This is a genomic window from Acinetobacter sp. YH12043 (genome assembly GCF_013419915.1).
GTDB lineage: Bacteria > Pseudomonadota > Gammaproteobacteria > Pseudomonadales > Moraxellaceae > Acinetobacter.
This window is the reverse complement of record NZ_VOZD01000020.1, coordinates 1-56942: the sequence shown is the minus strand read 5'-3', so window position 1 is coordinate 56942 and position 56942 is coordinate 1. Positions and strand designations below refer to the sequence as shown.

Annotated in this window: 62 protein-coding genes, 5 tRNA genes, 1 other RNA gene and 1 riboswitch (1 of these 69 running past the window's edge); of the genes, 29 read left to right on the top strand and 39 right to left on the bottom strand. The window is 44.1% G+C overall.

Going from position 1 to position 56942, the window contains the following annotated elements:
- Positions 1–254, bottom strand: the 5' portion of a protein-coding gene (locus FTU01_RS10830; RefSeq protein ID WP_159123410.1) for a GNAT family N-acetyltransferase. 193 nt of this gene lie to the left of the window's left edge; the window shows 254 of its 447 coding nt (coding positions 1–254); it begins with the start codon at positions 252–254; the stop codon falls past the left edge of the window.
- A gap of 391 nt (positions 255–645) precedes the next feature.
- Between FTU01_RS10830 and FTU01_RS10825 the strand changes: the two genes are divergently transcribed.
- Complete coding sequence (locus tag FTU01_RS10825) at positions 646–1131, top strand: hypothetical protein (RefSeq protein WP_180139095.1); 486 nt, start codon at positions 646–648, stop codon at positions 1129–1131.
- A gap of 34 nt (positions 1132–1165) precedes the next feature.
- On the opposite strand, the gene FTU01_RS10820 is transcribed toward FTU01_RS10825, so the two are convergent.
- Positions 1166–2047 (bottom strand): alpha/beta fold hydrolase, encoded by an 882-nt coding sequence (locus tag FTU01_RS10820; protein WP_180139085.1) that lies wholly within the window; start codon positions 2045–2047, stop codon positions 1166–1168.
- Between the two features lie 157 nt (positions 2048–2204).
- Between FTU01_RS10820 and FTU01_RS10815 the strand changes: the two genes are divergently transcribed.
- Entirely contained in the window at positions 2205–2477 is a 273-nt protein-coding gene (locus tag FTU01_RS10815; protein WP_004784921.1) for a hypothetical protein, read from the top strand.
- Positions 2478–2615: 138 nt separating this feature from the next.
- Entirely contained in the window at positions 2616–3113 is a 498-nt protein-coding gene (locus FTU01_RS10810; RefSeq protein WP_004784919.1) for a DUF2505 family protein, read from the top strand.
- A 53-nt stretch (positions 3114–3166) separates the two neighbouring features.
- Here the strand turns inward: FTU01_RS10810 and FTU01_RS10805 are convergent, their stop codons facing one another.
- Positions 3167–4444 (bottom strand): MFS transporter, encoded by a 1278-nt coding sequence (locus FTU01_RS10805; protein ID WP_180002134.1) that lies wholly within the window; start codon positions 4442–4444, stop codon positions 3167–3169.
- Positions 4445–4761: 317 nt separating this feature from the next.
- Between FTU01_RS10805 and def the strand changes: the two genes are divergently transcribed.
- On the top strand, positions 4762–5250 hold the full coding sequence (gene def / locus FTU01_RS10800) for a peptide deformylase (RefSeq protein WP_180010582.1): 489 nt from the start codon (positions 4762–4764) through the stop codon (positions 5248–5250).
- Here the strand turns inward: def and FTU01_RS10795 are convergent, their stop codons facing one another.
- From FTU01_RS10795 to sdsA, 9 genes are all read right to left on the bottom strand, one after another.
- Positions 5251–5688, bottom strand: a complete 438-nt coding sequence (locus tag FTU01_RS10795) for a YbjQ family protein (RefSeq protein ID WP_180139083.1) — start codon at positions 5686–5688, stop codon at positions 5251–5253.
- A gap of 3 nt (positions 5689–5691) precedes the next feature.
- Positions 5692–6048: a YbjQ family protein gene (locus tag FTU01_RS10790; RefSeq protein WP_180012717.1), complete on the bottom strand. Its 357-nt coding sequence runs from the start codon at positions 6046–6048 to the stop codon at positions 5692–5694.
- Between the two features lie 57 nt (positions 6049–6105).
- Positions 6106–6903 (bottom strand): RsiV family protein, encoded by a 798-nt coding sequence (locus FTU01_RS10785; RefSeq protein WP_180139081.1) that lies wholly within the window; start codon positions 6901–6903, stop codon positions 6106–6108.
- Between the two features lie 137 nt (positions 6904–7040).
- On the bottom strand, positions 7041–8507 hold the full coding sequence (adeK, locus tag FTU01_RS10780) for a multidrug efflux RND transporter AdeIJK outer membrane channel subunit AdeK (protein ID WP_180139092.1): 1467 nt from the start codon (positions 8505–8507) through the stop codon (positions 7041–7043).
- A complete protein-coding gene (locus FTU01_RS10775; protein WP_180139078.1) occupies positions 8507–11686 on the bottom strand; it encodes an efflux RND transporter permease subunit in 3180 nt (1059 codons plus the stop codon). The genes adeK and FTU01_RS10775 overlap by 1 nt, the downstream gene beginning before the upstream one ends.
- 13 nt (positions 11687–11699) lie before the next feature.
- A complete protein-coding gene (locus FTU01_RS10770) occupies positions 11700–12971 on the bottom strand; it encodes an efflux RND transporter periplasmic adaptor subunit (protein WP_180139075.1) in 1272 nt (423 codons plus the stop codon).
- Between the two features lie 35 nt (positions 12972–13006).
- A complete protein-coding gene (locus FTU01_RS10765; protein WP_180139072.1) occupies positions 13007–13609 on the bottom strand; it encodes a phosphatase PAP2 family protein in 603 nt (200 codons plus the stop codon).
- A 159-nt stretch (positions 13610–13768) separates the two neighbouring features.
- A complete protein-coding gene (locus FTU01_RS10760; protein ID WP_159123405.1) occupies positions 13769–15811 on the bottom strand; it encodes a site-specific recombinase in 2043 nt (680 codons plus the stop codon).
- A 15-nt stretch (positions 15812–15826) separates the two neighbouring features.
- Positions 15827–16804, bottom strand: coding sequence for an All-trans-nonaprenyl-diphosphate synthase (gene sdsA, locus FTU01_RS10755; protein ID WP_004784900.1), 978 nt, complete (start codon positions 16802–16804; stop codon positions 15827–15829).
- Positions 16805–17248: 444 nt separating this feature from the next.
- On the opposite strand from sdsA, the gene rplU reads away from it, so the two are divergent.
- The 8 genes from rplU to FTU01_RS10715 all read left to right on the top strand — a co-directional run bounded on the left by rplU (position 17249) and on the right by FTU01_RS10715 (position 23601).
- Positions 17249–17560 (top strand): 50S ribosomal protein L21, encoded by a 312-nt coding sequence (rplU, locus tag FTU01_RS10750; protein ID WP_004784898.1) that lies wholly within the window; start codon positions 17249–17251, stop codon positions 17558–17560.
- Between the two features lie 19 nt (positions 17561–17579).
- Positions 17580–17834, top strand: coding sequence for a 50S ribosomal protein L27 (rpmA, locus tag FTU01_RS10745; protein ID WP_004784896.1), 255 nt, complete (start codon positions 17580–17582; stop codon positions 17832–17834).
- Positions 17835–18081: 247 nt separating this feature from the next.
- The gene (gene lolA / locus FTU01_RS10740) at positions 18082–18774 is read left to right on the top strand and encodes an outer membrane lipoprotein chaperone LolA (RefSeq protein ID WP_004784895.1); all 693 of its coding nucleotides are present in this window, start codon (positions 18082–18084) and stop codon (positions 18772–18774) included.
- 165 nt (positions 18775–18939) lie between these two features.
- On the top strand, positions 18940–19698 hold the full coding sequence (locus tag FTU01_RS10735) for a DUF3298 domain-containing protein (protein WP_180104383.1): 759 nt from the start codon (positions 18940–18942) through the stop codon (positions 19696–19698).
- Positions 19699–19798: 100 nt separating this feature from the next.
- Entirely contained in the window at positions 19799–21070 is a 1272-nt protein-coding gene (serS, locus tag FTU01_RS10730; protein ID WP_180139070.1) for a serine--tRNA ligase, read from the top strand.
- 73 nt (positions 21071–21143) lie between these two features.
- Positions 21144–22517, top strand: a complete 1374-nt coding sequence (gene cysG, locus FTU01_RS10725) for a siroheme synthase CysG (RefSeq protein ID WP_166137861.1) — start codon at positions 21144–21146, stop codon at positions 22515–22517.
- 34 nt (positions 22518–22551) lie between these two features.
- The gene (locus tag FTU01_RS10720; RefSeq protein WP_159123408.1) at positions 22552–23028 is read left to right on the top strand and encodes a tRNA (cytidine(34)-2'-O)-methyltransferase; all 477 of its coding nucleotides are present in this window, start codon (positions 22552–22554) and stop codon (positions 23026–23028) included.
- A 183-nt stretch (positions 23029–23211) separates the two neighbouring features.
- Complete coding sequence (locus FTU01_RS10715; protein ID WP_171521858.1) at positions 23212–23601, top strand: hypothetical protein; 390 nt, start codon at positions 23212–23214, stop codon at positions 23599–23601.
- Positions 23602–23670: 69 nt separating this feature from the next.
- Here the strand turns inward: FTU01_RS10715 and FTU01_RS10710 are convergent, their stop codons facing one another.
- The 6 genes from FTU01_RS10710 to rpoD form a co-directional block, all read right to left on the bottom strand.
- Positions 23671–25059, bottom strand: coding sequence for an APC family permease (locus tag FTU01_RS10710; protein WP_004784881.1), 1389 nt, complete (start codon positions 25057–25059; stop codon positions 23671–23673).
- Positions 25060–25323: 264 nt separating this feature from the next.
- A complete protein-coding gene (locus FTU01_RS10705) occupies positions 25324–26508 on the bottom strand; it encodes an iron-containing alcohol dehydrogenase (protein ID WP_034170151.1) in 1185 nt (394 codons plus the stop codon).
- A 1-nt stretch (position 26509) separates the two neighbouring features.
- Complete coding sequence (locus FTU01_RS10700) at positions 26510–27043, bottom strand: hypothetical protein (RefSeq protein WP_159123447.1); 534 nt, start codon at positions 27041–27043, stop codon at positions 26510–26512.
- A 74-nt stretch (positions 27044–27117) separates the two neighbouring features.
- Positions 27118–27777 carry a lipoyl(octanoyl) transferase LipB gene (lipB, locus tag FTU01_RS10695; protein WP_159123448.1) on the bottom strand — a complete coding sequence of 220 codons (660 nt, stop codon included), beginning with the start codon at positions 27775–27777 and terminating at the stop codon, positions 27118–27120.
- A gap of 163 nt (positions 27778–27940) precedes the next feature.
- Positions 27941–28228, bottom strand: coding sequence for a YbeD family protein (locus FTU01_RS10690; protein WP_075167539.1), 288 nt, complete (start codon positions 28226–28228; stop codon positions 27941–27943).
- Positions 28229–28335: 107 nt separating this feature from the next.
- Positions 28336–30222 (bottom strand): RNA polymerase sigma factor RpoD, encoded by a 1887-nt coding sequence (gene rpoD / locus FTU01_RS10685; protein ID WP_180002122.1) that lies wholly within the window; start codon positions 30220–30222, stop codon positions 28336–28338.
- 374 nt (positions 30223–30596) lie between these two features.
- On the opposite strand from rpoD, the gene FTU01_RS10680 reads away from it, so the two are divergent.
- The gene (locus FTU01_RS10680) at positions 30597–30803 is read left to right on the top strand and encodes a PA3496 family putative envelope integrity protein (RefSeq protein WP_180139068.1); all 207 of its coding nucleotides are present in this window, start codon (positions 30597–30599) and stop codon (positions 30801–30803) included.
- A gap of 71 nt (positions 30804–30874) precedes the next feature.
- Positions 30875–31399: a YecA family protein gene (locus FTU01_RS10675; RefSeq protein ID WP_004784868.1), complete on the top strand. Its 525-nt coding sequence runs from the start codon at positions 30875–30877 to the stop codon at positions 31397–31399.
- Positions 31400–31486: 87 nt separating this feature from the next.
- Here the strand turns inward: FTU01_RS10675 and FTU01_RS10670 are convergent, their stop codons facing one another.
- From FTU01_RS10670 to FTU01_RS10655, 4 genes are all read right to left on the bottom strand, one after another.
- Positions 31487–31915: an ABZJ_00895 family protein gene (locus FTU01_RS10670; RefSeq protein WP_159123450.1), complete on the bottom strand. Its 429-nt coding sequence runs from the start codon at positions 31913–31915 to the stop codon at positions 31487–31489.
- Between the two features lie 29 nt (positions 31916–31944).
- Entirely contained in the window at positions 31945–32562 is a 618-nt protein-coding gene (locus FTU01_RS10665; protein ID WP_159123451.1) for a DedA family protein, read from the bottom strand.
- Positions 32563–32650: 88 nt separating this feature from the next.
- Positions 32651–32929 (bottom strand): FUSC family protein, encoded by a 279-nt coding sequence (locus tag FTU01_RS10660; RefSeq protein WP_159123452.1) that lies wholly within the window; start codon positions 32927–32929, stop codon positions 32651–32653.
- A gap of 206 nt (positions 32930–33135) precedes the next feature.
- The gene (locus FTU01_RS10655; RefSeq protein ID WP_004784858.1) at positions 33136–34068 is read right to left on the bottom strand and encodes a rhodanese-related sulfurtransferase; all 933 of its coding nucleotides are present in this window, start codon (positions 34066–34068) and stop codon (positions 33136–33138) included.
- A gap of 56 nt (positions 34069–34124) precedes the next feature.
- Between FTU01_RS10655 and FTU01_RS15570 the strand changes: the two genes are divergently transcribed.
- Genes FTU01_RS15570 through FTU01_RS10645 form a run of 3 tightly spaced genes read left to right on the top strand, consistent with a single transcriptional unit; the run spans position 34125 to position 35399 of the window.
- The gene (locus FTU01_RS15570; RefSeq protein WP_257218376.1) at positions 34125–34253 is read left to right on the top strand and encodes a hypothetical protein; all 129 of its coding nucleotides are present in this window, start codon (positions 34125–34127) and stop codon (positions 34251–34253) included.
- Positions 34254–34256: 3 nt separating this feature from the next.
- Positions 34257–34742 carry a DUF1289 domain-containing protein gene (locus tag FTU01_RS10650; protein WP_179992824.1) on the top strand — a complete coding sequence of 162 codons (486 nt, stop codon included), beginning with the start codon at positions 34257–34259 and terminating at the stop codon, positions 34740–34742.
- Positions 34743–34787: 45 nt separating this feature from the next.
- Entirely contained in the window at positions 34788–35399 is a 612-nt protein-coding gene (locus FTU01_RS10645) for a LysE family translocator (RefSeq protein ID WP_180139065.1), read from the top strand.
- A gap of 58 nt (positions 35400–35457) precedes the next feature.
- Here the strand turns inward: FTU01_RS10645 and ribB are convergent, their stop codons facing one another.
- Entirely contained in the window at positions 35458–36117 is a 660-nt protein-coding gene (gene ribB, locus FTU01_RS10640; RefSeq protein WP_159123456.1) for a 3,4-dihydroxy-2-butanone-4-phosphate synthase, read from the bottom strand.
- 106 nt (positions 36118–36223) lie between these two features.
- Positions 36224–36380, bottom strand: a riboswitch (FMN riboswitch).
- 171 nt (positions 36381–36551) lie between these two features.
- On the opposite strand from ribB, the gene FTU01_RS10635 reads away from it, so the two are divergent.
- Together FTU01_RS10635 and FTU01_RS10630 are read left to right on the top strand one after the other, a co-directional pair.
- The gene (locus FTU01_RS10635) at positions 36552–38360 is read left to right on the top strand and encodes a DUF2157 domain-containing protein (protein ID WP_180139062.1); all 1809 of its coding nucleotides are present in this window, start codon (positions 36552–36554) and stop codon (positions 38358–38360) included.
- Positions 38357–38920: a GDYXXLXY domain-containing protein gene (locus FTU01_RS10630; RefSeq protein ID WP_180010590.1), complete on the top strand. Its 564-nt coding sequence runs from the start codon at positions 38357–38359 to the stop codon at positions 38918–38920. The genes FTU01_RS10635 and FTU01_RS10630 overlap by 4 nt, the downstream gene beginning before the upstream one ends.
- 67 nt (positions 38921–38987) lie before the next feature.
- Here FTU01_RS10630 and panD read toward each other — a convergent pair whose 3' ends face one another.
- The 11 genes from panD to FTU01_RS10575 all read right to left on the bottom strand — a co-directional run bounded on the left by panD (position 38988) and on the right by FTU01_RS10575 (position 45085).
- Entirely contained in the window at positions 38988–39368 is a 381-nt protein-coding gene (gene panD / locus FTU01_RS10625; protein WP_004784844.1) for an aspartate 1-decarboxylase, read from the bottom strand.
- Positions 39369–39511: 143 nt separating this feature from the next.
- A complete protein-coding gene (gene pth, locus FTU01_RS10620) occupies positions 39512–40093 on the bottom strand; it encodes an aminoacyl-tRNA hydrolase (protein WP_005236857.1) in 582 nt (193 codons plus the stop codon).
- A gap of 19 nt (positions 40094–40112) precedes the next feature.
- Positions 40113–40409 (bottom strand): 50S ribosomal protein L25, encoded by a 297-nt coding sequence (rplY, locus tag FTU01_RS10615; protein ID WP_004784841.1) that lies wholly within the window; start codon positions 40407–40409, stop codon positions 40113–40115.
- Between the two features lie 100 nt (positions 40410–40509).
- Positions 40510–41463, bottom strand: a complete 954-nt coding sequence (locus tag FTU01_RS10610; protein ID WP_004784839.1) for a ribose-phosphate pyrophosphokinase — start codon at positions 41461–41463, stop codon at positions 40510–40512.
- A 36-nt stretch (positions 41464–41499) separates the two neighbouring features.
- Positions 41500–41574: transfer RNA gene (locus FTU01_RS10605), tRNA-Gln, on the bottom strand.
- Between the two features lie 91 nt (positions 41575–41665).
- A tRNA-Gln gene (locus tag FTU01_RS10600) sits at positions 41666–41740 on the bottom strand.
- 20 nt (positions 41741–41760) lie between these two features.
- Positions 41761–41835, bottom strand: a tRNA-Gln gene (locus tag FTU01_RS10595).
- 26 nt (positions 41836–41861) lie between these two features.
- Positions 41862–41936: transfer RNA gene (locus FTU01_RS10590), tRNA-Gln, on the bottom strand.
- Positions 41935–42765, bottom strand: coding sequence for a 4-(cytidine 5'-diphospho)-2-C-methyl-D-erythritol kinase (gene ispE, locus FTU01_RS10585; protein ID WP_180139090.1), 831 nt, complete (start codon positions 42763–42765; stop codon positions 41935–41937). The genes FTU01_RS10590 and ispE overlap by 2 nt, the downstream gene beginning before the upstream one ends.
- 21 nt (positions 42766–42786) lie before the next feature.
- Positions 42787–43365, bottom strand: coding sequence for a lipoprotein insertase outer membrane protein LolB (gene lolB, locus FTU01_RS10580; RefSeq protein ID WP_159123461.1), 579 nt, complete (start codon positions 43363–43365; stop codon positions 42787–42789).
- 16 nt (positions 43366–43381) lie between these two features.
- Positions 43382–45085: a tetratricopeptide repeat protein gene (locus tag FTU01_RS10575; protein WP_159123462.1), complete on the bottom strand. Its 1704-nt coding sequence runs from the start codon at positions 45083–45085 to the stop codon at positions 43382–43384.
- A 78-nt stretch (positions 45086–45163) separates the two neighbouring features.
- Here FTU01_RS10575 and hemA point away from each other — a divergent pair, with 78 nt between their 5' ends.
- Entirely contained in the window at positions 45164–46447 is a 1284-nt protein-coding gene (gene hemA / locus FTU01_RS10570; protein ID WP_180016902.1) for a glutamyl-tRNA reductase, read from the top strand.
- A gap of 71 nt (positions 46448–46518) precedes the next feature.
- Here hemA and FTU01_RS10565 read toward each other — a convergent pair whose 3' ends face one another.
- The gene (locus FTU01_RS10565) at positions 46519–48423 is read right to left on the bottom strand and encodes a DNA primase (protein ID WP_180139059.1); all 1905 of its coding nucleotides are present in this window, start codon (positions 48421–48423) and stop codon (positions 46519–46521) included.
- Between the two features lie 196 nt (positions 48424–48619).
- Complete coding sequence (locus FTU01_RS10560) at positions 48620–49612, bottom strand: outer membrane protein assembly factor BamD (RefSeq protein WP_180139057.1); 993 nt, start codon at positions 49610–49612, stop codon at positions 48620–48622.
- Between the two features lie 71 nt (positions 49613–49683).
- Between FTU01_RS10560 and rluD the strand changes: the two genes are divergently transcribed.
- The 3 genes from rluD to FTU01_RS10545 are packed head-to-tail and all read left to right on the top strand — an operon-like array spanning position 49684 to position 52119.
- Positions 49684–50736, top strand: a complete 1053-nt coding sequence (gene rluD / locus FTU01_RS10555; protein ID WP_004784827.1) for a 23S rRNA pseudouridine(1911/1915/1917) synthase RluD — start codon at positions 49684–49686, stop codon at positions 50734–50736.
- A 41-nt stretch (positions 50737–50777) separates the two neighbouring features.
- Positions 50778–51518, top strand: coding sequence for a peptidoglycan editing factor PgeF (gene pgeF, locus FTU01_RS10550; protein ID WP_180002112.1), 741 nt, complete (start codon positions 50778–50780; stop codon positions 51516–51518).
- A 40-nt stretch (positions 51519–51558) separates the two neighbouring features.
- Positions 51559–52119, top strand: coding sequence for a flavodoxin family protein (locus tag FTU01_RS10545; RefSeq protein ID WP_159123468.1), 561 nt, complete (start codon positions 51559–51561; stop codon positions 52117–52119).
- Positions 52120–52171: 52 nt separating this feature from the next.
- On the opposite strand, the gene smpB is transcribed toward FTU01_RS10545, so the two are convergent.
- Positions 52172–52648 (bottom strand): SsrA-binding protein SmpB, encoded by a 477-nt coding sequence (smpB, locus tag FTU01_RS10540; protein WP_004784822.1) that lies wholly within the window; start codon positions 52646–52648, stop codon positions 52172–52174.
- A 138-nt stretch (positions 52649–52786) separates the two neighbouring features.
- On the opposite strand from smpB, the gene coaD reads away from it, so the two are divergent.
- From coaD to FTU01_RS10515, 5 genes are all read left to right on the top strand, one after another.
- The gene (coaD, locus tag FTU01_RS10535) at positions 52787–53278 is read left to right on the top strand and encodes a pantetheine-phosphate adenylyltransferase (protein WP_004784820.1); all 492 of its coding nucleotides are present in this window, start codon (positions 52787–52789) and stop codon (positions 53276–53278) included.
- A 1-nt stretch (position 53279) separates the two neighbouring features.
- Positions 53280–53543 carry a YfhL family 4Fe-4S dicluster ferredoxin gene (locus FTU01_RS10530; protein ID WP_034581081.1) on the top strand — a complete coding sequence of 88 codons (264 nt, stop codon included), beginning with the start codon at positions 53280–53282 and terminating at the stop codon, positions 53541–53543.
- Between the two features lie 26 nt (positions 53544–53569).
- Positions 53570–53947, top strand: an RNA gene (gene rnpB / locus FTU01_RS10525) — RNase P RNA component class A.
- A gap of 72 nt (positions 53948–54019) precedes the next feature.
- Positions 54020–54096, top strand: a tRNA-Met gene (locus tag FTU01_RS10520).
- A gap of 53 nt (positions 54097–54149) precedes the next feature.
- Positions 54150–54941: a hypothetical protein gene (locus FTU01_RS10515; protein ID WP_257233633.1), complete on the top strand. Its 792-nt coding sequence runs from the start codon at positions 54150–54152 to the stop codon at positions 54939–54941.
- Here FTU01_RS10515 and FTU01_RS10510 read toward each other — a convergent pair.
- Both FTU01_RS10510 and FTU01_RS10505 read right to left on the bottom strand, forming a co-directional pair.
- A complete protein-coding gene (locus FTU01_RS10510; RefSeq protein ID WP_180139054.1) occupies positions 54925–55551 on the bottom strand; it encodes a CatB-related O-acetyltransferase in 627 nt (208 codons plus the stop codon). The two genes, FTU01_RS10515 and FTU01_RS10510, sit on opposite strands and share 17 nt — an antisense overlap.
- 98 nt (positions 55552–55649) lie before the next feature.
- Positions 55650–56054, bottom strand: a complete 405-nt coding sequence (locus FTU01_RS10505) for a RidA family protein (protein WP_180069071.1) — start codon at positions 56052–56054, stop codon at positions 55650–55652.
- A gap of 137 nt (positions 56055–56191) precedes the next feature.
- On the opposite strand from FTU01_RS10505, the gene FTU01_RS10500 reads away from it, so the two are divergent.
- The gene (locus tag FTU01_RS10500; protein WP_180069073.1) at positions 56192–56773 is read left to right on the top strand and encodes a TetR/AcrR family transcriptional regulator; all 582 of its coding nucleotides are present in this window, start codon (positions 56192–56194) and stop codon (positions 56771–56773) included.
- Positions 56774–56942 lie beyond the last annotated feature (169 nt).

The following is a 56942-nucleotide window of genomic DNA, read 5'->3' as shown; positions in this document are numbered from 1 at the left end:
CGTGCAGCCACATAGTGCATCAGGATTTCTCCAGTGTCACTGACCAGCAAAAAGCCGACAATCTGATCATTTAAAATATACACCCAGCAGTCGTTATAAAGCATTTCCACAATTAACTGGGCGTGATTAAACTGCTCCAGCCAGCGCTGGATCACGCTGTCTTCACGTTGATGATCCAAAATACAGGATTGAATACTGTCGTGGATGACCTGAATTATTTGAGGTATATCTTGAATCTTCCCTTCACGAATCATAATTTTATTCATTTACTCGACCATAAAGAGGGACCTTTTATTTGAAGGAAAATGCTCAGAAAAACAAATACCAATCGTGTAGCTTTTTGAGTGCATTTGCTAAAGAATCCAGAGTTGATGATCGATTCTGTAGTGATTTGTCTGATTTATTTATCCTGATCAATATTGGTCTTTTGAATTAATTCTAATTTTTAACAAGATTTTAGATCCTCATTTCAAATTGAATACTGGAAAATAAGGCTCAACCAAAGAAAAAAATCCAAGAAGATCTAAAAAAATCCTCAAGTTTGCTGTACAAAAAATAGACTTGTGTTAAGTTGAAAGAAGATCGCCAAATCAAGAATTGGCAGACCGTGATAAAAATAAAATTAACCACACGAGATGATCAATGATTCTTAAATTCCTGATTTTTTCATGTCTAGCCCTGATAATTTATGCGACCTGGTTTATCGGCATGAAAATCTATAAAACCCAGCGTTATGTAAAGAGTAAACGTGTCGAAAAAAAGGACCCGATTTCCAGCAGTACTGAAGAGAGTCAATCTGAGTCTCAGGAAACATTGCATGTGGTCGATGCCTATGAGCTGGAACTGTTTGATGACGTGGCGCAATTATTTTTCCAGCATCAGGTTCAGATTCAGGACCGCAATGAAGCAGAGCAGTTACAGCAGGAACTGCTCCGTAAGATGCCGATGCATACCGGTACACAAATCCGTCAGATGGATTTAGGCGAATGGTCAATTTTCTGGAATTTTTATGACCAGTCACTGGAATATTATGTCGGCCATTATGGGGTATTTTATGCCCATGTCGACCGTTTCGGCGAGGAACACCGTCAGGAAATCAGAACCGATATTCAACAGGCACGTTATGCTTAAGCAGCTAAATGCTTAAATGCTCTAGAAACTAAAATCAAGCTGCATATTTGAGTTGATGTAATTCGCTGAACTTGGTGAGCACTTCATCCCAGAGCTGTTCTGCGCCCTGACGGAAATAACCCATATGTCCCATATGCTTGAGTCCATAATCAGCTGCCTGAATATTGATATAATGCAACGGAGCCTGACGATAATGTTGCATAAAGGCTTGTCTGGATTCAGGTAAGGCCCAGGCATCATCAAGCGCGGCTACGGCATAAATAGGTGTTTTTACCGCCGCATAATGGGCATGCAGGTCTTTCAGTTCAGGATCGGCAAAGAAATAGGTCGGATTTTTACACCATTTGCGCCACTGACGATAAACATCACGTGGCAAGTCAGCGCCCATATTTAAACGGCTCCATGGCAAATAGCCTGTCACTGCCACCATCGGTGGAAAAACAATATTCCAGATCACCTGAACCTTGATTCTTTCAGTTAAAGGCATATAACCATGCCAGCCAGCACCGGTGCCAAAGCAGTACATTGCTTCAATGCGATCATGATATTTGCTTAATCCCAAGGCCTGTCCGCCATAGGAATGGCCAATCATATAAATGTCCAGACCGGTTCGGCTGAGATAATCAATCGCAGCGCTGAGATCATATTGCCCCCAGTCCAGATATGACATTTTAAAATTCTTTAAACATTTAGGCGCAGAATCAGCCACGCCACGATAATCAAAAGTCAGCACTTGAAAACCTGCCTGTGCTGCATACTCGGCAAAGCGCCGGTAAAAAGCTTGGGGAACACCGGTCGCACAGGCAATGACAATATTGGCTTTGGCATATTCACAACGGTAAAGCTTGCCGGTTAAGGTATAGCCATCTTCTGCCAGAAACTGCACGGTTTCGACCTGAACTTTTCCTTGTAGCATACTGGATATCCTTATACGTGGATTGAATCAGGGGAGGTGAATCTATATTATTTTTAATCTGATCTAAGCCATGATGTCAAAACTCACGAGTCGTAAATGACATCTATGCTTACCTATATTGCATGTAATCGCCTCATACAAAAGGAAGGGCTGCCTCATGCTGATTGATTTTCATCAGGCACAATTACAGAAATTTATGGCTTTAGCGACTCAGGTTGAAGCTGAACCGGAACACTATTTACAGTTTGATTCCGTTTCTGATTTTTATAAGGCCAGCTGGTTAAAGAAATTTCCTGCGGGTACGGTCTGGTATGCTTCCGGCCTAGATGATGGGGCAGAAGAATTTCATGCGGTCATTGAGTATCGTGAAGTTCAGCTTTTACTCAGCTGTGGACCCTGTATATCTGCAAAAATTGCCTGGAAACATTGACCTCAATGCCAATTTTTCTCAATAAAAAAATAATGACAGCCGATGTAAAATTGACTTAAATAGCTTATCTTCTCTGTCAGATGATTCATTTGACTTAATTTGAGTCCATAACCCCTAATAAAAATAAGGAAAATAGATATGGCCCACCAGTTTACCGTAAATGCAATTATTCGCGGTGTTTCGATTGATGAGTTTAAACGTCTGGCAAATGACATCAGTTTGCATGAAGCGGTTTGTCATCGGATCCCTGCTCAAAATATGGAAATTCTGGTTTCAGAAAAGCAGGGACACCTGTATACCCTGAAACGTGCCTACAATCTGGATGTCAAAATCCCAGATATTGCCAAAAAACTGCTAAAAGATGCATTTCGCTTGCAACGTACCGATGTTAGCAATTTAGAAGAAATGACTTCTGTTGTGGAACTAGGTGCCAATCTGCCAATTGAAGCCAAATGTCAGCGTGCCGTTACAGGTGATGAACAGCAGATCCAGTTCCTGTTGAACTGGACGGTGAATGTGAAAGTGCCTTTGGTCGGTGGCATGCTGGAAAAACATGCCGAAGGTGAAATCCGTAAATTCAGTGAGATCGAGATCAGCATCGTGGAAGATGAGCTACGCAAGAATCTGAAGGCTTAAGCTCGTATTTTTACGCTTAGGAAAAGAGCCTGTGAGTCAGGCTCTTTTTTATTTTAGGCTGTTTTTTCAAATTTGCTGCGGTAAAGCAGGGCAGTAAATAGCGTCACTAGACAAACGGTCCAGATATAGTACAGGGCACCAATATTGCTATATAGGCTCAACCATTGTACCAGTGGCAAGGTGATTCCACCTGCAATCGCATAGGCCAGATTATAGGAAAATGAAATTCCGCTGAAACGGATTTGTGCCGGGAACATTTTCACCATGCTATAGGACACCATGCCCACGGTTCCTGAGCTCAGGCCTAGGAGCATATACAGCATGAATACGGTAGATGCTTCAACATTACCTAGACTGTGATAAAAAATCCCAGCCATTGCCGCGACAAAAATAGAGCCAAGCAAAATCACTTTACCTGCACCGAAACGGTCAGCCAGTACACCCGCAATAATGCAACCGAGCATTTGCATCAGGATCGCAGCACTTTGCATTTTGAATGCATCAGCACGTTCGAAGCCAAAACTGGCCACCAGCAGATTCGGCATCGCCAGAATCAAGACCACCACACAGCCGGTCAGGAACCAGGTAAATAACATCCCAATGCCTACAGCAGTTTTGTGGCTTAATAGTACCTGTTTGACTGGTAATTCTTTCGCCAGTTCTTTTTTCGCCTGCATGGCTTTAAAGACTGGAGTTTCTTTCAAATAACTGCGCAGGTACAGTGCCACAAAACCGAAAATCCCACCCAGAATGAAAGGAACGCGCCAAGCCCAGTCTTTGATTTCCGCTTCAGTGAACTGAAGTGAAATAAATAGCGACATTAGGGCACCAAGTAGAATCCCGAGCGATAGGCCGGCAGTCAGCAAACCATTGGCAATCCCAATTCGGCGTTCTGGCACATGCTCTGACACAAAGGTCCAGGCAGCCGGAATTTCACCGCCAATCGCAATACCTTGAATAACACGCATCAATAGCAGCAGTAATGGTGCAGCATAACCAATACTTTCAAAGGTTGGCATGATCCCGATCATGAGGGTCGGTAGCGCCATCAGCAAGATGGATAGACTGAATAGACGTTTACGACCGATCAGATCCCCAAAATGTGCCATCACCACACCACCGAGTGGGCGGAAGAAATAGCCTGCAGCAAAGATGCCATAGGTATTCAGCATGGCCCAAAATGGACTCAGGGTACTTGGAAAGAACAGTTCGGAAATTAGTTTGGCGTAGAACACATAAATGACAAAATCATAGAATTCCAGTGCGCCACCTAGGGACGATAGTCCGAGGGTGCGTTTATCAGCACGGCTCAGATAGGGTTGTGCATTCATGTGGTCGTTCCATTATTTAATATCCATGACTTGAATGCTGATTTTAAAGAAGGGTTATTTTCTTGAATAATCAATCTTTCTTTGTTTAATCTAAACTAAAAGTTATTAAAATTTGAACGAACGAAATTATTTGGAATATTTTGATTAATTATTTTCCTGTTAAGTGAAGTTTTTAAGGCAACCATAAGCTGGATTTCGACATACTACTTAAAACACAGCTTATCTTTTTTAGACGTATTTATTCATTTTAGTATGATGTTCATTCTGTAATTTTCCCTCTAAGATAGAGTTAAATGAAAAAAATACAGGATAGCGCGATGACAAATACCTTGGCGGTGGCACAGCAAGGTGAGGCCATTTTAACCCTAATTGCCAGTCCGGTCACACAGGCTGAATTTGACAGTGACTGGTTGCGGCAATTTAACAGCGCCTTGATGGAGACCATGCAACAACGTCAGGGCGTGGGCATTGCAGCACCGCAGGTTTATGTCTCTAAACGCATTATTATTGTCGCATCACGGCCCAATTTACGTTATCCAGACGCGCCGTATATGGAAGCTGTGACCATGATCAATCCGGAGATTATCAGTACTTCAGCTACACAAGTATTGGGTGAGGAAGGCTGTTTAAGTGTGCCCGAGCAAAGAGGGAGGGTAGTTCGAGCAGAAGAGATTCAGGTACGTTATTTTACGTTAGAGGGAAATGAAATGGTTCAAGTGTTCAAAGGCTTTCCGGCACGAATTGTACAGCACGAAATTGACCACCTGAATGGAATTCTATTTGTAGAGAAGCTTGCAGAAGCATAATTACTTGGTCTGAATTGCAGTGCCATAAGCAAAGACTTCAACCATACCGCCTTGCATGCCAAGTTCAGTCGTACTGAGGCGGATTCCCATAATCTGGTCAGCACCCATTTTTTCTGCTTCCAGTTTTAATCGTACTATAGCTTCACGTCGTGCCCGTTCAACGACACTCTCATAACTGGTCAAACGGCCACCTAACATGTTTTGCACATTAGCAATCGCATATTTAAAGTAATCATGTGAAATCACCACATTGCTGCTGATCATATGGCCGGGGAATGTAGATTCGATGAAACGGCTATTATTGACCCGGATATAAGCCAAACGCTGTTCCTGTTCATCCAGATATTGCAGATGCTTGCGCTCGTTATAGCGACCAAAACCGAAACCCACACTGAACAGAATGGCAAAAATGACAATCTGTATAATCAATCCGTCCATGCATTAGTTCGCCTGTGAAAATGGATCAGGCAGTTTAGGCATGACGGGATCAACGATGACTGCTGTGCCATAAACAAACAGCTCAGAAGCACCTTGGGCAATATTTGAGGTAGAAAAACGGATACCTACAATCGCATTGGCACCCATACTGCGAGCTTTTTCAATCATTCGGTTCATGGCTTCCTGACGGGATTCTTCCAGTAATTCGGTATAAGCGGTCAACTCGCCGCCGACAATATTTTTCAGGCCGGCCAGCAAATCACGTCCAACATGCTTACTGCGCACAGTACTGCCATAAACCACATCAATCTGTTGGCGAATGGTATGTCCCGGTACAGATTCCAGATTGCTGAGTAACATTCATATCCCTAAATTAGAAAAAATACTTTGATTATTATTACACTTAAAATAGATAGTTTAGTCATTATAAATTTCTTCAGATGACTCAGGCAGCTGGGGTAAATACTTTGTTTGGATCACCCCTTGAGCTGACCAATAGGGAAGTTCAAGTTCAGTAATACCTTCTGCATAAGAAGCCAATTCATACAATGGATAGACAAATACAATTCCATTGGCATTGAAATAGAAATTATCACTTACTTCAAATGCATTTTGCTCAATATGATGTTGTTCAAGCCACTCACGATTATGTTCGTAAAGTTCAGTTTTGAGTTTTTCTTTGCTTGCAGGTGCCAAAATATCATTCAGGCTTAAACGCTGCTTGGTATTGAGATCAAAAATAACGTAGTCACTATGATGCATACCATGTGCAGCGCCTGCTGGGTAATATTCGGAAAAGTATGTAAAGTTTGCGATATTGTAATGCTGACCGATATAACGTACAGCAGTGGTACTGTAGTTGGTTAATGGCATTTCAGGATCAAGAGTGACCTCTACAGCAGGTGATTTGTCGAAAGCTTCAGCATGGTCTTTTTGTAAACGCTCCAAAAAATATTGGTTTAACCAATTTACATTCGTTTTCACTGTTTGCAGATGATATTTAGTGCAACTGGCAAACTCATCCTCACTGGCTGGATGGCATACTTCATTTTTACTGAGCTGTACACGTTCAGTTTTAGCCTTAATCAACGGTAAGCTTTCTTTTTCAGCGACGGTTTCCGCTGTTGGTTCAGGTTTTGAATCTACTGTATTTTTTTGTTGGCATGCGGTTAAGAAAATTGAACTTACCAAGGCAGATAACAATATTTTTTTCATCGATTTACATTTTATAAAGTGTTAAGTCTCATCCAATTGAGTATACAGATTTCTTGATTCAATAAAATATATCGGCTATTGGACCAACGTATAAAAAAAGCCCACCGAAGTGAGCTTTTCTGAAAAAGAGATTAAGCTTATTTTGCCTGTTCGGCACGACGCTGTTCGGTCACAGACGGGCGATACGGTACGGTGTCGGAAGTGTTAACTTTCAAACCACCACCAAGACTCTTGTACAGTTCAACCTGGCTGTTCAGATTCGCTTGTTCAAGTAATAACAAACCTTGTTCTGCTGCATATGAAGCACGTTGTGCATCCAGTACAGTTAGATAGCTGTCAATACCGGCACGGAAACGTGCTAGAGACAGACGGTAAGTGGTATTGGTTGCATCGACCAGACGGCGTTGAGCAGCAATACGGTCACCAATGTTCTGTCGTACCGCCAGGGCATCATTCACTTCGCGGAATGCAGTCTGAATTGATTTTTCATAATCTGACAGCGCAATTTGCTGATCTGTTTCAGAAATACGGATGTTGGCCTGACGTGTACCCCAATCGAAAATTGGAATATCCAGACTTGGGCCTATAGACCACGCAAAACTGCCAGATTTGAACAGATCACCCAGATCCGCAGATGCAAAACCTGCAGAACCCGTCAGACTGATGGTTGGGTACAGACGTGCGCGAGCTGCCGCAATATTGGCACCTGCCGCAGACAGACGGTATTCAGCTGCACGTACATCCGGACGGTTAATCAGTAGGTCACTTGGTAAGCCAGCACCTAGTGCTGCATTAGAGGTAATGCGGGTAACACGTTGTGCCGGTAACAGGTTGGCCGGTACAGGTTGACCCACAAGCAGGTTTAGCAGGTTTTGTGCCTGAGCCACCTGGGTGCGATAGTTGGCAACATCATTACGCGCAGTTTCAACAGAAATTTGCGCCTGACGTACTGGAAGTTCGCTATCGATCCCAACATCAAAACGTTTCTTGTTCAGGTTGTAAGATTCAAGCTGGGCTTTCAGCGTTTGCTCAGCCAGCGCCAGATTGGCATTGGCAAATGAGTAACTCAGCCATGCTTGGGCCACCTGACCGATCAGGGAGATCTGAGTCGCATCACGCGCACTTTGAGTCGCCAGATAAGTATCCAGTGCATTGTCACGCAAGCTACGCACACGACCCCAGAAATCCAGCTCAAATGCAGTTACGCCTAGACCGACATTATAAGTCGTCACAGCGCCACGGCTTTGCGGGTTGTTACTGCCAGTATCCTGACGTAACACGCTGCCGCTCGCACCAATGGTTGGCAGACGGTCATTTTCAGAAATCTGATAAGCCTGTTGGGCACGCTGAATGTTTAATGCGGCAGTACGCAAATCACGGTTATTGGTCAATGCCAAGTCCAGTACCTGTAACAGGCGCTGGTCAGCAAAGAATTCTTTATAACCCTGTTCTGCTACAGAAGTACCTGAAGCATTGGTATAACTGCTTGGGATATTTGCCTCTGCAACGGGCTCTGGCCCACGCATACTTTGACAGGCTGTCAAAGCAAGCGCGAGGGCAGAAACCGCAATACCACGGCCTGTATGCGACCATAAGTTTTGCATCACGATACATGCTCCTGATTATTTTGTTGTTTTGGTTTGTATTTAAAGATACTTCGAATCCAGACATAGAATACAGGAATAAAGAAGATCCCTAACAAGGTTGAGCTAATCACACCACCTAAAACACCATAACCGACCGAGTGTTGGCTACCTGCACCTGCACCTGAAGCAAGTGCTAGTGGAAGTACACCAAAACCAAAGGCTAAAGTGGTCATAATGATTGGACGTAAACGCATTTTTGCAGCATGCAAGGTCGCTTCAAACAGGTCTTCACCTTTTTCTTGTAGCTCTTTGGCAAACTCCACAATCAAAATCGCGTTTTTGGCAGATAAACCAATCACGGCAATAATCGCTACCTGGAAGTAGATGTTATTCGACAGGTTCGGATCTTTAAACAGAATCATACCGCCAAAGGTCAATAGTAATGCACCCACGATACCTAGTGGTACAACCAAAAGAACCGAGAATGGAATTGACCAGCTTTCATACAATGCAGCCAGACACAGGAACACGATCAACAGTGAAAGCGCGTACAAGAATGGTGCTTGTGCGCCAGACTCACGTTCTTCCAGAGACAGACCAGTCCATTCATAGTCGAAACCTTGCATGCCCATTTCAGGAAGCTTGGCAATGATTTCTTCCATTGCGCGCATTGCATCACCTGAGCTCACACCCGGTGCTGGTGTACCCTGAATGTTCATCGCAGATACGCCGTTATAGCGTTCCAGACGAGGCGAACCATAGGTCCATTCGCCGGTTGCGAATGCCGAGAACGGAACCATTTCGCCACGGTTGTTACGAACATACCACTGGTTCAGGTCTTCCGGCATCATACGAGAGCTGGCTTCACCCTGAACGTACACTTTTTTCACACGACCACGGTCAAGGAAGTCGTTAATGTACGAACCACCCCACGCCATGCTCATGGTGCTGTTAATTTCAGAAATGCTGACACCTAAAGCACCGGCTTGTGCATGATCGACAATCACACGGTACTGCGGGTTATCTTCCTGACCATTTGGACGAACACCTGCAAGACGTTTGTCTTGTGCAGCTAGACCCAGAACAGTATTACGCGCTGCTAAAAGTTGCTCATGGCTTTGACCACTTGCTGCTTTTAACTGCATATTAAAGCCGGCAGATACACCCAGTTCAGGCATTGCTGGCAATTGTAATGGCATGATGTAAGACGCATCTTTCACAATCATGTTCAGTGCCATACCACGCTGGATAATTGCACCGACCTGTGATTCTGGTGTGGTACGTTCAGACCAGTCTTTCAGTTTGATAAATGCCAGACCAGCGTTTTGACCTACACCTGTGAATGAGAAACCAGCCACACTGAAGACAGATTGGACATGATCTTTTTCATTTTCCAGGAAGTAGCCTGTCATGGTATTGATGACTTTATCGGTACGTTCCAAGGTTGCATTTGGTGGCAACTGTACCAGCGTCATCACGACACCTTGGTCCTCATCAGGTAAGAATGAAGAAGGCAGTTTCTGGAAGATCAGCACAATAATCCCGATCACCACCGCATAGATGATACCGGAGAAAATCTTGTGGTGGGTCATACGATTGACACCGCCCTGATATTTCACAGAAACACGGTCAAAGCTATGGTTAAACCAGCGGAAGAAACGCGCAGCCGGGTTGTTGCTTTGCGGCTTGTTCGGATCATGCTGTTTCAGAATGGTCGCACACAGGGCAGGGGTAAAGGTTAAGGCCACCACCAGAGACAGAACCATTGCTGTGACCAGCGTGATTGAGAACTGGCGATAGATAACCCCTGTAGAACCACCAAAGAATGCCATTGGTACGAATACTGCAGACAGTACAGAGGTAATACCGATCAGCGCACCAGAGATCTGTTTCATCGACTTTGCAGTCGCCGTCACAGGATCAAGATGCTCTTCAGCCATGACACGTTCAACGTTTTCGACCACAACGATCGCATCATCGACTAACAGACCAATTGCAAGAACCATCGCAAACATGGTCAAGGTATTGATCGAGAAGCCGAAGATATTAATGATTGCAAAAGTACCTAATACAACCACTGGAACGGCCATGGTTGGAATAATCGTTGCACGCCAGTTCTGCAAGAACAGGAACATCACGATGAAGACCAGAATGACCGCTTCGATTAGGGTATGAACCACCGATTCAATCGATAACTGAATAAATGGTGTGGTATCAAATGCCAGGGTATCCACCATCCCTTGCGGATAGTTCGGACGTAACTGTTTTAGCCGTTCTTCAACTGCTTCAGCGGTATCCAGCGCATTGGCGCCAGTTGCAAGTTTAATCGCAACACCGCCAGCCGGTTTACCGTTGAATTTAGAATCAAACTGGTAGTTGTCTGCACCCAGTTCTACACGTGCGACATCGCCCAGACGGACTTGAGCACCTGAAGTGGTATTTTTCAAGAAGATGTTTTCGAACTGTTCAGGTGTTTGCAGCAGACTTTGCGCATTCACCGTCGCATTCAGCACCTGACCTTCAATCTGTGGCGCACCACCTAATTGACCGACAGCCACCTGAGCGTTCTGGGTACGGATTGCCTGAGCCACATCACTTGGAGTCACTTGCAGACTAGCCATTTTGGCAGGATCCAGCCAGATACGCATTGCATAAGAACCACCAAAGACCTGAACTTCACCAACCCCGGCCACACGGCTTAAAGGTTCAGAAATGTTTGAGTTCACATAGTCTTTAATGTCATCTGCAGTCAGGCTGCCATCAGGAGAATAGAAGGCTAATACCTGAAGGAAGCTGGCACCAGATTTGGTAACACGTACACCCTGACGTTGTACATCATCAGGCAAAAGTGCAGTCGCTGACTGTAACTTGTTTTGTACCTGTACCTGTGCGATATCAGGATCGACACCCTGTTCAAAGTTTAAGGCGATGGATGCCTGACCGTTACCGGCACTGTTCGAAGAAATATAACGCAAGCCATCCAGACCGTTCATCTGCTGCTCGATGATCTGCGTTACTGTATTTTCTACAGTCGCTGCAGATGCACCCGGATAAGTCGCAGAAATGGTGACTGTCGGTGGCGCGATCGTCGGATATTGAGCAATTGGCATTTTGCTGATGGTCAAAATACCCGCCAGCATAATTACCAATGCAATCACCCATGCAAAAATCGGGCGATGGATAAAGAATTGAGCCATGAACCATTACTCCTTATGCATTTGCAGCAGGTTTTTGTTCAGGTTGTTTCTTTGCATCATCTGCCTTTCTTACATCTGCTGCAGGTTGTTGTGCAGCTGGTTGAGCAGCACCTTGTGGGGCAGCTGCTTGAGGTTGATAAGGTTTAGGCACCACTTGCTGTTCAGGTTTTACCTTGGCAATACCATCAACAATCACTTTATCACCCGGATTCAAACCTTCGGTTACGATCCAGTTGCTGCCTTGAGTCCCGACTGTCGTTACTGGACGTGGAGTCACTTTATTGTCAGCACCTACCAGCATCGCCATAGCCTGACCCGTAGGCGTACGGGTTAACGCTGCTTGTGGAATCAGGAAGGCATTTGGAATTTCGCCTTGTACGATTTGCGCTGTGGCAAACATACCTGGCAGAAGTAAATGGTTTTTGTTCGGGAATACTGCACGTAAAGTCACAGTACCTGTTTCAGGGTTCACGCTGGCATCCGAGAATGCAAGGCGGCCTTCGACAGGGTAGATGCTGCCATCTTCAAGCTTTAACTTCACTTTGGTGTTGTTTGAGCTGTTGAGGTTGCCTTTACTTAGCTGTTGACGCAGGCGCAGCAATTCAGCACTGGATTGGTTGATATCTACATAGATTGGATCTAGACGCTGAATCGTAACCAGTGGTTCTGTCTGATTTGCAGTTACTAACGCACCCGCCGTAATCGAAGAACGGTTGGTTTGACCAGAAATCGGGGCACGTACGGTTGAATAGCCCAGATTGATTTCAGCATTACGTAAAGTTGCACGGTTGGCATTCAAATCAGCTTCAGCCAGTTTGACCTGTGCTGCGATGTCATCGTATTCCTGTTTAGAAATGGCATTGGTACCGACCAGTTGACGGTAACGGCCTTCTTTAACACGCAATACACCTAAATTCGCTTCAGCACGGGCAATCGCTGCACGAGCATTATCGACAGTAGTACGGTTAGTGCTTGAATCGATTTCATAAAGCGCCTGACCTTCACGGACATAGCTACCCTCAGTGAATAAGCGTTTAAGCACCACACCACTAGCCTGTGGACGTACTTCAGAAATCTCAAATGCTGTTGTACGACCTGAGAGCTCTACAGACTGCTCGACACTTTGTGGCTGTGCAACAAGAATACCGACTTCAGTCGGTGGCATTTGCTGCTGAGCACCAGCTTGCTGGCCCTCTTTAGGATCTTTGCTACAACCAACAAGTGCAAGACTTGTTGCTAATGCGCAAGCAGTCAGGGCGGGTGCCCAAAGCTTTGCAGACATCATTGTTCCACCTCAATTGGATTCTTATCTAAATTTTTTTATTTGTGAGCCGTGCAATATCTGATCCAGACCATATACCACAACGAAATCCAAATAAAACTTATACTCCAGCCGGATATGACATCTGAAGGAAAATGTACGCCTAAGTAAACTCTTGAAATACCCATAATCAGCATCCATGCACCTGTACCCATCCAGATGATGGTATGTCGGGGATGTTGCCGATATATGAATATTGCCAGACAGCCGAGACAGGCTGCATAGACACTATGGGCACTCGGGAAGGAGCTTCCATAGCTTTCAACCAGATGAAAAGACTCTGCTGGTCGAGATCGGGCAATACTGAATTTTAAAAGCCAGCCTAGGAGAATTCCTCCGATAATTCCGATACATATAAAAATTACGCTTGCATACTTTTTATACCACAGTAGAAAAATACACCATAGTGTGGATAAAAATAATACAAATGGCATGCCACCTATCACTGATAAGGACTGATTAATTTGATTTAAAAATTCTGTGCGATAGCCGCTAATCCATTCTATTGCAAGCACATCTAACTGGCTTAAAGTTGCAATATCAAGAAATAACACACTGAAAATTAAAAATAAAATTCCGACAATAAGTAACAAGTAATGCATGCCAAAAATCCTTGTCCTTTTAACCGTTATTCAACCGGTTAACTGTCTGCGCTAAAGTGTACTTGCCAGTACACTTTTTTTCAAGAGTGCGTATTTTATGCAAATTCCATTTTTTATTTATGGGATTTTGTACCTAAATGCCCAAATATTCTCGCAATTTTACAGTTTTGTGGATGTATGATTTTCGTCAATTTCAATGGTTTGCTTCGGCGGCCAGAAAAACTCACTTGGGCGAGTAAGAAAGTGGGTCATGACCAGTTTAGCGAGCGGTTTCCATTGTTCGAAACGCACCCGTCGTGCGCGTAATGCCACAATAATGGTCAGGCTAAAACTTACAAAAAGGTTAGTCAGGCCAATCAGCAGAACACCCAAGAAAGAGATAATGATGAGTCCAATATCTGGACCATTAATATTGATCAGTCCTTGGATAAAGTTGGCAGACGCAAAGGCAATATGACGAATATCTAAAGGCAAACCGAGAATGAAACCAATAGTACCCATACTGCCCAGCATAACCCCAAAAATGAAATTACCCGCCAGTGCACCTAGATTACGCTCAATATAATCGGCAAATCGATGCAGACGTTCTTGTCCCATCAGTTGCGACAGGCGCACATGAGCTCTCAGACGAGGACCAACCTTCCGATACACTGCCATATTATCGAAATAACCGGCTAATAGGCCTGACAGGAACAAACATACTCCAGCCACTGCTGCATGAGGAATCGCCAAAGAAGTAAATGGATTCAGGTCATATAAGGTTTTGGCTGCTTTGGCATGTGTCATTAATGGCTCATGTAGGGCAAATTCCCACATCAGGGCAATCAGTGCTGCAACCGGAATTGCGATGGAAATATTCCCAAGAATTGCGACAAACTGGGTCCGAATGATATTCACAATCAGTGCAGCCAGTTCAGCAATCTGGGCGGTTTTCGAACCCTTACGCTGTTGTACGGTAGAAGCGAGTGCAGCTGCAGTCATCGCCGGCTGTTTGGTTGCAACGGTGAAGTGCAGCACATGAATGAGCATAAAACCGAGCGAATAGTTCATGCTATAGCTAAAGGCCTGCATTAAAGGTGCCATCGTGACACGCGCCATTAAGACTTTCAGCGAAGCCATAAAGGCAATGATGACACCGGCACCGGCTGCCGATTTGTACATGGCCAGAAAGCCTTGCTTGTCGGTACTTACATAATGTTCACCGGTTTTACTGGCATTTTCAGTCACCTGTAAAGCCAGGAGTTCACTATTGGTAGTCAGTAAGGCACGCACACTGCGTTCACTATAAATTGCTTCGGTAATATCGGCGATAAACAGGCCAATGGATTGATAACGCAGGTCATCATCATCCAGCACCATATTCAGCAGGATTTCAATCCGTTCCAGACACTGTTCCAGTAAGGCCAGCATATAGGTCAGGCTGACACTGACCCCAATCCGTTTGGTAGAGCGGCGAATTTTGGCGACAACATCGTGACACTGCTCCAGCATGACCAGAGCTTGGGAAGCATCTGGCGGCGTAATCGCATCCACCAGTTCTACCGTGTTATAGCGTTTTTTATATTCCTGGATAAATTCAATGATCTCACGATTTTGCACCAGAAAAGGTGATTCATATTCCATGAGCTCAGGCTGAGCATTAATAAATTCAGGATGCAGACCGATCCCACTCACCCGGTAGGACAGAATCGTTAGTGCTTTAATGATCTGATCTTTGATTCGGGTTTTTTCTACCTGATTAGAATGACCCTGATTTACAACAGCAAAAAGTCGCTGCCAGTCTGCTTCATCAAAATAATCCAGCCAGTATTTATCGGTACGCAAATAGAAAATTTTGCGGAACAATTCCTGAAGTTGTAGATGATCTGGAATCACCGGCAGGATATGTGCCCCGATCCGCTGATTCAGCTGGTTCCAAAAACCATCTAGAGAAAGAATCCCAGTATCGGAAAACAGGCTGGCTTGTTTATAACGATTGATAACTCTTAAAGTGAAACTTTGTAAGGTTAAGACTGCATTGGGAGTGAGCAGTAAGGCCCGGATAAATGCATTAAATTTTGTTTCGATTTCTTCTGTATTTCTGCTGTCTTCTGGGCGTATACGTTCTACAAGTTGGATGAGCAAATTCTCATCCAGCACCGCCTGTGGTTGTTCAAGCTGGTGCTGCATGCTTTGAAAAATATCAAGAAAATTAATATGCATAGGCGAGGTAAGCGGCTATTGAATCCGGTGAAGAGCCAGTTTGGCCAGATTAACGAGGGCCTGACGATACTCTGAATCGGGTAGTGCATTCAAGGCTTGAATTGCAATTTCTGTTTCTTCAGTTGCACGCTGGCGACAATAATCCAAGGCGCCAGAATCATTTACGATCTTGATGACTTCTGCCAAATGATCTGTTCCGCCCGTTGCAATACTGCGACGGATAATTTCATGTGATTCACCTGTAGTATTCTTCATGGCAGCAATCAATGGCAGGGTCGGTTTGCCTTCCATCAGGTCATCACCGATGTTTTTACCTAGGGTTTCAGCATCAGATGTATAGTCCAGAATGTCATCAATAATCTGGAAAGCATTACCGAAGTGACCGGCGAATTTACGTAACGGTTCACGGAACTCAGTCTTGTCGGAAAGAATAGCGGCACCTTCGGTCGCCAGTTCAAACAGGCGAGAAGTCTTGCCATGAATAATGCTCAAATAGGTTTCTTCTGAGGTTTCTGGCTGATGTTGCGATTGCAGTTGCAGAACTTCGCCTTCGGCAATTTCGCAGGTACCCGTAGAGAAGTCTTTGAGCAGGGTCATATTGTTAAGGTCGACCAACAAATCAAAGGCACGCGAAATTAGGAAATCACCCACTAGCACAGCTGTCTGATTGTTCCAGGTCGCATTGGCAGTTGGACGGCCACGGCGTAAGCCTGACTCATCCACAACATCATCATGAACTAGAGTTGCCGTATGCAACATTTCGATAATGGCGGCCAGTTTGCGATGTTGTTCCAGTTCCACTGCGCCACAGGCTTTTGCTGCCAACAGGCACATGATGGGGCGCATACGCTTGCCGCCAGCTTCAACCACATGCTTGCTGACCGCCATCACCAGCGCTACTTTTGAGGTAATTCCTTCGTTAATGAATGTGTCCATCGCAGCAAAGTCGTTAGCAACAGGAGCGAGAATATCTTGCTTAAAGTCGATGGCCATGTGAAAGAAAACCTCTAGTTTGGTAAATCGCAGCGGGTAGTTTAACAATTTATAACATGAGTGAAAGCTAAGAAAAGCACAAACTCCACTAAAAATCAGCTTTTTATAGCACTTCTTTGAGTTTAGCCTAAATTTTGACATTTAAAAAATGAACAATATCTTTCCGCTAAAGTTTTTTTCTAAACATTCTCAGGCAGTCGGAAAACTCGGAATTAAGCAGCGTTTTTTGGTCATTATATCCGGCATTAATATTTGATTTTGAATGAATAATTTAATGATTTATAGGCTTTGTAATAGAGTTCATGATTATTTCCTTAAAATGGCTTGTTGTTTCTTATAATATCCCTTAAAATCTTTGCCCTTGTATAACCCCCAGTGGCGCGCGTTTTAAGATCGATATATTCCTTTATCGGCACGTCGACACGGGCATGTTTGGAGTACATTATGTACGCAGTAATCCAAAGCGGTGGTAAACAGCACCGTGTAGTTGAGGGTGAAACCCTTAAAGTTGAATTATTGAAAGCTGAAACTGGTTCAACAATTACGTTTGATGACGTACTTATGCTTGTAAACGGTGATAGCATTCAAATCGGTGCTCCAGTTGTAGCTGGCGCTAAAGTAACTGCAGAAGTAGTTAGCCATGGTCGTCACGACAAAATCCGCATCATCAAAATGCGTCGTCGTAAGCACTACCGTAAACAACAAGGTCACCGTCAATGGTTCACTGAGTTGAAAATTACTGGTATCTCAGGCTAATTACTAGGAGTAAATAGACATGGCAACTAAAAAAGCCGGTGGTTCGACTAAGAACGGTCGTGATTCGAATCCTAAGATGTTAGGTGTTAAAGTTTACGGTGGCCAAACTGTAACTGCAGGTAACATCATCGTTCGTCAACGTGGTACTGAATTCCACGCTGGTCAAAACGTAGGTATGGGCCGTGACCATACATTATTTGCTACTGCTGATGGCGTAGTAAAATTCGAAGTGAAAGGTCAATTTGGCCGTCGCTACGTATCTGTTGAAGCATAATTTGCTGAAATAGAAAAAAGACCCACAGTTTCTGTGGGTTTTTTTATGCATGAAGATTTATCGGCTTATAAAGCTGTGACAGCGAATGTAAATATCACTATTGAATCTTCATCATGATGAATAAAAGCAGGAATTCTGCATTAATAACAATACAAAACTTCTTATTTTCTATCATCTTAGTTCGAGAAATTGGTTTAATATGAGCCATTAGATAAATAGCAATATGCAAATACAAAAAGGTGAGATTATGAGTATGCTTCGTAAAACTGTATGTGCCATAACAATCGGTACGGCGACACTGGCACCTGTCATGAGCACGACTGTATTTGCCGCAACTGCAGCGACGGAGCAGCAAGCTACTGCAAACCTGGTGAAACAGCTCAGCAATATCCGTAGCTTAACTGCAAATTTTGAACAAACGACTAAAGTCACGAATCCGAAAGCGACCCAGAAAAAAGGCTTGACCGCGCAGCACATGAACCAGACCTTTAAAGGTGTGATGAAAGTGGCCCGTCCGGGTAAATTCTACTGGGAAACTTCTAGCCCATCTAAACAGACCATTGCTACTACAGGTAAAACCGTATGGATCTATGATCCAGACTTGCAGCAAGCAGTGCGTCAGAGTCTAGACGATCAAGTGGCAAATACACCGGCATTATTATTGTCCGGCAATACCAGCCAGATTATGCAATCTTATCGCGTAACTCAGCCGAATAAAGCTAAAACCTATTACACGCTTTATCCGAAAAATACCGATGGGGTGTTTGAAAGCCTGACTATTAGTTTTGGTGCGAACAAAGCGCCTAGCTTGATGATTTTGCAAGATTCCTTAGGTCAGACTACGAATATTAAATTTAGTAATGTAAAACTGAATACCACGATTCCGGCATCTACGTTTAACTTTACTCCGCCAAAGGGCACAGACATTATTGATCAGTAAGCATCAATACACCCTAAATAAAAAAGCAACCTCCGGGTTGCTTTTTTTGTTCCTGATCGGGATGGATTTGGAGTCATTACAAGGTTGGCGTATATCTAGAAGTTCGAGTGTTTTAGAATAAACAAAAGTTGAGTCAATGAAATTGCAAAATTTTAGGAGCTCAGGATGAAAATCACTTTATATAAAATAGGCTGGATCGGTTGTATCTTATGTTTGAATCTGGGGTTATTTGCCTGTCAGCCTCAAACCTCTTCAGTCACTACATCCGCGCAATCAGAAGACACGGGGCAAATTCAGTCCAAAACAATTCCGGTTAAAGATGCTAATCAGGTCGTGTGTGAAATCGAAGGTTGTGTGCGTTTTGATTTGCAGACTGTAGATACCAATATAAGCTGGATTGATCAGTATTTTATGGAGCGGATCCAGCGTACTGAGCCGGTCGCTTTTAGCAAAGTGACCAGTAATAAAATTAAAGCAAAGGATGAGCCGAAATTTATTGATCAGCGTTCCATTCAGGTGAGTTACCTGAATCAGCATGCTCATCTAGCTACTTTTATCTTCAAAACTACTCATCAGCCTGAACGTGCCCAGTCACAATCTCATAGTGAATATGTCAATCTAGATATAAAACAGAAGAAACGTCTAGCTCTTCATCAGGTTGTGCGCGGTAATACAGATGAAAAACTGAAACAGGCTCTATATCAAGCAAATAAAGACTGGCTAGATCGCTATCAAATCACCCAGCAGAAATTAGCATTGAGCGACAATTATTATTTTGACGGTCAGGGCTTGGTACTGGTTTATCCGGCAGGTGAGTTGAGTAAGCCAATCAGTGACATGGCAGAATTAAAAGTACCTTATACAGCATTAAGCGAGATCATCCGGCCTGAATATTTATCGCTTCTGCCTCAAACAAGCCTTTAAATATTGCGCTAATAAACTCCAGCCGGTAGGTCAGTCACTGTATTTTTTGACGTTAAGAGCTTACACTATAGCCAGTTTTTTTCTTATCCAAAGATTGGCTATGATCGACCCGAAATTACTTAGAAATAATATTGAGGCTGTAAATTTAGCCTTGGCAAAACGTGGTGTTCAACTGAATGTTGAGGAGTGGGCATCATTAGAAGCTCGACGTAAAGAGATTCAATCCAAAACTGAATCCTTGCAAGCTGAGCGTAATGCCGGTGCCAAGCAAGTGGGTCAGATCAAAAAAGCAGGTGGCGATGTTTCTGAAATTATGGCACGCATGTCTGCGATTGGTGATGAAATTAAGGCTGCTGAAGCTGCTCTGGCTGAACTGCAAGCTGAACTAGAAGAAAAATCACTGTCTATTCCAAACCTTCCAGATGAATCTGTACCTGAAGGTAAAGATGAAAATGACAACGTGGAAGTCCTGAAATGGGGTACACCACGCGAATTTGATTTTGAAATCAAAGACCATACTGACCTGGGCGAAATGATGGGCGGTCTGGAATTTGAAACTGCGACCAAACTGACCGGTTCACGTTTTAGTGTTCTGAAAGGTCCTTTAGCGCGTCTACAACGTGCCATCACTCAGTTCATGCTGGATACGCATACCACTAAAAATGGCTATACCGAAGCCTATGTTCCTTATTTGGTGAATGCAGACTCTCTACGCGGTACTGGTCAGTTACCGAAATTTGAAGAAGACCTGTTCAAGTTGCAAGGCGAGAAAGAATTTTATTTAATTCCAACGGCTGAAGTACCTGTAACTAACTTCGTGCGTGATGAAATCATCGATGCCGACCGTCTGCCACTGAAATATGCAGCACATACTCCATGTTTCCGTAGTGAAGCCGGTTCTTATGGCCGTGATACCCGTGGTCTGATCCGTCAGCACCAGTTCGACAAAGTTGAGATGGTTCAGATCGTGAAACCTGAAGACTCTATGCAGGCACTGGAAGAGTTGACTGGTCATGCAGAAGGTATTTTGCAGGCATTAGGTCTGCCATACCGTAAAATCATTCTGTGTGGCGGTGATATGGGCTTTGGTGCATGCAAAACTTATGACCTTGAAGTCTGGGTGCCAAGTCAAAATACGTATCGTGAGATTTCATCTTGCTCAAATATGTGGGATTTCCAGGCACGCCGTATGAAAGCGCGTTACCGTGCTGACCAGAAAAAAACTGAATTCGTACATACGCTGAATGGTTCAGGTCTGGCTGTAGGTCGTACTTTACTGGCAGTGATGGAAAACTATCAACGTGCTGATGGTTCAATTGAGATCCCTGAAGTACTGCGTCCGTATATGGGTGGCGCAACTTACATCGACTAAATATCGGTGTATGCACTAAAATGTGCATGAAAATTGCTTAGACAGTCAGATTTAAAACTTTTTGAGGCATTTTGTGGATATCTTTCCAATCTCGTTAAAGTTGCAACAGCAACCTTGTCTGATTGTCGGTGGTGGACATATTGCATACCGTAAAGCGGTATTGCTACAGAAAGCAGGGGCAGTCATTTCGGTGGTTGCCCCTGAGATCGAAGCGAGTCTGCTTGAGATTGTTCAAGCGACCGCCGGTCAATATGTTCAGGCACCTTTCAATTCTGAAATTCCTCTACGTTCCTACCGTCTGGTGATTGCAGCGACCAATGATGCTCGAGTCAACCGTCAGGTGTTTGAAGACTGTGAAGCTGAAAATGTGCTGGTCAACAGTGTTGATGATCCACCACATTGCCGTTTCATGGTACCAGCGATTATCGACCGCTCACCACTGATTATTTCAGTCGCGAGTAACGGTACTTCACCGGTATTGTCCCGTCAGATCCGTACTCAGCTTGAAGCTACCATTCCGCATGGTATGGGTAAACTGGCTGAGTTCTCTGGTAAGTGGCGTAGTGCAGTTAAAGCCAAGATCACTAATCCCGATGAACGCCGTATCTTCTGGGAAGATTTATATGCCAGTCCTTTGAAAGAACAGGTATTTAATGACAATCTGGCTGAAGCTGACCGTCTGATTGAACAAGCTTTAAATGAATGGCAAAAGCCAAAAGGTGAGGTTTATCTGGTCGGTGCTGGACCGGGTGATCCAGAGTTATTGACGCTAAAAGCCTTACGTTTGATGCAACAAGCCGATGTGGTGATCTATGACCGTTTGGTCTCTGCACCAATCATGGATCTCTGTCGCCGTGATGCAGAGAAGATCTATGTCGGTAAGGCGCGGTCTAATCATGCAGTGCCACAAGAAGGAATTAATGCCTTACTGGTGAAATATGCCAGCGAAGGCAAGCGCGTTTGTCGTCTAAAAGGCGGTGATCCGTTTATCTTTGGTCGTGGCGGTGAAGAGATTGAAGAGCTGTTTGCTGCTGGCGTGGCCTTTCAGGTCGTGCCTGGCATTACTGCAGCTTCAGGCTGTTCAGCTTATGCTGGTATTCCGCTCACTCATCGTGATTATGCGCAAAGCGTGCGCTTCCTGACAGGTCATTTAAAAGAAGGTTCACCAGAGCTGCCTTGGAATGAACTGGTCTATGAAAACCAGACCTTAGTACTGTATATGGGACTGGTTGGACTGGAAAAAATCTGTGCCCAATTGATTGAGCATGGTCAGCGTCCAGATATGCCAGTAGCCCTAGTCTCAAAAGGCACCACACCAGAGCAAAAAGTCGTGGTGGGAACGCTCCAAGATATTGCATCGAAAGTGAATGAGCACCATATTCAGGCACCAACCTTGACCATTATTGGTGAAGTGGTGCGTTTACGTGAAAAATTGAAGTGGTCCTAAACGGCCATTGGACTCCCAAAAGTAGAGAAAAGCTGTGATCCATGTTGTTTTATATGAACCTGAAATTCCTGCCAATACAGGTAATATTATTCGCCTATGCGCAAATACGGGAGCACAGTTACATTTGGTCAAGCCACTTGGCTTTGAACTGGATGATAAAAAACTAAGACGTGCCGGTCTCGATTATCATGAATATGCCAATATGCAGATTTGGGAAAATATTGATGACTGTCTGGCCGATCTGGCTACTAAGGGCGTAGGTGTAGATGCAGTTTATCCGCTGACCACCAAAGGTTTTGAAACCCCGCATACCTCAGATCTAAATCGTTCTGTAGCCTTGTTGATGGGACCAGAAACTCGTGGCTTGCCAGAGCATGTACGTATGATGTTCCCGAAAGAGCATTGGATTCGTCTGCCAATGGCAGAGAATTCACGTAGCTTGAACTTGTCTAATGCGACTGCTGTGATTGTCTATGAAGCATGGCGTCAGCAGGGTTTTAAACCGCTTTAAGTTTATCGTACCAATTTAAAAAGCTGCCTAAGGGCAGCTTTTTTATTTTATGTAACAGATGTGGGTACATATTAGGTCTTTCAGGTAATCTTGTAGATAAGCTCTTGAGAATGTAGAAAAAAGGAACAAGATGTGAAAAAAGGATGGTTTTTAGCAGGCTGTAGTACGTTGTTGCTGGCCAGCATGATGACACAGGCTCAAGAAGCGCCACAGCAATTAGTATCATTACAAGATACAGTTCAGCCCATTACTCAGGAAGAAATCCGCCAAGGGCTGGCAGCGATGCAACAGCGCTTGAATAGCCGCATTGAGCAGTGGGGTAAAACCCTCAGCCGTGATGATTTCGAGTGGACTTGGCGTGGACGTCAGATGAAACCTGCCAAACGTCAGGAAGTTTGCGATATTTTTCAGGGCGTGGTGAATGAAATGTATCAAATGGCAGTGAAAAACAAGGCTCGGCTCAGTCCGGAAGATCAGAAACTATTATCCAATCGTGATCTGTTTATTGAAAAACTGGGCTTTCAGAATAACCGGGTAAATACCCAGATGGGCTTCGATTGTCGTCTGCAATAAGCTCAGTCTATTATCCAAGAAAATAAAAAAGGCGCATAAAGCGCCTTTTTTAGGTATGAACAATATCGATTATTCAAACTCGTTATGTTGTGGAGCAGGGTGCTTAAAGCCCTTGGTTTTATAACCCAGGTACAAAATACCGAACATCGCCCACCATAAACCGTATTTCAGTGCAGTTTCTTCAATTTCCAGCCACATCGCAAAGATGCTGATAAAACCAAGCATCGGGATGACCACAAAGCTGAAAATATCTTTCGCAGTTTTAGTACGGCCATCACGCAGTGCATAACGTGAAATTACTGACAGGTTCACGAATGTAAACGCAGTCAAGGCACCGAAGCTGATCATCGAAATCACGATATCCAGATCCATGAAGCCAGCAGTTAAGGCCACTGCACCTACAATCAGAATGTTGTAGTTTGGTGTATAGCTTTTCGGACTGATATGACCAAAGATTTTCTTGTTGATCACGCCATCACGGCCCATGACATACATCAGACGAGATACACCTGCATGAGCAGAGATACCAGACGCCATTACGGTAATGATCGCAAAAGTCAGCACATAAGACTGGAACAGTGAGCCGCCTACAAGAAGCAGAATTTCTGGCTGAGTTTCAGCAATATTCTTGAAGTAAGAACCCGGTGTAGAAGGGAAGTACAGCTGCATGAAATAAGTGCTGATAATGAAAATCACACCAGCGATTAAAGCAGTCAAGAAAATCGCTTTAGGCAAGGTGTTTTCAGTATCTTTGGTTTCTTCTGCCAGAGAGCTTAAAGAGTCAAAACCGGTGAATGAGAAGCACAGTAAGGTCGCACCAGTAATCAGGGCGCCTACCGAAGTCAGTTCATTCCAGAACGGTTCAAGACTCCAAAGCTGGTAACGCTGTTCAGCTGTAATCGGACCATCAGCATTGAAACCGGCCTGCAGTTTGGTAAAGACCATCCAGGTAAAGATACCGATCACCAGTAACTGTACCAGTACGATCAAACTGTTAAAGTTTGCCACGAAGCGTGCACCGCGCAGGTTTACCCCGGTCATGAAGGCAGTCAGCACGATTACCCAGACCCAGTGGTTCACATCAGGAAACAGTGCTTCAAGATAGATCACTGCCAGGATGATGTTCACCATTGGTGATAACAGATAATCCAGCCAGGAAGACCAGCCCACCATGAAGCCAATATTCGGGTGAATCGATTTTTGGGCATAGGTATAGGCCGAACCCGAAGAAGGGTAGCGGCGAATCATGTGACCATAGCTGATCGATGTAAACAAAATTGCAATCAGGGCAATGATGTAAGAAGTAGGAACATGCAAATGACTTTCTTCAGATACCAAACCAAAAGTATCAAATAAGGTCATTGGTTGAATGTAAGCTAAACCAATAATAATGATGTGCCAGAGCCCTAGCGTTTTTTGCAGTTTAGCTGCCGATTGAGTCCCAGAGAAATTTGTCAACGGCGTTATCCTCTTAATCGTTGATCAAGGATCAGTCATATTTAATAAGGATCGTTTGAGACGAACGATCCCCCCTACAATTTTCTATAAAAGCGCGCCAATCTACTTTAAAATTACGGCTTTTACTAGCTATTTTTTGAATTTAGGCCTGCACGAAATGTGCCATTCGAAGCAAAAAACGGCGATTTCCTGCAAGATAAAAGCCCGATGTCTAAAAAAACATCAGGCTTAAATTTTTCGCTATATTGGCTTATTTTTCAGTAATTACCAAGCCTTTTTTAAGATAGATTTCAAATCTTCCAAACTGGCTTCTTTTGGGTTGTAAATGATGGAACCATCATTTAATGCTTTTTCAGCAACTTCATCCAGCTGTGCTTCAGAAATCTTACCTGTTTCACTTAATGTGCGCGGTAATTTGGTCAAGCTATAGATTCGATCACGCATGGTTAAAATCGTAGCAATGGTCTTGTCTGCACGTAAGTGTGCTGGTGTTTGTGCATAGATGTCTGCACCCGCCAATGGCAGCAGCAGCTCGGCAATCTTGTCGCCATTCACTTCCTTGTTATATTCCAGCACATAAGGCAGGAAGAGGTTCATACATAGGCCATGCGGCAAATGCGCGACTGCACCTAGAGCATGGCCAAGCGAGTGCACCAGACCCACCATTGAATTGGAGAAGGCAATACCAGCCATGGTAGAGGCCTGAGCCAGCTCCAGACGACCTTGAGCATCAGTTGGGTTGTCGAGTACGTTAAACAGGTTGGCACTGACTTTTTTCACTGCAGCTGTGGCATAGGCATCGGAAATTGGATTGGCTGCCATACAGGTATAAGCTTCTACCGCATGAGTCATCGCATCCATGGCTGTCATGGCAGTTAGATGCGGTGGCAGGGTCTGAGTCATACGTGGATCCAGAATCGCAGCATGCGGCATCAGGTAATAAGATGCGAATGGCATTTTCACATTCTTTTCAGTATCCGATACCACAGCAACCATCGTCACTTCAGAACCGGTACCAGAAGTCGTAGGAATTACGAAAAATGGCTTCAGCGGTTTAGGCAGGTTATGCGCACCAGAATATTTGAGTAAGTCGTCACCACCTTCAGAGACCAAAATATTGGTCGCTTTTGATGTATCAATCACTGAACCGCCGCCAACAGCAATAATGGCATCGCAATCATGATCACGATAAAGCTGTGCTGCGCTGCGCACTGTACCTAAACTGGAGTCTGGCGGGACATCATCGAAAATCGCTGCAATTTTGGCATCGGTCGATTCAAAAGCAGCTTCAATCGGTGCCAGCAGGTTATTGGCACGTACACCTTTATCGGTAATGATCAATGGACGTTTGGCACCTAAAGTGGCCAGTTCAAAAGGAATGTGTTCTAACGCGGCATGACCAGCAATTACTTTGACTGGACAGAAAAATTCATAATAAGGTTTTGCCATGTTATACACTCCGTTTCAAATAAGATTGAGCGACTTTTAAGTAGATGCTGCTCGCTTCCATGATTTTATCTTTGAGTCCCAGATTATTCGGGTATTCTTTTACTGCCAGTTGCGCCACCATTTTCGGCAAGATCAGCGCTTCCATTTTGTTCAGGCAACGTACCAGACGGATCGCATAGGAAATATCACCATCGGCAATCATGCGGTCATTGGCAAAGGCCTGAGACGTGCTTTCCTGAAAGGAAAACACCAGAAAGGCATGATGCAGATGCTTAAAGGTAATGGTCAGGTCTGGCTTGATATTGCTTTCTTTGACCAGTTCCAGCTGATGTTGTTCCGTGACCCGGGCAACGAAGGCCGGGCCATGTGGAAAAACATTCATTGAAAGCCTAAAATTGGCGGGAAACTGGGCAACTTCCTGTTTGATTTCTGGGTCTACCTGACTTGCCATGACCAGGCCACGGCCAATGATATCCATCATCAGTTTGACATAGGCAAGCTGCAAAGCGGGTTTTACGGATTTTGTCGCAATCACGTGATGATCCCTATCTTGATATTATTGGTTTAGAGTAATTACTCTAATTTATTTATTGTTAAAATGCAAAGGCTTTATCTTTGCTCGACGTTCACCTGCTTAAAGTAACCGCTGCTGCTTAAAGTTTCAATAATTTCAACACACAAGTCATTAAACTTTGGCGGGTTGCTGACGAGGTCATTAATTCGCACCATTTCCAGGCCTGCATAGCCGCACGGGTTGATGGTATGGAAACCAGTCAGGTCGCAATCAATATTTAAAGATAAGCCATGATAGCTACGGCCTTTACGGATTTTAAAGCCGAGAGAACCAATTTTACGTTCATTCACATAGACGCCCGGAGCATCGGGTTTGGCATAGGCTTCAATCTCATGCTTTTTAAGTAGTTCAATCATCAGGTTTTCGGCATAAGACACCAATGTACGGACATTCCAGCCCAGACGGTTCAGGTCAAACATAAAGTATGCGACGAGCTGACCAGGACCATGCCAAGTGACTTGACCACCACGGTCGGTTTGAATGACAGGAATATCAGTTGGAATCAGGATATGTTCCGGTTTACCGGCCTGACCTTGGGTCAGTACATCATGGTGCTGCAAAATCCATAACTCATCAGGCGTATTTTCATCACGGTTTTCCGTGAAGCTCTTCATTTCCAGAAAACGGTCTTCGTAGGGAGTCAGGTTATTATATTGACGGATAATCAGGGAGGGTTTTTGAACCGCAGCTGTCACAGTGTGCGTCCTTAGAAAATTAAATAATACTGTCAATAATTATAATGATTTCAGCAATAGATAGGGGATGGATTCGTAGTAATTGTTGGTGAGCTAGTCACACATATAAAAAAACACGCCCGAAAGCGTGTCTTTTAATTTGCCAAGGTTGGAGCAGAATAACTTAAAGTGCAGTCTTGATCAGTGGGCAAGCTGCAAGATCAGCATATACGGCATGAACCTGTTCCAGTTCAAGGAAACGTAGCTGAGCAGTGATCGAATGATATTTACCAGTACGAGATGGAGTGACACTTACGCTATCACCATCAAAGTCAGGGAAATGTTTGGTAAAAATCTCAACGACTGCATTCAGCAGTTCTTCACCTGCAAGGCCAATGAGTTTGATTGGGTAATCCATTGGAAAAACCCAAAGATCTTCGCGAAGTTCACGAGATGGTGTACGGTCTAACATGTAGTCCCCCTATTCGAAACGCCTGCATAGCGCAGGCGTTTGGGTGTATTGCAATACAAAATGGAGACGAGAGATGAAATTTCAAGTCTCCAAAATTGTATCAAATCTTAGTCATTTTCCAGGAATGAACGCAGGTGCTCAGAACGGGAAGGGTGACGTAACTTACGCAGTGCTTTCGCTTCAATCTGACGGATACGTTCGCGGGTTACATCGAACTGTTTACCGACTTCTTCCAAAGTATGATCCGTTGGCATGTCGATACCGAAACGCATTTTCAGGACTTTCGCTTCACGTTCAGTCAGGTTTTCCAGTACTTCGCGAGTCGCTTCTTTCAGGCCTTCTGAAGTTGCAGCATCAACAGGAGAGGTGATGTTGCTGTCTTCAATGAAGTCACCCAAATGCGAATCTTCATCATCACCGATTGGTGTTTCCATCGAAATCGGTTCTTTGGCGATTTTCAGTACTTTACGAACCTTCACTTCGTCCATTTCCAGACGTTCGCCCAGTTCTTCCGGAGTCGGTTCACGGCCCATTTCCTGAAGCAATTGACGAGATACGCGGTTGATCTTGTTAATCGTTTCAATCATGTGTACTGGAATACGAATGGTACGTGCCTGATCCGCGATTGAACGGGTAATTGCCTGACGAATCCACCAGGTTGCATAAGTCGAGAACTTGTAACCACGACGGTATTCAAATTTGTCTACCGCTTTCATCAGACCGATGTTACCTTCCTGAATCAGATCTAGGAACTGCAGACCACGGTTGGTATATTTCTTCGCGATCGAAATCACCAGACGTAAGTTTGCTTCAACCATCTCTTTCTTGGCACGACGCGCTTTCGCTTCACCGACTGCCATACGTTTGGCAATGTCTTTGATGTCACGAACTTTAAGATCAAGGTCTTTTTCGATATCTGCAATTTTTTGCTGGAAGGCCAATACGTCAGGACGTACTTTTTCCAGATAAGCTTTCTGATCAGCAGGCGCTTTTGCAATTTGCTCATCTAACCAGGCTGGATTTGATTCCTGACCCGGGAAAGTGGTACGGAACTGGGTACGGTCCATACGGCCACGACGGACGGCATAACGCATCACTTCACGTTCTGCACCGCGGATCTGGTCATGTGTGCCACGAATCATTTCAGAAATGATATCGAACAGACGCGGCGTAAACTTGAACATCATGAACACAGTAGCAAGCGCTTGAAGTGCTTCTTCTGCTTCTTTGCTGTTACGGCCGTGTTTTTCCAGTACCGCTTTGGTATTTTTCCAGGCATCGGAAAGTTCGGCAAAACGAACTTTGGCAATTTCTGGATCTGGGCCTGAGTCACCTTCAGAATCGTCATCGCTATCAGACTCTTCATCTTCCTCGTCATCATCCAGTTTTACATCTTTGGTTGACTTGGTCGTTGCTTCTTCGTCTTCTTCGATTTCAGCGACTTCTTCCAGGACTTCTGGAATTTCTTCATCTGATTCAGGGTCTAAATAACCTGACAGAATGTCAGCAAGGCGGCGTTCGCCAGCTTCATAATCTTTGTATTCTTGTAGTACAACTTCTACAGCATTCGGCCAGTAAGCAATAGAGTGAAGAACGTCACGGATCCCTTCTTCAATGCGTTTTGCAATGCTAATTTCGCCTTCACGCGTTAAAAGTTCAACGGTACCCATTTCACGCATGTACATACGTACAGGGTCAGTCGTACGACCTGGTTCGTTTTCTACAGATGCAAGTACAGCCGCAGCTTCTTCTTCTGCAACTTCATCAGCAGCTTCTGCAGTATCCTCGAACATTGCATCATCAGATTCAGGCGCACGATCATGGACAGGAATACCCACATCATTCAGCATTTGAATGATGTCTTCAATCTGTTCGCTTTCTGTGATGGAGTCCGGGAGATGATCGTTAACCTCAGCGAAGGTTAAGTAACCTTGTTCTTTGCCTCGGCTAATCAGAGCCGCTACTTGAGAAGTAGGGGAAGTCATATCGCTCATCTTTGCTTACTCTTCGTTGAATCTGTGGCAGTGAAAAACCGTGCATGATAGCACAATTCACCTGAAATAGTTTTGGAAATTGATCAGTCAAGCATGATTTTATAAATATGTTTGAATAACAATTGAATATCGATATTGGGTCTAAGTTTATCTTTTCAAGTGTATTTCCCAATCTAATTTTAGAAACGTCCCTCATCCATGGGATAAAAAGCGTTCACTATCTAACCAGCTAATAAATACACAATTATGCTGTAGAAAAACAAGAGCCAACTAGTATAAACATACAAAATATATAAATAAAACTTGACAAGTTTTTAAAGGCAAGATAAATAGCGCCTAGACCCATTTACATTTTTCACTACGAGGTAGTTTTAGTGTCTTCGACAGATTTTGAACTAGATGATAGCTACGGTGATGATGATGTTAATTTCGATGAGACATCGAGTAAGCTAAGTGCGAAAGAGTCGTTGGAAAAACGTCGTCTGATTGATGATCTGCTCTCGCAACGCCGCCTGGAACGCGAACTCAAAGATTTTGATTATGACTTCGACGATGATGACGACTTTGACGACGAAGATTAACGAATTCAGATTTAGCATAGCCTGAATAAATGCTATGCTAATCCTTTCGGTTTTCTAAGTTTGGATGTTAAATGAGTGCTTTAGATTTAGACCTGTTGAGTGAATATCTGGATGGCGACCAAAATGAGTATGGTCTGGATTTTGCGGCAACTCATGGTTTCTTATGTGCTATCGCAGTAGGCCCGCAATTTGACAAATGGATGGATGAACTTTTTGAAGGCAACCAGAAAAAAGTGCCTGCAGAAATCATCAATCAGGTTAAAGCATGGTTAGAGTCAATCCGTCAAAGCTTGGCCAATGAAGAAGGGATCACTTTCCCATTTGAAATTGAAGAAGCAGATACCGAATCAAGTCTAGGTGACTGGAGTGTGGGCTTTGTAGATGCCATGTTCCTGAACGAAGAAGCCTGGTTTACAGAAGAATTTGAAGAACAGTTGGTCGATTTAACGCTGCCAATTATGGTATTCAGTGGCATCGATGAAGAAGATCCGCAAATGGAATCTTTCCGTCGCAATGGTCAGTTAATGGATGAGCTTGCAGAAGAGATTCCAGAAAACTTGAATGAATTATATCTGATGTACCACACACCAGAATAAGTCATGCGCCGCCATGAAAAAGCACCGTCAGGTGCTTTTTTTAGCTCAGGTGTTTTGTACAACGTTTGGACTAGTGGATGATTTAATCTAAGGTTTATGATCAGCACCGGTACGCTTGCTCAAGCTGTAACGCGCATAGCCATTGTAGGCGATATGGAACAGCAAGGCATGTAAAGCAATACTTGCAGCTACCAGAAACGAATTTGGCCCGCGTCCTGTATAGGCCATCCTTCTATAGATTTCCTCCGTCTGCGGATGCAGCCAGATGACTATAAACAAAAAGATAAATCCGAAGGTCATGGCAATAATCGTGGAACCCCAGACCAGTCTGCTTTTCTCTTCCTGGGTGGGTAGTCGGAGTTCTTTTTTTACAAAGTACCGGGCGCTGAGAAAGGCGGAGGCAATCAGGGCAGGAATCAGCAGAATGGCGCCCAGATTGAACACGTAGATGAGTATGCCGACTATTAAGACCAGAGTCAGATAAACGGTGGCAAAATATTTAAGATAGTGCGACATCGTTTTAGCCTCCTTATGCTGAGGTCTCTTCAGGATGGACGATTTTTACGTTGATGTCTACGGTATAAAACCCAGCCCATGATGATCACGACAATCGCAATAATCACATAACTGACCTGACTGAAGATTTTGTGCATCAATTCCTGATTTTCACCAAAATAAAAACCGACACAGGCCAGGAACGTGGTCCAGATAACAGTACCTAGTCCACTATAGAACATGAATTTCCAGAAAGGCATATGGCTCATGCCAGCCGGAATACTGATAAGGGAACGTACTGCCGGAACCATCCGGCCAAAGAATACAATCCGGTGTCCATACTGCTCGAACCATTCCAGAGATTTTTTCACGTCTTCAGATTTGATAAACAAGAATTTTCCATATCGGTCTATGAATCTGAAAATACTGTCGTGGTTAAATTTATAGCCAATCCAATAGAGCAATGCCGCTGCCAATAACGAACCGATACTGCCTGCAATAATGACTCCAACCAGCAGTAATTCTCCTTGAGATGCGGAATAGCCGGCAGAAGGCATAATAATTTCAGAGGGGATCGGGGGAAAGACATTGTCAAGAAACATGAGCAAGGCAATGCCCCAGTAGCCCAGCTGTTCCATGACAGAAATAATCCATTCAGTCAGATTCATAAAATTGGCAAAATAAAAAATACTGCTTGTATCCTAAGCAGTATTTTTAAGAGGGTAAAGTTAAGTTATATAAATGGCCAAGTGCGGATTAACTATGGGTTAAGGTATAAATGTAAACTTTACGTAAGCTGTAAGCCAGGCAAACTGGCAGAGCACTGAGCAGTAAATAGTGTGCTGCTGTAGCCTCAATATGGTAGCCAATAAACAGGGCAAGAATGGCACCAATGATAGTTCCCAAGATCACAATAAACAGATGTGATTCTGCTTCTAGCTCATCTGTCAGTTGGGTAATACGTTCCAGTTTTGTATTTTCTTTAGGTTGGAATCTAACAATATTATCTGGATCCCGAGCAAGTGAATTGGCCATTTTGTTTTCCTTTTCATTTAAAAAATTAATTAATAATGAAAGACTTATGGTAACAAAGTAATGTGATATAAAGACTATCAAGCTTAGCTGTAAAAATATGCTGTTCTTGGTAAGGGATTGGTAAGTTTTTTATTGCAGATGTAATGCTTATGTAAACAAAAAGCCCTCCGAAGAGGGCTTAGATATTTTTAGTTACAAAACTGGAATTAGAGACGTTTACGTTTTGCAGCCAGAATTTGCGATTGACGCATACGGAAACCTTCTTTTTGTTTCTCGGTAGTTTTATCGATGCAGTACACACAAGATACGCCGTGTTCATAACTTGGCAGCGCTGCCTCTTCAGGTGTTAATGGCCAGCCACACGCATGACATTTGGTATTTTGACCTTCTTCCACACCATGTGTAACTGCAGTACGGCCATCAAATACGAAACATTCACCTTCCCAAAGACTTTCTTCAGCTGGAGTTTCTTCTAGGTATTTCAGAATACCGCCTTTCAGGTGATACACCTCTTTAAAGCCTTCCTGAAGCAATAAAGAAGTTGATTTTTCACAACGAATACCACCGGTACAGAACATGGCAATTTTCTTATCCTTGTGCTGTTCCAGGTTCTTTTTCACATATTCAGGGAATTCACGGAAAGTTTCAGTTTTTGGATCGATTGCGCCTTTGAAGGTACCGGCTTTGTATTCGTAATCATTACGGGTATCAACCAGAATCACATCATCACGTGCAATCAGCTCATTCCATTCTTTAGGATCAAGATAATGACCAACCAGATCACGTGGCTTAACCGGCACACCTAAAGTCACAATCTCTTTTTTCAGCTTGATCTTCATTTTACGGAATGGTTTGTCAGAGCTATGCGACTCTTTGTATTCCATTTCGTTGAAGCCTTCATCAAGCAGAAACTGATGTACTTTGTCGATGGCTTCACGGTTACCCGCAACAGTCCCGTTAATGCCTTCACCTGCCACAATTAGAGTACCGCAAAGGTTGATGGTTTTTACCAAGTCTAAAAGACGTTGTTGCAGACCCTCAGGATCTTGAACTTCTTTGAATTGATAAAGTGCGGCAACAACCCAACCAGTCGTCGCTTGCTGTTCTACAGGTGCAAGCTGTTCTACAGTAGCGTTCATGGAATACTCCAACGTAGCATGATAATTTGAAAGGCGCATATTTTAACGTGATTTGAATGAATAAGCGAGTAAAAGGCCGGGTTTTAACGGACTTCAAATCGATAGGGAGAGCGTGTATAGTCATGCCGACCCAGGATTTTGATGCAATGATGCAGATGCTGGAAGTTGCAGCACAGTTGGAGTAAGTTTTGAGTTCGGATCGTCGTATTGCATCTTTAACCCCTTGCGCAGGGCGTTGCTCAACCGTATTTGGGGATGCGGTCTGTCGTGGTTGCCGCCGTTTTAATCATGAAGTGATTCACTGGAATAGTTATAACGCAGATCAACATACTGCAGTCTGGCAGCGGCTGGATGCACAGCTAGATCAGATTTTGGTCCCGATGCTGCCGATGGCGAATCTGGCCAAAGTGGAAACATTTGTCCTGTCTAAACGGGTGCGTCTGCGGGAAGATGCGACTAAAGGTCGTAAGCTTTACCATGCCTTAAAACTCTGTGAAAAGAACCGTCATTTTACTGATGAAAGCGGTTTAGGCATTCATTACAAACAGGTGCGTCCGCTTTGGGATGAATTCGAGCGTCGGGTACTGGCACTGGCCAAAGCCAGTTATGACCTGGCTTTTTTACGGGCGGATGGGATCAGTCAGCATTTGATTCATATGCAGGAAGAGGACTAAGTCCTCTTTTTTATTTAGTAAAATCATGATAGCTGAGGAAATGGCATGAATATCAGTGAATATATTCTCTATTGTCTGGCCGTCGTTATCATGATTGCCACACCTGGGCCTGTGATGTTGCTGGTCGCTAGTGCTGGACTGAAAGGTGGCTATAAGCATGCTTTGCAGACCATTTTCGGGACGAATTTTGCTTCTCTGGTATTGATCACCTTATCTATTTTTAGCTTAAAAGGCTTATTGGTCATTAATGAAAACTGGCTGAATGGCATCAAGCTGCTTGGCTGTTTATATATTGCCTGGCTGGGAATCCAGATTTTCCGGGAAGTCTGGCAAGGGCAGGGTTCAACCAGTTCACAAGGCTTGCAGCCAGTACAGGGTGGCTTCCGAACCGGTTTTCTGGTGGGGATCTCCAACCCCAAAGATATTATTTTCTTTGCTGCGTTTTTCCCGCAGTTTATTGGCATCACGCCAAATCTGGATTTAAGTTTGGTTATTCTGACGATCAGCTGGATTGTGCTGGATTTTTTGACTCTGTCATTAGTTTATTTAGGCTTTCAACGCTTTGCTAAATCCAGGCTGTATCCTTATTTGCTTGGTTTGTGCGGTTTGATTTTATTGGTAGTCGCAGTCTATGGAATATTGTCTGTACTCATCTAAAAATATTTATATAAAATAAAAATCCCGGTCTTAAGTCGGGATTTTTTATCTTTACATCTTAGACATTGTGCTGCTGGCGGTAATGCACCAGTTCATCAATAGTGATCACGGTCAGCTGATGAGTCTGTGCATAAGACAATACCTGAATGCCAGAAGCCATGGTGCCATCTGGGTTGGTCAGTTCACACAGTACGCCAGCAGGTTTTAAACCCGCCAGACGAGCAAGGTCAATTGTACCTTCGGTATGACCACGACGGGTCAGCACACCGCCTTCACGGGCACGTAAAGGGAAGACATGCCCTGGGCGATTCAGGTCACTGGCGACAGCGCCGTCTTTAATGGCTGCTTTAATCGTGGTGGTACGGTCTTTGGCAGATACACCAGTCGTCACACCTTCCGCAGCTTCAATGGTGACAGTAAATGCAGTTTTAAACTGACTAGAGTTATCCTGCACCATAGGTGGCAGTTCTAAATGATTGGCCAGTTCATCAGTCAGACATAGGCACACAATACCGGAACCATCACGAATCATACGAGCCATGGTTTCTACAGTCAAAGTCTCTGCTGCAATGATGAGGTCGGCTTCATTCTCGCGGTCAAAGTCATCCATCACCAGAACAGGTCTGCCTTGGCGGATGTCTTCGAGTGCTTGTTGGATGCGCTGTTCAGCGGGAGCTAAAGCGGAAAAGAAAATTTCGGGTTGAATCAAACTTGACATTGAAACGCTCACGTAAAGTAAAAGTACGATTGAACATTTCAGGACATAGTGAAAATAGGCTTATAGCAAAACAGTTTCATGCCAGGCATAAAACAGGGTGTACTGCTTTCGTCTTCTTTCATCCGGACTATACCGTCGGCTCTGGATTTGCACCAGATCTGCAGATCAATCGAAATTGACCGCTCGTGGGCTGATTTAGGAATAGAGATTTACTACCCTGAAATTACCACCGGTGGGGAATCTCACCCCGCCCTGAAGCGATGTAGGGCCATTATAGTCCTGATTTTTAAAAGATGGGATAGTTTGGCCAGTCACGAATTTGCAGAATTTCAGATAAGCAAAACAGATTATCTGAATTACTACAGTCCTTTAGCAAAAAACTGGAAACATGTTATGTTGCTATTAAGAATAGAAATTAATCAATCATTCTGACAATGAAGAAAACCGAGCTGATCCATAATAATCCATTTTCTCCCTTGCTGTTTTGTGATGCAAAGGTTTTGCGTTATCTCAATATTTTGGGCGTTGCGCTGATTGCAGTCAGTTTGCTGTATTTAATGGCCGCGAACTGGTGGATGCTACCGAATCAGGTACAGTTAGCAATTCCAATGCTGGTTTTACTCTGTAGTGCAATAGCCAGCATTTACTTTAATCAGCGGGAATGGATCAGACAGAGTCTGGATACTGTATCTGGCCTGATGCTGGGCTTAAGTCTGGTGGTGATTGGGCAGATCTATCAGACTGGTGCGGATAGTTATCAGTTATTTCTGCTCTGGGCCGTATTGCTGTTGCCGTGGCTATATCGACCAAATATCGGGGTTTTTGCCATGCTTTGTGTGGTCAGTCAGCTGGCATTGTATTTTTACTTTAAGCAAAGTTTCTGGATGATACGGGCAGAAGGGTTGTATTTATTGACTTTGAACCTACTGACAGCCATCAGCTTTGCCTTTGCCATACGTTATTATCTGCTGCTGCGGTACCTGTTTATTGCACTCATTATCATGATTTCGATCAGCAGCATGATGCAGTTTACCCATCATTTTCAGCTGATCTATCTGGCTTCTTCAGTTGTTCTGCCAGCAGGTGCTGCATTTTATTTTTATCGTAAGCATCAGGCACTAGAAACCATTTTATTGATTGCAGGCTTGGCTGCCAGTTTGAGCCTATGGCTATTTGAACTGTTGGACGATCGGCTTACCAATTCAGCAGCGGGCTTATTTATCTTGGCAATGCTGATCTTTGGCTGGTTTGCGCTGATCAGTTTTGCCCTAAAGAAAATTTTTCCACAAACCAAATTCTCCGTCATTCCTTTGGCACTTGGTGCATGGATAGCTGGAATTATTCTGGCAGTCTTATTACTGACCTATTGGAAAGCAGTTTCAATTGTTTTAGGTCTCATTTTTATTGGCATCGCTTGGAAATTATTAAGTCAAAAGAATTCCATATTTTTACGTCAGTTTGCCTATTGTCTTTGGGTTTGCGGGCAAGCTGCAGTATTAATTCATACGGAATTGCTCACCGATAGTCTGTTTATAGTATGGTTGTTGCAATTAATGATGCTGGCTCTGACTGTGATCAAACGGATGCACTGGTTTATTCTGACCTTACAGCTGCTGATTACACATGCTTTAGCAATAGTCGTTCTCGCCTTAGAAAATTCCTTTAAACATGATGATATCGTAATCACGCTTGCCCTAAGCTTGAACTATGTCATTTTTATCGGGCTATTCCTAACTGCTAGATATTGGCAGTCCTCAATTTATCAGAAAAGTATTCTGCTCTGGATCATCGCTATGCTGACAGGTTCAGCCGTGATTCATTCTGTGACTGGATTAGAGCATTGGCAGCGCATCGGGCAGATCAGCTTTGACCACGTTCTGCTGTTTTATGTTCTTCCGAGCTTATTGTTGCTTGGTTTTATTTGGCAAAACTGGCAGCAATTTTATGAAAAATTGCTCTGGCTGATTCCTATATTTGGCATCTTACTCATTCTGTTGGGCTATTTTGAGATTTTTATCATTATGCTGCTTATGGCATGGGCCATTGTTTATAAGCAGTCCTTGATTCAGGCCTTAACCATCTTGCTGTTAATCTTCTGGTTATGGATGCTGTATTACAATCTGGGCTTAAGTTTTCTATTAAAAAGCATCAGTATCTTTGCTTCTGGGATACTGGTCTTGTTGTTGGCATATATGTTGAAGCAGTCATCAAAACTGCAACATGAGCAAGGAGAGGCAAGATGAAAAAGTTTCTTCCTTTGCATCTAGCTATTTTCAGTATTGCCTTATTTTGTGGATTGATTGCGCAACATGAATGGCATCTTCGAGATAGCCAAAGTATTTATGTGGAGCTGGCACCAGTAGATCCGCGATCAATTCTGCAAGGAGATTACATGGCGCTGAATTATGATCTGCATTTTAGTGCACTAGCAGCGGAGAATAGATCAGAACAATCAGAACCTAAAATCAGTATTCAAGATTTTGAAAACCAGTCCCGTGTACTAAGCTATGTACAGCTTGATGAGCAAGGAAAAGTGGTCAAAACCAGTTTTGATCGAAGTGCGCTGGATCAGCCACGCTCAGCGCGACTAATCCTGAAAAATCCACGGAATACCTTTGAAGGCTTATATCCGGCTGCCAACAGTTTTATGTTCGCTGAGGGACTTGAGCCTTGTTATCGTAATGCTAAATTCGCCGAATTAAAGCTAAAAGAAAATGGAGAAACTTTGTTGGCTGACCTGGTAGATCAAAATCTTAAGTCCTTAAACTGTGAGAACCGAAAAAGCTGGTGGCAGGGGCGTTAGTTTTATTTTAATCAGCCCATAAAAAAGCCCGCGAGAAGCGAGCTTTTGAGAATCTTGTTGAACCAGCTTAGGCAACCTGTACCGGAATGCAATTTGCAGTGTGATTCACAGTGTTATCCGGGTTGGCATAAACCAGACGTGGTTTATGAGCATTGGCTTCGGCTTCAGTGAAATCACCAAATGTTGCGATAATCACGATATCACCAACATCAGCCTGGTGCGCAGCACCACCATTCACAGAAATAATCCCTGAATTATCTTCACCACGAATGGCATAAGTAGTAAAACGCTTACCATTGGTCACGTTCCAAACATGAATTTCTTCGTATTCACGAATGCCAGCTAGATCCATCAAAACGCCATCAATTGCACATGAACCTTCATAGTGTAATTCTGCATGTGTAACAAAAGCGCGATGAATTTTGCATTTTAATAAACGAGATAGCATGGCTAGCGTCCCCTTAGTTGACCTAAGACTTTGATCTTATGGTTGAATCAATTTCTACGACACTGGATAAGTGGGTAGGCTTGCGCATTTTGCGCCTAAATGGCCAGCAAGGCAAGCGGAATTGTCCAGCAATTTATGAATGTTTAGTTCGGTTTATAAGCATTGATTTGATTCATTGCCTGTTGTACTTCACCGTTCACCAGCATTTTGGCGCGAGCAAGTGCATGGGCAATTGCATCGTCCATTAACTCTTGTTCACTGCTTGGTGCTTTACTCAGGACATGACCAGAAACACGGTCTTTAGAACCTGGGTGACCAATACCAATGCGTAGACGATGAAAGTTCGGACCGATATGCGGCACGATATCGCGTAAACCGTTATGTCCACCATGACCACCGCCAGTTTTCAGGCGAATAATGCCTGGATTCATATCCAGTTCATCATGGGCAATCAGGATTGATTCGGGTGCGATATTGTAAAATTTGGCGAAAGGAACAACACTTTTACCGGAAAGGTTCATGAATGTTGTAGGTAGAAGGAGACGGACGTCTTGACCTTCGATATTGCCACGACCGCTGAATCCATTGAATTTAGGGTCTTTTTTAAGGCTAATGCCATATTGATCTGCAAGGCGTTCTACAAACCAGAAGCCTGCATTATGGCGGGTTTGAGCATACTCAGAACCTGGGTTGCCCAAACCTACAATCAGTGAAATATTTGACACTAATCTACACCATTAACACTTATGCGCGTTTAAAGTCAGCGTGCATTGGAGTGTTTTTAGCTGGGTGACGTTGTAACGCTTGAATTTTAACGCTTTCAACTTTACCGTTTACATCAATTTCGATTACTTCTTCGAAGAATGAGTTGCTTTCTAAGAATTTAACAAGCTGACGAAGTTCAAGAGAAACAGCTACAGGAGCAGCTTCGCCACCATAGATGATCGCTGGAACTTTAGCAGCATGACGAAGGCGGCGGCTCGAACCTTTCCCTTGTTGTGCTACTTCACGTGCTTCTGCGTTTAATACGAAGTTTGCCATGATAGACATCCTATTTAAGTTTTAAATGAACCGGACCTGCGACCGATCCGGTGATAGAAAGCCCCGCCAAATGGCAGGGCTTTGGAAATTCAGCGCACTATTATAGATAAGAATCGAACATTGCGCTAATAGATTCTTCGTTGTTGATACGACGAATTGTTTCAGCAACCATGCTTGCAACTGAAACCTGGCGAATCTTGCCAAGAGCTAAAGCTTCTTCTGAAAGAGGGATGGTGTCAGTAACTACCAACTCATCGATCACAGAATTTTTCAGATTTTCAAGTGCTTTACCAGATAATACTGGGTGAGTCGCGTAAGCAACTACTTTGCGGGCACCGAAAGTTTTCAACGCATCAGCAGCTTTACAAAGCGTACCAGCAGTATCCACCATGTCATCAACGATCACACAGTCACGATCTTTCACATCACCAATCAAATGCATCACTTGTGATTCATTCGCTTTTTGACGACGTTTATCGATGATCGCCAGGTCGATATCACCCATCTGTTTCGCAACAGCACGAGCACGAACTACACCACCTACGTCAGGAGAAACAACCATCAGGTTATGATGCTGTTGTTGGCGTAAGTCAGCAAGCAGGGCTGGCGTACCGTAGATGTTGTCTACAGGAATATCGAAGAAACCTTGGATCTGGTCAGCGTGAAGGTCAATCATCACCACACGGTCAATACCTACAGTGGTCAGCATATCTGCAACAACTTTTGCAGTAATCGGCACACGGCTTGAACGGGGACGACGGTCTTGACGGGCATAACCGAAGTAAGGAATCACGGCAGTAATACGACCAGCACTTGCACGGCGTAACGCGTCAGCCATAACCAGGATTTCCATCAGGTTATCGTTGGTCGGTGCACAAGTAGGTTGTACGATGAATACGTCTTTACCACGAACATTTTCAGTGATCTCAACAGCGATTTCGCCATCAGAGAACTGGCCTACAGAGGCAGCGCCTAGAGGAATATGTAAGTGACTTACGACTTTTTGAGCGAATTGTGGATGCGCGGTTCCACTAAAAACGACAAGATTGGGCATGAAGCACCCTTGGCGGTTGGTATGTATGGAAGTAGATGGCAGGGGTAGCTGGATTCGAACCAACGAATGCCGGGATCAAAACCCGGTGCCTTACCACTTGGCGATACCCCTAATGCGGCAGAACTTTAATATTTTTGCGGTATTGTGTCAAGGTAAATTAACAGTCTTACAGCAAATGATGTTCTGTCTTTTTTCGAGAAAATGGCAGGGGCGGCTGGATTCGAACCAACGGATGCCGAGATCAAAACCCGGTGCCTTACCACTTGGCGACGCCCCTAGATTTGATGAACTGTAAGATGGCAGGGGTAGCTGGATTCGAACCAACGGATGCCGGGATCAAAACCCGGTGCCTTACCACTTGGCGATACCCCTAATACAGTACATCTACAGGTGAATAATGGCAGGGGTAGCTGGATTCGAACCAACGGATGCCGAGATCAAAACCCGGTGCCTTACCACTTGGCGATACCCCTATTGAACCTTGAAATGACGTAATGGCGATTCTTGCAGACTGTTCACCAGGTAAGATTTACATGGTGCATTCTCAAGAATGTCGGTCACATTCATATCATCAGTTACTTCGATAAAAACACAAGCACCTGTACCTGTAAGCTTTGCAACACCGAATTGATCGAGATATTGCATTGCCTCATCGACTTCTGGATATAGGCTTCTTGCCACTGGCTCAAAGTTATTTCCGAAATCAGATGGCTTTATCTGATAGGCGCAAAATTTAGAGGGCTTCGTGTCTCTTGTCAACGTTTTTTGTGAAAAAAGCTGTTGAGTGCTGATAAAACAGTCAGGTTTTAACACAATGAACTGTTTTTGATCTAAGTCTATGAATGTTAAGTGTTCACCAATACCTTCAGCCCAAGCATTGCGACCATTAACAAAAATAGGCACATCCGCGCCCAGCTTGACGCCGAGCTCTGCCAGTTGCTCAGAATTTAAGCCACAATGCCATAACTGATTCAGCACAATCAAGGTCGTTGCTGCATTGGATGAGCCACCACCAAGACCTGCACCCATGGGAATATTCTTCTCTAGTCGAATGATCAGACCAGAAGGCGTTTTGGCATAAGGCTGCAAAATCTGCGCTGCACGATAGATGAGATTCTGTTCCAAATCGACTGAGGCTAGACCTTCAATCTGAATCTGCTGATCATCTGTTTGCTCAAACTCTAGCCAGTCACACAAATCTATCAACTGAAAGATACTTTGCAGCTCGTGATAACCATCCGGACGGCGACCGGTGATATGGAGAAACAAATTCAGTTTTGCAGGTGCGGGAACACGAATCATCATAAGCTTGCGTCAGACCAGTTAACGGTTTTGAATCACCATTGTAATACGGTTTTCACCCCCATTCTCAAGTGACTGCTTTAAAATCAAGCGGTTTGGAACAGTTGCCTGCTGGTTATAACTCAGATCTACCGTCCAGCCTTGTTCAATAATCTGGCTGATACGCTGTGAGCTGTCTTTCTGGATCTGGGCAGATTGAGTCGCGGGACGTGCCTGTACCCAATCAACTAAATGACTAATCGGGGCTTGCCAGCCGGTTGCACGTTGCAATAGTTCTTCTGCCGTTGCTGCCTTGATCAGGCCGGTTTTGGCACTATTCAAAGTCACTTGGCCAGGAGTACCTGAAATCTGGGTTTTTCCGGCACCTAAGATACCAGTTAGTTCAATATCAAATTCTTCTTGCTGCTGAACCCAGGTAAAAAAGGCGCTACCGCTTTGCTGAGGTGTACGTACCCCGATTTTACCTTGCAGCTGGAACTGGTTTTCAGCCTGTACCGATGGCGTGACAGGCGCTTTTTGCTGCACCATCTGCTGACAACCACTCATGAATAGGGCAGTAGAAGCAAGGAAACAGCAGCCTAAAGTACTTATGTTGCGCATAAAAGAATGGACTCGTTCAGGATTGTGGTGCTAACAATAGCGAATTAAGTTGGTTTAATTCTGGGTCATTTGGATGGTTTTGTTGTAATTGTTGTAACACTTGATGGAATTGTTGTAGATCACCTTTCATATAAAGCGAACGTGCATAACGGACGCCAATTTTCGCACTTGGATTCAGTTCATAGGCTTTAAGCAGCACTTGGGCAGCCGTAGCAAAGTCATTCTGCAAATAACAGATATAGCCATAGGTATCCAGAATAGAAGCCTGTTCTGGTGCGTATTCCAGTGCCTGTTCAGCATAGCGCCGTGCTTCATCCAGACGGCGATTTTGACGGGCCAGCGTATAGGCATAAGCATTCAGATAGGTTGGACTATTCGGTTCGATTTTAAGCAGGGTTTTTAACAACTGATCCAGTTGATCACGATCTTCATGCGGATCTAACAACAAGACTTGAGCATAGACCAGTTCCGGATCATCCGGCAGGTTTTTGCTGGCTTCTTCCAGAATTCGGATCGCTGCGTTCTTATTATTCATGCGTTTCAGAATATCCGCTTGAGCCAGATACAGGAAACTGGCATGTTGCGGATAATTGACCCGTTCCTGAGTCAGAAAGCGCAGTGCATCATGCAATTTATCCTGCTCGGCAAAGATCGCAATGATATTGCGTCGTGAGACCGTATACAGGCTGCCATCCACCAGGCGGTAATACGCCTTGGCGGTTTCATAATGCTGTTTGCGTTCTGCATTGACCGCCAGATAGTAATAGGCTTCATTCTGGTACTGAGCCGAATAACGGAGCTCAACCAGGTATTTTTCAGCTCGTTCATATTGCTGCAGGTCAATACTGGTCAGACCGGCAATAAACAGTGCTTCTTCGTGTTGTGGTGATTTTTTCAGGATCGTTTCTAGTTTCTGTAAGGCCTTTTCAGCTTCATTTAGCTTGATCAGGTATTTAACCTCAGCCAGACGTATATCCATGTTATTGCGATGTTTGCGACTGGCTTTCTCGTACCATTTCAGCGTTTCCGCATCATCACCCAATGCCGCCAACAGATTGGCTTTCATCAGGATATAACCAGTCGACTTTGGACGTTTTTTTAAGGCGCGATTAATAGTGTTGAGAGCCTGCTCTAACTGACCTTTTTGTGCCTCCAGACCGGCGACCAAAACCAGAATCGAAGGATTGTCTTTGGCTTTGCTAGTACTTAGAGCCTGAATTAAATATTCACGGTCATCCGGCTCATCCGGGGCAATCCCGGCCAGAATTTCTTCCAGATCGGCGTTATCATCAATTTTCAGGATCTTTTCCAGTGTTTCTGCCGCCAGTTCGTACTCATGTGCTTTTAAAGCAATATGCGCCAGATAGAATAATGCCGGAACATCCTGCGGCTCCTGAACCACCCAATGGGTAGAAATATCCAGCGCTGCATTCAGGTCTTCATGTTCGAGGGCGATATTGAGTGCGCGCTGTTTAACCGCAGTGGAATTGCTTTTAATGGCCAGCACAGTATAGTTGTGTAAAGCGTTTGGAATATCGCGATAGGCGAGTGCGAACTCGGCTATCATACTTTGTTTTATCGCATCATAATTTTGATTTGCATGGTAAACTGCTTCTGCTGCATAAAGATGAGCAGTTGAAGCCATGCTAACCACCAGCAAGAATGTGGTAGAATATTGCTTAATGGTAGGGCCGTTTATACGGCTAGTTGTTAGACGCAATTTTTCTTTATCCAAGTAATGCTTTTTATGACACCGATGTTGCACAATAGCATAAATTTAGTGAAATGATGACCTGATATGTCTTTCTTTGCATTGGGTGTCAACCATCAAACTGCCTCTGTAGAGCTGCGCGAAAAGATTGCTTTTAACCCTGAAAAGTTAAGCATTTTACTTGCCGAGCAAAGCCAGCACCCTGTACTGAATGATATGGTGGTGGTGTCTACATGTAACCGGACCGAAGTTTACGCGATGTCGGACAATGTCGACATGGTGCTAAACTGGCTCGCCCAGACCAATGGTATTGATCCCAAGCAATTACAGAATCATGTTTATTGCTATCAGAATGCGCAAGCCGTCACTCATCTGATGCGTGTCGCCAGTGGTCTCGACTCCCTGATGCTTGGTGAACCGCAGATTCTGGGACAGGTCAAAACCGCACTCTCTCTTGCCAAAGAATCTAAAACCGTTTCGCAAAACCTGAATCGTATCTTTGAATATGCCTTTTATGCAGCTAAGCGTGTGCGCTCGGAAACAGCAGTCGGCAGTCATGCAGTCTCAATGGGTTATGCAGTCGCGCAATTAGCATTGCAAGTGTTTAGCCGACCTGAGCAGTTGACTGTGATGGTGGTAGCCGCCGGGGAAATGAACAGTCTGGTGGCCAAACATCTGGCAGAAATGGGCGTCGGAAAAATCATTATCTGTAACCGGACTCGTGCTCGTGCAGAGAATCTGGCGCAGGAAATTGCCCACCGTGCAGATGTAGAAATTATTGACTTTGATCAACTGGCAGCAAACCTGCATCGTGCAGATGTGATTTCTAGTTGTACCGGTAGTTTGCATCAAGTCATTCACTATCCGGATGTCAAAGCTGCCTTAAAGAAGCGCCGTTACCAGCAGATGCTGTTGGTCGATCTGGCTGTACCGCGTGATATTGATCCAAAAGTTGAAAAGCTGGATGGAGTTTATCTCTATGGCGTGGACGATCTGCAAAGCGTGATTGATGAAAACCTGGCGCAGCGTCGTCAGGCAGCGGTCGAAGCGGAAGTGATGGTCAATCAACTGGCGACTGAGTTGATCACCCAGCAGAAGGTGAGTGAGGCGGGTAGTACGATTCATGCTTACCGGGATTATGGGGAAAGCTTACGTCAGGAAGAACTGGCAACCGCTATGCAACGCATCGCTAAAGGTGAAAGTGCTGAAACAGTATTGGCCGAATTTTCGCATCGTTTGACCCAAAAACTTCTGCATCCGACCTCAATCATGCTGCGTGAAGCTGCCAAAGCTGAAGATCCAAGCTATTTTGAAATGCTACAGAACAGTTTGCAGGACGTGGTTCAGCATCGCCGTAAGGTTAAACATTAAGATGATGTCGGGATAACTTTCCGATATTTAAAAGGCGTTTAAAATAAACGCCTTTTTTATTTTCATGATTTTTAATCTTCGAGTAAGGTCATGGAACGTTTTTTATCAATTTCATAAATCCGCATCTTGAGATTTTTCATCTCCGCGATGCTACTAAACTTTTTCGATTTTAATTTGTGTTGTAGACACTGATATTGCAGCTTGATCGAGAAGTCTGCCGCCAGTTTGTCTGCCTGCTCAGGAGAAGAGGTGTAATCACTGACATTGGCATGTTGCAGGATATGCTGTAACTCATGATGATGTGCAGCACAGGCACCGAGTACATAATAGGTCGACAATTCCGGATCATCCGGCAATTCATCAAAAATCACATTAAATATATTTAGAATCTTGAACAACAGCTGATCTTCACTGACCAGTGCGCGTAATGGTTCAAAATGAATATACAGATATGGATGATTCAACAGAATCGCAATGACATACTCTTCGGCATCAATTTTGGTGCTAAAGCTTAGAGAGGCGTCATTATTGACTTTGGGTTGCCATTTGCGGCTAAAACCGAGTTTTTCCCGAAAGAACTGCTGTAGTAGATAACGGAATGAGCCAGCTTTTGGCAATAATTCGGTTAGCTGACGTAGCTCTCCCATCACCTGACTTTTACCTTCAGGCGTTGCAATGTCGTGATTCTGGGTGAGATGAGCAAAGACAAAGTCAGAGAGCAACGGTGCCTGATCCAGCAGACGGCGGAAATTTTCAATGCCTTCACGACGAATCAGGGAGTCTGGGTCATGGTCATTCGGCAGGACAAAGAATTTTAGCTCACGCCCATCGTTTAGTAAGGGTAGAGCAATTTCCAGAGTACGGCGTGCCGCTTTTTGTCCAGCCGCATCACCATCAAAAGCAATGGTAATCCGGTTATTCTGCTTGAACAGAATATTTAGGTGATCAGTATTACTTGCTGTTCCCAAAGTAGCCACTGCACCATGAATGCCATATTGCTGCAAGGCAATGACATCCATATAGCCTTCCACCATCAGCCAGTCTTGAGCTTTCTGCTTGCGACCTTCATACAGGCCATACAATAACTGGTTTTTATGGAAAACTTCTGAATCTGGTGAGTTGATGTATTTCGGTTTAATTTCGTCATTTAGTGCACGACCACCAAAGCCGACCACACGGCCTTTACTATCCCGAATCGGGAAGATGACACGATCACGGAGCAGGTCAAAATCCCGGCCACTGTCACTGGTACGGATCAGACCTAAAAGTTTGAGACCTTCAATATCCTGCGGGAAGGCTTTTTCCAGATGTTGCCAGTCTTCCGGTGCATAACCGAGTCGCCAGTAGGCAATCGTTTCTGCGGTCAGACCACGCTGTTTAAAATATTGCTGGGCACTTGGACTGTTGGGTAGCTGACGCTCATAAAACTGCGCGATATTTTCCAGCAGGTCGTATAAGTTGCCATCTGCTTGTGCTTCTGCTGCAGGCATTTGCTCAAAAGCAGCAAAAGGATCATCTGTATAAAATTCAGCTTCAGGCGCCTGAATTTCAGCAAATGGATCAAAATAAGCGTTTTGTTCAGGCGCTGGATTTATAGATGTATCCGCAGTTTTTGCTGGTGGTACAGTGACCGGTTTCGGTTTGGCTTCGCGTTTGTATTTTAAGCGGTTGGAATCTTTATTATCTTTAGGCAGTTCAATTCCGGTCTGGCTGGACAGGTCTTTCATCACTTCAATGAAATTGCGGCTGCCAATATCCATTAAAAAGCGGATGGCATTACCATTGGCCTGACAGCCAAAGCAGTGGAAATACTGCTTGTCACGGTAGACGTGGAAAGAAGGCGATTTTTCCTGATGGAAAGGGCAACAGCCCGAATAGGTACGGCCAGTTTTTTTTAGTTTCACGTATTGACCAATCACATCGACAATATCGGTGCGATCGAGAATCTGATCAATCGTATGCTGAGGAATGGCCATGGTTTGCTAAGCTTCTCGTGCTGCGTTATTTAGGTGTTAAATCATTGAAAATTAAGAGTAGGATGATTCATCCAACGCTATAAATGAATTAATTGGTATAACCTGTTTGCACAATTTGTTCAAGCATTGCTCAGAAAATGCAAAAGGGCAAGTATGATAACTTGCCCTTGAGGAAATTGCACCTTCGAGAGCCGGCTTATTCAGCAGTCGGTTCAGGTAGCTCAGTTTCATTAGTTTTAGGACGATCGAGTAAACCAAACGTCATGCGATTGGTCAGACTGCGTTTTTCTGACTGGTCTTCAGATGATTGGCTAGACGTATCGGTCACGGTTTTGGCTTCTTTACCGAAAATACCCAAAGTCGCACGGTTGAAGAAACTGCCTTCACTACGTGCTGCACGCAGGTTCACAGTACCATCAGCATTCACCAGACCTGGATAGTTCAGTTTCAGTACTTCGATATATTGCTGTGCTGTGGCTTTATCACCTAGTTTGTCATAGCCGTAAGCAACGGTTGCCAGCGCTTCTGGAATCTGTGGCGTTTGTGGATAGTGTTCAATTACCCATAAACCACGTTCAACAGCAGCCAGATATGCTTTACGCTTGATATTGAAACGGGCCGCATTCATTTCGCTTTCTGCCAGTTCCTGACCGATAAACTTCATACGTTGTGCAGCGTCTACTGCATAGGTGCTTGATGGATAGCGGCGAATGAAATCGACAAAATTCTGGTAAGCTACTTTCAGGTAGCTCACATCACGGTGTGACTGTTTTAGTGAGGTATAACGTAGCAGGCCATTATAGTTCTGCTCCATATTCGCTACGCCACGGACATAGTAAGCATAGTCGACATTTGGATGTTGCGGATTCAGACGGATAAAGCGTTCTGCCAGTGCAACAGCACCTTCATAATCTTTTTGCTGGAATTTGACATACAGCAGTTCCAGTTGCGCCTGCGGTGCATACTGGCTGGTTGGGTAATAGGTTTCCAGTGCTTCGAGCTGTTTTGCTGCATCAGTATATTGTTTGCGATCTAGCGCGTTCTGTGCTTTTTGGATATAAACCTGTTCGCTAGATTCTGGACCTTTGTCCACGACTTCTTTTTTTGGATTACTGCTACAGCCTACCATTGCCGATGCAATGCCTAACGTCACAGCAAGCATTGTCATTTTATAATGTGGTAGCGACATAAAAATTCCTCTGTTAATACGGGCAATGAGCTACAATTGCACTATTAAACCACTTTTGTCTGAATGAGCAAATGAGTCAAGCACAATCTTCCAATTCTAATATCCCTGATACTGATTTCAATTTACTTGAAGATTCTGAGGATGCAGATAACCATACTTCAGACGCAACTGCAACACGTTTATCGTTGCAATTTCAATTGGATGAAAGTTATATCGGGCAACGTATCGACCAGATTGCGGCCATGGTCTGGAGCGATTTTTCTCGAGAAAAGCTCAAGCAATGGATCAAAGACGGCAATTTATTAGTGAATGGTCAACCAGTTAAGCCGAAATTTAAAAGTGACGGTTTTGAAACCCTGACTTTAAACGTTGAACTGGAGGCACAAACCCGTAGTCTGCCTGAAGATATTCCACTGGATATCGTCTATGAAGATGATGACATTATTGTCATTAACAAACCAGTGGGCATGGTGGTGCATCCGGGTGCAGGCAATATGACCGGTACGCTGGTTAATGCCTTGCTGCATCATTATCCGAAATCTTCTGAACTGGCGCGTGCAGGTTTAGTGCACCGGATCGATAAAGACACCAGTGGTCTATTGGTTGTCGCTAAAAATCTGGAAGCGCAGTTTGCGCTTAGCAAGCAGCTTGAGAAAAAGACCGTCTACCGTGTGTATGACCTGATCGTATATGGCAACATCATTGCCGGCGGTACCATTGATGAACCGATTAAACGTCATCCAGTGGATCGTGTGAAAATGGCAGTCCTGCCAGGCGGTAAGGAAGCGGTGACGCACTACAATGTGAAAGAACGCTTCCAGCATTTCACCCGTATTCAGGCACGTCTGGAAACCGGTCGTACGCACCAGATTCGTGTGCACTTTAGCTACCTGGGCTATGGTCTGGTGGGTGATCAGGTCTATATGCCACGTGTGCGTATGCCAGCCGGTGCTTCGCAATTGCTGGATGACACCTTGCGTGGTTTTAAACGTCAGGCACTGCATGCAGCGACTCTAGGCCTGAAACATCCACGTACCAAAGAAGAAATGACCTTTAATGCGCCGTGGCCAGAAGACTTCGCCAATCTGGTTGAAGTGCTGCGTAGCGAAAACAAGGCCTATTAATTTTTCATTCTATTAGCAGTCATTAAAAAAAGGGAAGCGACATGCAATTTGTACAAGGTTTGCCTCAAGGCGTTTATGTGGGTCAGACCCGTGTTCATCATGAACAGGTACAGCCTTCAGCCCAGCCAGAACTGGCCGGCTTTAACCTGGCTTTGCATGTCAATGATGATGCTGCACGTGTACAGAAGCATCGCATCCAGCTGTTGAAAGACTTCCAGCCTTTTGGTGTGGACAAAATTACCTGGATGACACAGACGCATAGCACCATTTGTCATACCATCAATGAGCAGATGCCTTTCGAGGCATTGGTCGGCGATGGCCTGGTCACACAGCGCAAGGCCCATGCCTTGATGATGATGACGGCAGACTGCTTACCTGTGGTACTGGGTAATGCTGAAGGCACTGAAGTAGCCAATCTGCATGCGGGTTGGCGTGGGCTGGCAGGCGGTATCGTTGAAAATACCATTGCCGCGATGCAATCCAAGCCTACCTGGGCGTGGCTCGGTGCAGCGATCAGCCAGCCTTGTTTTGAAATTGGCTCAGAAGTAAAAGAAGCTTTCTGTTCCAAATATCCTGAACTGGACAGTGCATTTCAGGCAGGGGAACAGGCCGGAAAATACTATGCGGATCTGTATGCGATTGCGCGTTACATCTTACAGCAGCAGGGTGTTGAGACTGTTTTAGGTGGCGATCAGTGTTCATATCGTCAGGCGGATGAATACTTTTCCTATCGCCGTGAAGCCAAAACCGGACGCATGGCAACATTCGTGTTTATGGCATGAAAATGTTAAACTTGATTGAAATTCTTGGTTTTTGATTGTTATGTCCCTATCTTCCCAATCTGTTGCGATTGTTTATCACAGTCCTTATGGACACACGGCTAAAGTGGCAAACTTCATTGCCGAAGGCGCACAAAAAACTGGTGTCCAGGTGCATATGATGAATGTGGAACAGGTGGATTGGGAGGTGTTGGACGCTGCCGATGCAATTGTATTTGGCTGTCCGACCTATATGGGTAGTCTGACTTCTGCCATGAAGTTATTTATGGAGCAGTCGTCCAAGCGCTGGCTGGCACGTAGCTGGCAAGGCAAGCTGGCAGCAGCCTTTACCAATGGTGGTGGCTTAAGTGGGGACAAGCTGGCTGTCTTGCAGCAGATTAATCTGTTTGCGATGCAACATGGCATGTTGTGGTCAGGTCTACCGTTAATGCCGACAGGTCGTGCCACTACCGATCTGAATCGTATGTCGAGCTTTCTGGGTCTCATGACCCAATCTGATAATGCGCCTGTTGAAGTGACACCACCGGAAGGGGATTTACAAACCGCGATCTGGTTTGGTGAATATATTGCCTTGACACTGGCCCGTCTGAATCTGAAAGCCTAATTCGATCCATAAAAAAAACCTCCATCAATTGGAGGTTTTTTTATTGCTGGCATTATTTATGGAAAATACGCGCTTTATCACGTTGCCAGTCACGGTCTTTTTCAGATGCACGTTTATCATGTAACTGTTTACCTTTTACCAACGCAATTTCCAGCTTGGCATGTGGGCCTTTCCAGTAACAGGCCAGTGGTACACAGGAATAACCTTTCTGGTTGATCGCGCCCATGAGTTTTTCAATTTCACGGCGTTTCAGCAGCAGTTTACGGGTACGCGTCGCTTCAGGGACAACATGGGTAGATGCACTCAGTAAAGGCTGAATCTGTGCGCCGAACAGGAAGGCTTCACCATTTTTAAAGGTGATATAGCTCTCCACAATACTCATACGACCGGCACGCAGGGATTTTACTTCCCAGCCTTGCAAGGAAAGTCCAGCTTCAAATTTTTCTTCAATAAAATAATCGTGACGGGCACGTTTGTTCAGAGCAATCGTTCCGCCGTTATTTTTTTTAACTACAGTTGCTTTCGCCATAATCAGACACTTCCAAAGTTGTAGCTATTGTACCGTAACTTTTATTGAGTTGAAGTGTTTAAATTGATGGAGTTTCTTCACTAAAAAATGAAGATTTTGTTAAAATGGAAACTTACACAATAAACAGAGTACAAATGGATGACTAAAACTCGTGTAATTTATCCGGGAACTTTTGATCCGATCACCAATGGCCATATTGATTTGGTGACCCGCGCAGCAAAGATGTTTGATGAAGTTGTAGTTGCAATTGCAATCGGACATCACAAAAACCCGGTATTTAGTCTGGAAGAACGAGTTGAACTGGCCCAAACGTCATTAAGCCATTTGAACAATGTTGAATTTGTAGGATTTGATGGCCTGCTGGTGAACTTCTTCCGCGAGCAGAATGCTACAGCGGTATTACGTGGTTTACGTGCAGTGTCCGATTTTGAGTATGAATTCCAGCTGGCCAACATGAACCGTCAACTGGATTCTCATTTTGAAGCGGTATTTTTAACCCCTTCAGAGCAATATTCTTTTATTTCATCCACATTGGTGCGTGAAATTGCTCGTTTAAGAGGTGATGTGACCAAGTTTGTTCCGCCAAACGTGGTTGAAGCCTTCGAGCGTAAACTTCAGCAAGGTTGGTAGAGTGTCTTTATATATCACCGATGAATGTATCAATTGTGATGTCTGTGAACCTGTCTGTCCGAATGAGGCAATTTTTATGGGTGACGTCATCTATGAAATTAACCCGGACTTATGTACAGAATGCGTCGGACATCACGACAAACCACAGTGCCAGTTATTTTGTCCTGTGGACTGTATCCCGCTTGATCCGAACCATGCCGAGACCCGTGAGGAGCTTCAGGCCAAGTATGAAAAACTGACTGCTCAAAAAACATCAAGCAATTAGTCGCCAGATTTGGTACTATGCGGCTCGAAGTGAGCCAGACGATCGCTGCTGTGGAGATCTCCGTGATTGAAGCAGGGGAGGAAAGTCCGGGCTTCATAGGGCAAGGTGCCAGGTAACGCCTGGGCGGCGTGAGCCGACGGAAAGTGCAGCAGAGAGTAGACCGCCTTCATTATGGTTCTGAGCAATCGGAATCGGAGGTAAGGGTGAAAGGGTGCGGTAAGAGCGCACCGCATGGCTGGTAACAGTTCATGGCATGGTAAACCCCACCGGAAGCAAGACCAAATAGGGATCCTTTAGGCATGGCCCATGCTGGATCCGGGTAGGTCGCTTGAGCGTATGAGTGATTGTACGCCTAGAGGAATGATCGTTCTCGACAGAACCCGGCTTATCGGCTCACTTCACCAAATTTTGATCAATCAGCACAATATGGGCTTGACGTTCTAAACAGAAAAACCCATAATGCGCGCACAGTTTAAGGCTATGTAGCTCAGTTGGTTAGAGCACCGCACTCATAATGCGGGGGTCACAAGTTCAAGTCTCGTCATAGCCACCATATTCTGAAAAAACCCACTCCGATTGAGTGGGTTTTTTTATGTCTGATATTTGATGATGATGTTGGTGGAAAATCTAAAAAGCCTTACAATAGTTAAAATAAAACAAATAACAAGAATATGTATGATGATTAAAAATTTAATGCTATCAACTCTGATTTTCTTTATTGCTTTACCTGTTTTTGCTGCAGATTCAATTAAGTCACTTCCTTTTAAAGAAAAAAGTATTTCCAAAGCAGAAATACGATCAATTAGTCAGAAAATAAAACTTAGTTGTGATGAGAGTGGTGCAAAACTTTGGGTAGTTAAAATTGCTGAAGCTGAAAAATATTATTTAATTAATGAAAATTTACAAATGATTCAGCTTTCAAAACATCTTGGAAAGTATCAAATCGTTGATTATTGGGATCTAACCAGGTATCAACAGGTTTATGCGCTTGAAGAGGATAAGAGTGGTATAGAATTTATATATCCTGCCTTATACCCACTCAATCGGCATAGTTATGCTATTGCCTTAATTCATGGCTGGGTTTCAAATGATGCAGGTGAACAGAATGCACAGTTTATTCAATTACTTCCAAAAGGAAAGACAAAACTGGTCTTCGAGCATTTACCTTTTTACGAATACCAGAATCGACTTTCCTGCTACAAAGATATGAAAGATAAAAAGAATAATTATTGTGATGATCAGAAGGAGACCGTACTTAAGATCAGCTATAGAGATGTAGGATTGGCTTATTATGAATGGCATCTAAGTTATTTGAATATAAACTGGCTTAAGAATAATAAAATCGACGAATATAAACAGCGGAGTTTGACGTTAATCCCTTTTATTCAAGCGCAGTAAAGGCATGTAGCAGTGATCTAACATCATCCGTTTGCAACTGCTCACGCATTTTTAAAAACTGCTTTTCATCTAAGTCATAGAGCTTTAGAGAAAGTAGTTTCTTAATATCTTCTTCAGGGAAGCGATATTTAATAATTTTCGCAGGTACGCCGCCAACTATGGCATAAGGTGGCACATCTTTGGTCACGACTGCACCTGTAGCAACGACCACGCCTTCACCAAGTGTTACACCTTGCATAATCATGGCGCGCGAGCCAATCCAGCAACCATCGCCAATGACTGTGTCGCCAGCAGGCACAAAACTACGTGTATCGAATGGAAACGCAGAAATCCAGTCTGTTCGGTGTAACTGGTTACCACCCATCATAATCACGCATTCTGCGCCAAAACAGACGAAATTGCCGATATAAAGCTGGTCAATCGGCTTCTCTGGTGTAGCTGGCTTATCATGCAGATAACGCACCACACAACGCTCAAAACCTTGATCCCAATAGGCTGAGTAATAACTGTAATTGCCCTTAATATGAATATTTGGATTCTTCACCGTTTTCGAGATGAATTCGAACTCACACCAATGGTTCACAGGGGAATTAATCAACTTTTCAGCCATAACCGGGATACAAAAATAAGGAATACGCCATTATAGCGAATTGATCTTTAAGCTGGAGAACAATCCCATTCAACAACTGGCCTGATCAGGATTAAGTTTTATATGGCCTTAGCGGATTGAGGAATACGAGCAATGACTTTGATTTCGAAGTCAAAACCTGCCAGCCAGGTCACCCCCACAGCTGTCCAATTCGGATAGGGCCTTTGCGTAAAAATCTCGTTTTTAACTTTCATAATACTCTCAAATTGCTGTTCAGGATCGGTGTGAAAGGTGGTGACATCGACAATATCATCGAAAGTACAACCAGCCGCTGCCAATGTAGCAGCCAAGTTTTCAAAAGCTCGTTCTACCTGTTTCTCAAAGTCAGGTTCAGGACTGCCATCTTCACGGCTACCAACCTGACCAGAAACAAATAATAAATCTTCTGATTTGATTGCGGCAGAATAACCATGCTGTTCATACAAAGCATGGCGATTTTGGGGAAATATTGCAGTTCTAGTCATGATAATTCTCGCTCAATTTTAATTTATACGTATTTTAGAAAGCTGTTTAAATTTTCACATACGTAACGTATGTAAACATAATTGACATACGATGCGTATGTCAATTAAAATTTTCACAATGCTGATGGAAACAATATATGTCTGTACGTGAACAAAAAATGGCGGAAACCCGCAAAAAACTCATAGAAGTGGCACGTCGTGCATTTGCTGAATATGGTTATACAGACACTTCCATGGATAAGCTCACGGCAGAAGCAGGGCTAACCCGGGGTGCGCTATACCATCATTTTGGTGATAAAAAGGGCTTATTTGCTGCCGTGGTCGATCAGATTGATTCAGAAATGGCTGAATATGCCGGGCAACATCTGGAGCAGCCAGATGATCTGTGGGAAGGATTAATGCTTGAAGGGCGTACCTATATCGAACATGCATTAAATGCTGAGTTTCAACGGATTGTGCTACGCGATGGTCCGGCAGTATTAGGAGATCCCTCACACTGGCCAAGTCAAAGTAAATGCCTACAGTCGACACGTGAATGCGTAGAACAGTTACTGGCTGAAGGTAGATTGAAACCAGTCGATGCACTTGCTGCGGCAGTCTTGCTCAATGGTGCAGCAATGAATGCAGCACTGTGGGTCGCTTCTAGTGAGGATCCTGCACAGGTCTTACCTCAGGCTTTACAGGCATTTGAAGCCTTGGCATCTGGCTTCTTAAAATAAAATCGATGGGAATTTCTAGGCTCAATAAAAAACCCCTCATCTGAGTAATGCCAGTCAGTTAAGCAAATTTTAGTAAAATGTAGTAAAAATGAGTGTATGTAAATACGCTCATTTTTTTATGTCTTTATCTGAACATTTAGAATCCACTCTTGAACATTCTCTCCCATCA

Bases quoted from the DNA above. Each gene is read 5' to 3' on its own strand.
- FTU01_RS10820 (WP_180139085.1), bottom strand. From the start codon at position 2,047: ATGCTACAAGGAAAAGTTCAGGTCGAAACCGTGCAGTTTCTGGCAGAA.
- FTU01_RS10815 (WP_004784921.1), top strand. From the start codon at position 2,205: ATGCTGATTGATTTTCATCAGGCACAATTACAGAAATTTATGGCTTTA.
- FTU01_RS10810 (WP_004784919.1), top strand. From the start codon at position 2,616: ATGGCCCACCAGTTTACCGTAAATGCAATTATTCGCGGTGTTTCGATT.
- FTU01_RS10805 (WP_180002134.1), bottom strand. From the start codon at position 4,444: ATGAATGCACAACCCTATCTGAGCCGTGCTGATAAACGCACCCTCGGA.
- def (WP_180010582.1), top strand. From the start codon at position 4,762: ATGACAAATACCTTGGCGGTGGCACAGCAAGGTGAGGCCATTTTAACC.
- FTU01_RS10795 (WP_180139083.1), bottom strand. From the start codon at position 5,688: ATGGACGGATTGATTATACAGATTGTCATTTTTGCCATTCTGTTCAGT.
- FTU01_RS10790 (WP_180012717.1), bottom strand. From the start codon at position 6,048: ATGTTACTCAGCAATCTGGAATCTGTACCGGGACATACCATTCGCCAA.
- FTU01_RS10785 (WP_180139081.1), bottom strand. From the start codon at position 6,903: ATGAAAAAAATATTGTTATCTGCCTTGGTAAGTTCAATTTTCTTAACC.
- adeK (WP_180139092.1), bottom strand. From the start codon at position 8,507: ATGCAAAACTTATGGTCGCATACAGGCCGTGGTATTGCGGTTTCTGCC.
- FTU01_RS10775 (WP_180139078.1), bottom strand. From the start codon at position 11,686: ATGGCTCAATTCTTTATCCATCGCCCGATTTTTGCATGGGTGATTGCA.
- FTU01_RS10770 (WP_180139075.1), bottom strand. From the start codon at position 12,971: ATGATGTCTGCAAAGCTTTGGGCACCCGCCCTGACTGCTTGCGCATTA.
- FTU01_RS10765 (WP_180139072.1), bottom strand. From the start codon at position 13,609: ATGCATTACTTGTTACTTATTGTCGGAATTTTATTTTTAATTTTCAGT.
- FTU01_RS10760 (WP_159123405.1), bottom strand. From the start codon at position 15,811: ATGCATATTAATTTTCTTGATATTTTTCAAAGCATGCAGCACCAGCTT.
- sdsA (WP_004784900.1), bottom strand. From the start codon at position 16,804: ATGGCCATCGACTTTAAGCAAGATATTCTCGCTCCTGTTGCTAACGAC.
- rplU (WP_004784898.1), top strand. From the start codon at position 17,249: ATGTACGCAGTAATCCAAAGCGGTGGTAAACAGCACCGTGTAGTTGAG.
- rpmA (WP_004784896.1), top strand. From the start codon at position 17,580: ATGGCAACTAAAAAAGCCGGTGGTTCGACTAAGAACGGTCGTGATTCG.
- lolA (WP_004784895.1), top strand. From the start codon at position 18,082: ATGAGTATGCTTCGTAAAACTGTATGTGCCATAACAATCGGTACGGCG.
- FTU01_RS10735 (WP_180104383.1), top strand. From the start codon at position 18,940: ATGAAAATCACTTTATATAAAATAGGCTGGATCGGTTGTATCTTATGT.
- serS (WP_180139070.1), top strand. From the start codon at position 19,799: ATGATCGACCCGAAATTACTTAGAAATAATATTGAGGCTGTAAATTTA.
- FTU01_RS10715 (WP_171521858.1), top strand. From the start codon at position 23,212: ATGATGACACAGGCTCAAGAAGCGCCACAGCAATTAGTATCATTACAA.
- FTU01_RS10705 (WP_034170151.1), bottom strand. From the start codon at position 26,508: ATGGCAAAACCTTATTATGAATTTTTCTGTCCAGTCAAAGTAATTGCT.
- FTU01_RS10690 (WP_075167539.1), bottom strand. From the start codon at position 28,228: ATGTTAGACCGTACACCATCTCGTGAACTTCGCGAAGATCTTTGGGTT.
- rpoD (WP_180002122.1), bottom strand. From the start codon at position 30,222: ATGAGCGATATGACTTCCCCTACTTCTCAAGTAGCGGCTCTGATTAGC.
- FTU01_RS10675 (WP_004784868.1), top strand. From the start codon at position 30,875: ATGAGTGCTTTAGATTTAGACCTGTTGAGTGAATATCTGGATGGCGAC.
- FTU01_RS10670 (WP_159123450.1), bottom strand. From the start codon at position 31,915: ATGTCGCACTATCTTAAATATTTTGCCACCGTTTATCTGACTCTGGTC.
- FTU01_RS10665 (WP_159123451.1), bottom strand. From the start codon at position 32,562: ATGAATCTGACTGAATGGATTATTTCTGTCATGGAACAGCTGGGCTAC.
- FTU01_RS10660 (WP_159123452.1), bottom strand. From the start codon at position 32,929: ATGGCCAATTCACTTGCTCGGGATCCAGATAATATTGTTAGATTCCAA.
- FTU01_RS10655 (WP_004784858.1), bottom strand. From the start codon at position 34,068: ATGAACGCTACTGTAGAACAGCTTGCACCTGTAGAACAGCAAGCGACG.
- FTU01_RS15570 (WP_257218376.1), top strand. From the start codon at position 34,125: ATGAATAAGCGAGTAAAAGGCCGGGTTTTAACGGACTTCAAATCGATA.
- FTU01_RS10645 (WP_180139065.1), top strand. From the start codon at position 34,788: ATGAATATCAGTGAATATATTCTCTATTGTCTGGCCGTCGTTATCATG.
- ribB (WP_159123456.1), bottom strand. From the start codon at position 36,117: ATGTCAAGTTTGATTCAACCCGAAATTTTCTTTTCCGCTTTAGCTCCC.
- FTU01_RS10635 (WP_180139062.1), top strand. From the start codon at position 36,552: ATGAAGAAAACCGAGCTGATCCATAATAATCCATTTTCTCCCTTGCTG.
- FTU01_RS10630 (WP_180010590.1), top strand. From the start codon at position 38,357: ATGAAAAAGTTTCTTCCTTTGCATCTAGCTATTTTCAGTATTGCCTTA.
- panD (WP_004784844.1), bottom strand. From the start codon at position 39,368: ATGCTATCTCGTTTATTAAAATGCAAAATTCATCGCGCTTTTGTTACA.
- rplY (WP_004784841.1), bottom strand. From the start codon at position 40,409: ATGGCAAACTTCGTATTAAACGCAGAAGCACGTGAAGTAGCACAACAA.
- FTU01_RS10610 (WP_004784839.1), bottom strand. From the start codon at position 41,463: ATGCCCAATCTTGTCGTTTTTAGTGGAACCGCGCATCCACAATTCGCT.
- ispE (WP_180139090.1), bottom strand. From the start codon at position 42,765: ATGATTCGTGTTCCCGCACCTGCAAAACTGAATTTGTTTCTCCATATC.
- lolB (WP_159123461.1), bottom strand. From the start codon at position 43,365: ATGCGCAACATAAGTACTTTAGGCTGCTGTTTCCTTGCTTCTACTGCC.
- hemA (WP_180016902.1), top strand. From the start codon at position 45,164: ATGTCTTTCTTTGCATTGGGTGTCAACCATCAAACTGCCTCTGTAGAG.
- FTU01_RS10565 (WP_180139059.1), bottom strand. From the start codon at position 48,423: ATGGCCATTCCTCAGCATACGATTGATCAGATTCTCGATCGCACCGAT.
- FTU01_RS10560 (WP_180139057.1), bottom strand. From the start codon at position 49,612: ATGTCGCTACCACATTATAAAATGACAATGCTTGCTGTGACGTTAGGC.
- rluD (WP_004784827.1), top strand. From the start codon at position 49,684: ATGAGTCAAGCACAATCTTCCAATTCTAATATCCCTGATACTGATTTC.
- pgeF (WP_180002112.1), top strand. From the start codon at position 50,778: ATGCAATTTGTACAAGGTTTGCCTCAAGGCGTTTATGTGGGTCAGACC.
- FTU01_RS10545 (WP_159123468.1), top strand. From the start codon at position 51,559: ATGTCCCTATCTTCCCAATCTGTTGCGATTGTTTATCACAGTCCTTAT.
- smpB (WP_004784822.1), bottom strand. From the start codon at position 52,648: ATGGCGAAAGCAACTGTAGTTAAAAAAAATAACGGCGGAACGATTGCT.
- coaD (WP_004784820.1), top strand. From the start codon at position 52,787: ATGACTAAAACTCGTGTAATTTATCCGGGAACTTTTGATCCGATCACC.
- FTU01_RS10515 (WP_257233633.1), top strand. From the start codon at position 54,150: ATGATGATGTTGGTGGAAAATCTAAAAAGCCTTACAATAGTTAAAATA.
- FTU01_RS10510 (WP_180139054.1), bottom strand. From the start codon at position 55,551: ATGGCTGAAAAGTTGATTAATTCCCCTGTGAACCATTGGTGTGAGTTC.
- FTU01_RS10505 (WP_180069071.1), bottom strand. From the start codon at position 56,054: ATGACTAGAACTGCAATATTTCCCCAAAATCGCCATGCTTTGTATGAA.
- FTU01_RS10500 (WP_180069073.1), top strand. From the start codon at position 56,192: ATGTCTGTACGTGAACAAAAAATGGCGGAAACCCGCAAAAAACTCATA.